Raw genomic sequence first — 53,782 nt, 5'->3', positions numbered from 1 at the left:
CTTTGCGATATCAAGTCCGATTGTCGTAATCTCTCCCATGGTGGGTGGCTCCTCTAAAAGGTTCTGCAACAACCTATTCTGGCACACTCGATGCCGTCGGAGGGCGCCATCCACCACATCAGGTTAATTCGGTCAGATACTCTTCTTTGGATGCCGGCTGGATCAGGCCGCTGTCCCGGTGACGGCCTTCCAATGTGCCATCGCTGCAAGGCGATGCAGATGAATGGCGATGGCTGAGCGTTTGGAGGGTGCGGGGACGAAGAGATTTCGGATCGCGGAGAAGACGCTGACGAAGCGTTGCGGCGCGCCCGGCGAGCGAAATCGCTGCATAACCCGCTCGCGCTTCCGCAGAGGAAGATGCGAGTTTTCGGTGCGGTTGTTCAACCCCTTGTGTGATCGATGCTCGACGGTTGGCATCAACTGCCGCCGTGCTGCGCCATAAGAGCCAAGCTTGGCCCCTGAACATTAAAAGGGCATAGATATACGGTAGGAAACAGAGGATGAGCGGACTAGTCGACCAGCGCGGATGGTTGTGGTCGCATCGGGTCGTCGAAGCTCGGTAAACATCCCCAGGTGGCTGCGAGGCGCCAAATGCTGCCAAATCAATGGGTTTTACATACGCTGTGTCGTCGCCATTCCAAGAAGCTCAAGACACTTTCCGATGATCCTGGCAACCAGTCTGCAGGTGGCAAGCCGTGCTGAGGGATCGGCCCCCTTGAGAACTGGGCAATCCGCGTAGAAACGACTGAAGGCGTCCGCCACCCGATAGGCCTGATCGGCGATCTCGAATGATTCGAGCTGTCGCGCCGCCTCCGAAAGGGCATGCGGATGCCAGAGGCATTCCATCAGCACGGCGCGTTCCGATGGATGACTGACCGAGACTGCCTCGCCTGGAACGATGCCGGCCTCAGCAGCTTTGTCCAGTATCGAGCAGATTCGGGCGTAGGCGTATTGAAGGTAGGGTCCAGTCCTTCCCTCAAAGGAGGTCATCCTATCGATATCGAAGACATAACCTGTTTTCCTCGGCGTAGAGAGGTCGGCGAACTTCAACGCGCCGAGGCCCACAACCATGGCGGCCTGACGGTCGGCGACCTTTTCAGACGACTTGGCGAGTGCGAGATCGATCATGTCTGCGAGCGAGGCTGCGGATCCGTCACGGGTTTTAAAGGGCCTGCCGTCATTGCCGCGGACGGTACCGAAGGTCACGTGCCACAGTTCGACGTTATCAGCATAACCCGCCGTCCGCGCCGCCGAAAACACGCTGGCGATATGCAGTGCTTGGCGGTCGTCAGTGCAGTAAACAATCTGCTGCGCACCGATGTCACGCACCCGTTGCCGGAGCGTTGCAAGATCAGTAGTCCCATAAAGGGACGCTCCGTCTTTCTTCTGAAGAAGCAGTGGTGGCACGTTGTCCGGAAGTCCGTCACCGGAGACGTCGATGACAAGAGCGCCGTCGCTCTCCCGCGCCAGCCCGCGCGTAATGAGATCGTTGAGCATAGGAGCGACTTCCGCATGCGCATCGCTCTCACCTTTGAATAGATCAAAATGGGCGCCGAGCATCTCCGCCGTGACGGAGATCGATTCAAGGGAAATAGCCCGCATGCGTGACCAGGCTTCTGCCAGCAACGGATCTCCATCCTGCAGTTTCGTGGTCAGCTTACGTGCGAGCGCGAGCGAAGCCTCGTCCTCGCACGCAGCGTTGCCCGACTTGTAGAGAGCGCCAAGCTCCTCGACGGTCATGGCATCGAATACCTGTGGATTGATAAAGGAGGTGGGGTCGCCGTTCTTCCATCCGGAGGCCAGAGCTGCGCCCAGAAGAAGCTTGCCCATTTGCAGGCCCCAGTCGCCGAGATGGATGTCGGATAGGACATCGTGGCCGATCTCCAAGAGAATGCGCCGCACGCTCTCCCCGATCACGAAGGATCGCAGATGGCCGACATGTAGCGCCTTGGCGACGTTGGGCCCGCCAAAATCAATGACAGTCCGCATCGGCTCAACCTTCTCGGCGGCGAGGGACGGATCGGCAAGCATGGCGCTTGCCTCCATGGCAATGGCGGCATCGGTCAGCCGGAAATTGACGAAACCAGGGCCGGCGACGGACACATCCTCGAAAAAAGTATTCGGGATTGCCTCTGCGACTGCAGCAGCAAGCACGCGCGGGTTCCTGCCGGTGGATTTCGCCAGCCGCATCATGTCGTTGCATTGGAGATCGCCGAACTCGGGCCGGGTCGAGCGGACAATGGAGGGAGCGCCTTCGAGGCCGTTCATTTTATATGCGAAAGCAAGTGCGGCGAGCGGGGCCGATTTTACGGACATGGTTCATTTCCTGGAATTGCGTGAATGAGGGAGCGCGGAAGCGTTAAGAGCTTCAGCGTCGTCGTTCTGCAATCGTCGGTACCATGTTATATCGTGCCTCTAAGTTTGATCTCTCAATAGACCGTCCGATGACCACTGGCAATGGCATCGTCAACTTAACGGAACGTGGAAGTTGAACGAACGAAACGGTATATATTCCTAGTGCTCCGAACTGCTTGAACGCCTAGATATTCCGCGCCAAAATTCCGTCGTGGTTGTGTCCCACGGCGTGGTTGTATAATCGCATTGCGTTCGTCAAGCTGGTTTGGCCATTCCGCATCCTTACCGGGTTGCGAAACAGGCAAACGCGGCTAATTCATCGGTTGAAGCGGCCTCAGCGGGCATGCCCGTCGGGGCTATCCCCGGTCGACAAATGCGGCCGCACGATAGGTCTTCGCAGATAGGAGTTCCTATACACGCATATTTAGACGTTGTCGGGATATCCGGCACGTGCGCCACCAGAGCCGCTATGCGCCGTAGGTGTTACCATTGACGCGTGTCTGTAGCCTGCAGGTTTCCAAACGACAGCATCTAGGTTGTCGGGGTGAGTTCCGCGCCGAGCACTTCGAGACGGGATCGACTGCGGATCAGCCGTCTGCCCTATCCGAAATTTCACGCCACTCCTCCCAAGTCGCGATTCGCGAAGCGTAGGCTTCCCTTGCCGCTGGCAAGCAGGTGGATCCGAGGAATAGTCGAAGTTGTGAATCAGCAGCGAACACTGACCCCTCGCTAGAGAAGCGCAAAGCGCTGATTTTTCGCAACAATTCGGAAAGTCAGTGGGGGCGCAACCGGCGCCGATGATGACCCCACCGGCACTACCAATCGATCAGTATTATCAGGCGCTTAACGCCAAATCCGCCCGGGGGTCAGTGTCCGCTGCGGATTCACAATGATCTCGACCGTCACCAATTAGGGTAAGACGCGCTGGATGATTATTGAAGAGAACTTCGGCGCAGATCGGCTGATCGAGTTCCTCGAAGCGCTTATTAAAGATGCGGATCGCAAAATCTTCCTCATCCTCGACAATCTCCGGGCGCATCAGTCGAAATTGGTCAAGGCATGGCTGGAGACACGCAAAGATCAGATCGAGATCTTCTATCTTCCCAGCTATCGCGGCACGCTTAGCGGTAACGTTCCGGCCTGAGAAATGAATTCGTTGATCGCTTCGGCTCCTAGGGGCCTGCTTATCAGGTAGCCTTGGAGGCGATCGCATCCCGCATTCTGCAGCCATTCCGCCTGCGGCGATGTTTCAACGCCTTCGGCTATCACCCGCATCTCCAGATCGTGAGCGAGGTTGATGATACAACGGACAATTGCCTGGCTTTTCAAATTGTCCGCCAGATCGGTGATGAAATACCTGTCGATTTTGATCGTGTCGAAAGGGAATGTCTTGACGTAGCTCAGCGAAGAGTACTGTGTACCGAAGTCGTCCAGCGAGATCCGAATGCCCAGCACGTTGAGAGTGTTCAGAGTGTCGAGATTATTGACGGTCCGTTCCAGCAGCACGCTTTCTGTGATCTCAAGTTCCAGCCGATCGGGCGGTAACCCTACTAGGTCGAGGGTGTGAGAAACACGGTCCGTTAGGCCGCTTGTCAAGAATTCAGCGGCCGATACATTTACCGCAACAATATAGTCCTTCGGCCAATTCATCGCCTCGCGACATGCGCGCTCCAAGACCCATCCACCTATTTCCAGCATTATGCCGTCGGCCTCGGCCATTGGAATAAACGCGATGGGAGGAATTCTTCCCAGCAGAGGATGCTGCCATCTCAGCAGGGCCTCGAACCCGACAATTCGACCGCTTTCAGCAATGGGTTGGTATTCGATGAAAAACTGCTGCTGCTCCAACGCCATTCGAAGGCTGCGGCGCAATAGTTCGCGTTGTTCGAGGATCTCAAGCATGGCAGGGTCGACCGCGCTTGTGCGACCGCGCTCTTCTTTCTTTGCAGCATAAAGCGCGACATCGCAGGCCTTCATGAGCTGTTCAGGACTGGCACCATCGTGGGGAGCTACGGATATCCCTATGCTGGTACCCACGAAAACCGCGATGCCATCAATCGTGAAAGGCCTTTTGAAAGCCTTGACCAAGGCTTCCGCAAGCCGGTGCCCTTTGGCGGGGTGTCCGTATCCCATCAAAATGATCGTGCATTCGTCGCCCGCTAGGCGATAGGCCCTGTCGTCGTTGTCGAGGCACCCTTTGATGCGAATTGCAGCGAACTGCAGCAGCTTGTCGCCAGCGAGGTGGCCGAGGGTATCGTTCACGGGTTTGAAATCATCAAGGTCGAGCTGCATCAAGGACAGAATGTCTTCAGTGCCCTCAATTTCCTGCAACGAGGCCGTTAGATCATCGCCGAACTGGCGGCGGTTAGGCAGCCCAGTGAGCGCATCGTGGGTGGCTTGATGCAAAAGTATTGCGCGCTCATCATCAGGACCATTTTGCACGGACTCGATGACGGCGATAAGATCTGCAATCCGATAGATCGTTAGGTTGGAAAATTCTCTTCCGTCCACATTGTGCGTCACCCGAAGAGGCGGCGCATTCTCACTAATGGAGCGAATAGCGAGCTTGATCTTCGGTCTATCCAGCTCGGGAAAATGGTCCCAAAAAGATTTATCAGTTTTGACCGAGACTGGTAGCTTTATGTTCAACAGATTTTCAACTGGTTTGAAGTCGCGATCAAAAAGGAAAAGCTTTTCTGCAGAGACCGAAGCCGCCTTTATTTTATCAAAGGTCGGCAAACCCGCACGACTTTTCCTCATATTTAGCGCCTTCCGTAGTCAAACGATTGCCCCGTCTACTGCGGGTGCTTCCTCTGGCACGACCTAAGCGATTTAGGCTCTTCATTAGCAACTTCTGAATAGAACTCCGAAAACAGTTCGAATTGCGTCATGACACGCCATGCGACTATCGAGTGTAACGAGGTCGAGCGTCTTAAGTTCCGAACGGTTCGGGGGCTTTGCTGCACGGCTCGGCAAGTGGCCGCAATTTAGTCTTTGATTGGGTTGGTCACTTCGATGTCACCGTCATTGCCTTGCAACGAACGGATCTCGGGCGTGCGCAGGCGAGCATTCGGTTGAGAGCGGCAACCAGACCAATGTCTGCTCCAGAAATAATTTGGCTATTGTCAACGGCGGTGGCAAGACAGGACGCTGCGCTGCCAAACCAACGGGATTGTCATGTCGCATCAATCCAGGCCGGTGGTGGGCTGAAATGTCAGGCGACCACCGGTTACGGCAAGCGGGCTTTGGTAGAAACGGCGATGGGTCGCTACAAGGGGATCATCGGCCGGCGTTTTCGTGCCCGTTCATTCCGCGCTCAGCAGACAGAGGCTGCTCTGGGTAGACTGAGGGATGCGGATAGTTACTGACCTTACCCCGAAGTTTTATCCAGTTTTGAGTTCGCTCCAGCGGTTTTGGATTTCTGTATTCGGGGCGGTAGCGGCGGGTTGCGGTGCGGAGCCATTCCGGCTGCGCAGCACCGCATCACGTCGCGGGTTGATGGTCTGAGCGAACTCGGCAGGTGTCATCCAGCCGAGTCCGGAGTGTGGTCGATGATCGTTGTAATCGCTGCGCCAGTTTGAAAGCGCTGATCGAGCATGGGTCAGTGACGAGAAGAGAGTTTCATTCAGGAGCTCGTCTCGCAGCCGCCCATTGAAGCTTTCGATGAAGGCGTTCTGGATCGGTTTGCCAGGCGCGATGTAGTGCCATTCCACCTTGGTCCGATCCGTCCATTGCAGGATCGCATTGCTGGTGAACTCGCTGCCATTGTCGCTGACGATCATCTTCGGCTTGCCTCGTCCCTCGATGATCCGGTCCATCTCACGGGCAACCCGCAGGCCGGAAAGGGACGTATCGGCGACGAGTGCCAGGCACTCCCTGGTGCAATCGTCGACGACCGTAAGCACCCGGAACCTGCGACCATCGGTGAGTTGATCCGACACGAAGGCCAGCGACCAACGATCATTGGCGGCAAGCGGGATCAGCATCGGTGCGCGTGTGCCGATCGCTCGCTTGCGGCCACCGCGCTTGCGCAATGTCAGCTTCTCTTCCCGATAGAGCCGGAAGAGCCGCTTGTGGTTCACAAGGTGCACGCCTGAGCAGCACATGAAGGCGTCGATATCCAAAGCGGCGGCGTTCATGCGCCAGCGCCTTCATCCGCTCGCGAAGGTCATGGTCATCGCTGCGCCGGGCTTCGTAACGGATCGTCATCCGGCAAAAGCCGATGGCTTTACACGCCCGCCGTTCACTCATCTGGTGGTAATCCATCAGATGAGCGACAGCTTTCCGCCTTGCTGCGGGCGTCACCACTTCTTTCCCAAAAGGTCTTTCAAAGCCGCATTGTCGAGCATCGCATCTGCCAGGAGCCGTTTCAGCTTCGTGTTCTCGTCTTCCAGCGTCTTCAGCCGCTTGGCTTCGGATACGTCCATGCCGCCGAATTTGGCCTTCCATTTATAGATGCTGGCATCGCTGACGCCGTGCTTGCGGCAAAGCTCCGAGACCGGCGCGCCAGCCTCGTGCTCCTTCAGAATGCCGATGATCTGTTCGTCTGTGAAACGATTGCGCTTCATTCCCTGGTCCTCTCAATGGGCCAGAGCTTACTTCAAAATGGATTATTTCAACGGGGCAAGGTCACATCGCCTACGTGTTGGCTCTGCCGATGCCTGGGATCGCGAGCGCAACGAGCGAAGCGCCGGCCTTCGAACTTTTCCGCTCGTAGCGATCGCGGCGTGCGGATTCATCCAGGCGGCCGAGACCGTGACCAAAGAGAATGCGGAGGCGACGGCAAGGATTGTAGAGGGCATCATCAACGGCGTCGGTTTCATCGGTGGAGGTGCGATCCTCGTCGGTAAGGCGGGCATTCGAGGGACTGCGACGGCTGCCAGCCTTTGGGCCACGGGTGCGATCGGCGCAGCGGTTGGTCTTGGAGCCTACGAGACCGCGATCGTGCTTTCCATTGCCACGTTCGTCACGCTGTGGGTGATGACGAACTTCAAGGTCGAGAAAAAGGAACCAGGGCCGGACGAGACCCCGGTTATCGAGGACGACGCTGAGAGAAGGCCTTGATCGACCACGGTTGAGGCTATCGCGTGCACCGCAGGCGTGATTGCGGTTTGACGTGGCCGATGGCCGCTGAAGCGAGGGGATAGACTTTGACGCCGAATGTCGGCGCTGCAATCCCGAAGCTTCCACTCTTAAGGTTTTAAAGGTCGCAAGGCCGAATAGGTGCAGGAAAAACTCCTAGATCAGATCTGAGGGTTATCTATGAAGGAAAGCGCGGCCACCGTCTGCCCGGCCCATCATTAGCGCTATGCATCAGCCCGAGCGGCAAAACTCTTTATGCCCAGCACCCATGAAGCCGATCTCCGAGAGTACGATCGGTTGCAGGGGTTCCTGCGATCGATTTAAATAAATCATTGGAACTTCTAGTTTTTGTGCGTGTTTTCCATTCCACACACAACAGGAGGAAACACCAATGAACAAAATCGCTATCCTCTCCGCCGGCCTGCTCCTTACTGCATCTGTCGCGTTCGCGCAGAGCCAGACCCCGAGCACCTCGCAGACCACGCCGGCGATCAAAACTGGACAAAATCCCGGCGCACCTGTCGCGGGCAAGAACAGCTTCACGGAAGCTCAGGCGAAATCCCGCATTGAAGATGCCGGCTACAAGGATGTGGCCGGGCTGAAGCTCGACGACCAGGGCGTTTGGCGCGCAACCGCGACCAAGGACGGCAAACAGGCTGGCGTCTCCCTGGACTTCCAGGGCAACGTGACGATAGCCAAGTAATCCAAAAAAACACGGAGGATATTGCAATGAGAACGATCACAGGACTCTATGATAGCTACGACGACGCCAAGGCAGCCGTCACCGCACTTGAAGATGCCGGCATACCTTCGGACGACATCAGCATTGTCACCAACAAGGCAAACGGCGTCGACGTTGAAGGACAGGGAAGCCGCGCTTCGGAAGGCGCCGGCACAGGTGCTGGTATCGGCGCTTTGGCAGGCGGCGCAGGCGGCCTTCTGACGGGTCTCGGCATGCTTGCGATCCCCGGCGTCGGCCCCGTCGTCGCAGCCGGCTGGCTTGCTGCGACGGCTGCAGGTGCTGTCGCCGGTGCGGTTGCCGGCGGCGCCGTCGGCGGCATTGTCGGCGCTATGGTCGAGTCTGGCGTTCCGGAAGAGGATGCCAATTTCTACGCGGAAGGCCTCCGTCGCGGCGGGTCGGTGGTGACCGCACGCGTCGATGAAAGCCGCGCCGCCTCGGCCGAAACGATCCTCAACGGTTCGCGGCGCGTCGACGTAGCGGCCCGCCGGGCCAGCTACGTCGAGCAGGGTTGGACCCGTTTCGACGAAACGGCCGATCCGTACACGCCTGAGCAGATTGCCGCCGAGCGCTACCGGACCAATCGTCTGTAGGCTACCGCAGAATTGAACAGGAAGCCCCGCTATCAAATGCGGGGCTTCTTGCGACCTCGCGCCGGCAAGAGCCACCCCGCATGTCAGGATATTGTCTAGATCTCGAACGGCTCACGACGGCGGCCTCCTCTCCAGTAGCTGCATAGGCCAAGGCCACCAAACCGGCGCGGTTGTGGTCTCCTGTGACGGCTTCCGTGAACGTTGATGGAATCGGACGAGCTTTGCTCTTCAGCGTTCACATCATCTCTGTCCAACGTCTTAAGCGCTTCAATGATCTCATCGTATGAAACCGCCTTGTCCGTCCCCGGATAAAGGCGAAGCGCGGGTGCCGATTCGTTTGCGGATATGTCCGATGCCCACGACGCGAGAATCGCACGCTTCTCGTCATTGCCGATATGGTCGGCCGCCAGGACGTCCTTTGGATGATCGAAGTGCATAGCCGGATGAAGCAGATGTGCAGCACTGATTGCTGCCGTGGCTTGCTCTGGTATGGAATTGGGAGTGCTTTCCTTTCTCATTGCTTGGCTCCAAAGATAGATCGATGGCCCCAGGTTTTTTTGTGAGACTTAAAATCCTCGTGTTTCTAGGCTCGCTCCGAGGCGAAGTCGGGCGGCGCATTGGAAGATTCCATGACGGCCGTCAGAAGCTGGTCGCGATCGCGCATACCTCTGTTGTATAGTGTGGCGACAGCTGTCGTCAGTCTTCCGATAGCCGCTGGGTCTCGGACGATGCCCCTGGCACGGGCAACTTCCTTTACGACATCAGCGCATAAACGCGCATCCTCTTTCGACGGCAGGTTTAACGTCATCTATCCCTCCAAATGTGGCCCGCCCCGGCGGATGGGACGGGCCACCTTTATCGCTTAGAAGTCCATTCCAGTGCCGGCAGGTAAGGCTGGGGCAGCTTCTTTTTTGGGTTTCTCGGCGATCATGGCTTCCGTCGTCACGAGAAGGCCGGCAACGGAGGCGGCATCCTGAAGCGCGGCACGCACGACCTTGGCCGGGTCAATGACGCCCTGGGCATAGAGGTCACCGTATTCACCCGTCTGGGCGTTCCAGCCATAAGAGAATTCGCTCTTCTCCCGCAGCTTGCCAACGATAACAGAACCTTCGGCGCCGGCGTTCTCGGCAATCTGGCGCACCGGTGCCTCGATGGCCCGGCGAACGATCTCGACTCCGACCTTCTGGTCCTGGTTGACGGTTGAGAGATTGTCGAGAGCCTTGACGGCTCGGAGCAGGGCAACCCCACCGCCGGGCAGAATACCTTCCTCGACCGCTGCACGGGTAGCATGCAGTGCATCGTCGATGCGGTCCTTCTTTTCCTTGACTTCAACTTCCGTCGAGCCGCCAACGCGGATCACGGCAACGCCGCCAGCGAGCTTGGCAAGACGTTCCTGCAGCTTTTCGCGGTCGTAATCGGAAGAGGTTTCTTCGATCTGGGCCTTGATCTGGGCAACACGGCCGTCAATCTCGGCCTTGGAGCCGACACCGTCGATGATCGTCGTGTTTTCCTTCTCGATCGAGACCTTCTTGGCACGGCCGAGCATGTTGAGTGTGACATTCTCTAGCTTGATGCCGAGATCTTCGGAGATGACGGTGCCGCCCGTCAGGATAGCGATGTCTTCGAGCATAGCCTTGCGGCGATCGCCGAAGCCCGGAGCCTTGACGGCAGCGATCTTCAGGCCACCGCGCAACTTGTTGACGACGAGCGTTGCAAGAGCTTCACCTTCGACGTCTTCAGCAATGACCAGCAGCGGCTTGCCGGACTGGACGACGGCTTCAAGAACCGGCAATATGGACTGCAGGTTGGAGAGCTTCTTCTCGTGGATGAGGATATAAGGATCCTCGAACTCGACTCGCATTTTGTCGGCATTGGTCACAAAGTATGGGCTTAGGTAGCCGCGATCGAACTGCATGCCTTCAACGACTTCGAGTTCGGTTTCGGCCATCTTGGCTTCCTCGACGGTGATGACGCCCTCGTTGCCAACCTTCTCCATCGCTTCGGCGAGATAGCGGCCGATTTCCTCGTCGCCATTGGCCGAAATGGTGCCGACCTGGGCGATCTCCGAATTGTTGGAGATTTTGCGGGCGTTGGTCTTCAGTTCCTTGACCACGGCGTCGACGGCAAGGTCAATGCCGCGCTTCAGGTCCATCGGGTTCATGCCCGACGCCACCGCCTTGGCGCCCTCCTTAACGATTGCCTGTGCGAGGACCGTCGCCGTCGTCGTGCCATCGCCGGCAAGATCATTGGTCTTCGAAGCGACTTCGCGCAGCATCTGCGCGCCCATGTTCTCGAATTTGTCTTCGAGTTCGATTTCCTTGGCAACCGATACGCCGTCCTTGGTGATGCGCGGTGCGCCGAAGGACTTGTCGATGACGACATTGCGACCCTTGGGGCCGAGCGTCACCTTGACGGCATTTGCCAGAACATCGACCCCACGCAGCATGCGGTCACGGGCATCGGTGTTGAACTTTACGTCTTTCGCAGCCATTTTTTCACTCCTTCAATAGGCAGCAAGTTCGACTGGTGATTGGCAGCGCTTTACGCGGCCTGCTTCTGCGTTGCCTGGGCCTCGATAACGCCCATCACATCGCTTTCCTTCATAATCAGAAGGTCTTCGCCATTGATCTTGATCTCGGTGCCGGACCATTTGCCGAACAGGATGCGATCGCCAGCCTTGACGTCGAGCGCCTGGAGCTGGCCGGCCTCGTTGCGTGCGCCAGGACCGACGCCGATGACTTCGCCTTCCTGCGGCTTTTCCTTGGCAGTATCCGGAATGATGATGCCGCCTTTGGTTTTCTCTTCGGACTCAACCCGGCGGACAAGAATACGATCATGTAACGGTCGGAACGACATGTCTTCCTTCAATGGGACAAACAATATTGACGTTGTTCCCCAGCCGGACCGGACGACCAATCCGGGCGGGTGCAAAACCTCGCTCGAGCATCTTGCGCAAAATGATCTGGTTTGGCGATTTTTCGATTTCAAGAGGACGAAAAAATTAGCACTCGTATGAAGTGGCTGCTAACGTGCTGGAAAGGAACAACAAACAGAGTTCTTGCGTTCAGAAATCCGTAGATGGCCGTAGAATTTTGCGGCCTTTTCGACTGTCATGAAACGGAGATGAAGCATGCAATTTTCATCGGATCTGGAGCGTCAGCTCAAAGGCTATGGACTCACCACCGCGCATATCCTTTACCGCATCCCCGATTTTGAGAGCATCCTGCAGACCTATCTCTGGCAAGGCTACGATTTGGCGCCCGATTTTCCCGAAATGCACAAGTTCCTCGATTTTTGGCAAGCCTCGCTCGATGGGCCGCTGCATTCGGTCCGTTATAGCCACCAGCGCCTGGTCGGACCGAATGAATGGCGCCGCCTCGAAGGCGAGTTCGAGCTGCACTGAGGCTCGGATGACGGTCTTCATCCGGACGCGGATGTTGCGAAGGCCAAAGAGTCCGATCGCCAGCGATTGTGTGAGCAAAAATTTCAGTCGCCGCTCTTGAATCCGAAACTTTGAAAAACCAATTCGATTGCTGCCAGCCGCTGAAGAAAGGGCTGGCCTTGCTGGAAGCGCGTCTTTCGGCGCTTCCGTACCCATGTTGCTTCAAGGAGGATATGGCTATGGCAACATCGTACGACTATGCACCGCTATACCGCTCGAGCGTCGGCTTCGACCGGGTCTTCAATCTTCTCGAAAATGCCCAGCGCGCCCGATCGATCAGCGATTGGCCACCCTATGACATCGTCAAAACCGGAGACGACAGCTACCGGATCTCGATCGCGGTAGCGGGCTTCGCGCAGGACGACCTCGACATCACCTTCCAGTCCAATCTCCTGACCGTCACCGGAAAGAAGCAGGAAGCCTCCGCTGACGGCTATCTGCATCGCGGCATCGCCGGCCGGCCGTTCGAACACCGGTTCGAGCTTGCCGACCATGTCAGGGTGAGCGGGGCAGACCTCAACAATGGTCTCCTGTCGATCGATCTGGTTCGTGAGATCCCGGAAGAGCTGAAGCCGCGGAAAATCTCGATTCAGAGCACTTCCGCTTTGACGTCTGCTGCTACCGCGCAGATCGAAGCGCACAAGGCGGCTTGACCCGCATTGTGCGCAGAACGTGGGCGCCGTGGCTACGGCGCCCAAACATTCCGGGTTGGGAAGGAGAGAGCGATGAAACCCGATATGTTCAGGCAGCCTGTTTCCATTCTTGTCGGCCTTGGTTTTCCGGCGGAGGTTCGCGGCGTGATGGACGCGTACCGGCATCTCGTCGAATGGCCGGCCTCGCTGAGGGACACAGCACCTTCGATTGCTCTGAAGGCCTGTGGTGCCGCGCTTCGTGGAGAAATCGAACCCGAGACCGCGCGGCCTGTTTGCCGCCTTTGCCGAAAAACATGATCTTCTCGCACCGGATGCCAATGCCATCGCCGCCTCGCGCCTGCAGCGCGACCGGGATCTGCACGTGCGATGAGGTCGACCGATGATGCAAAACATGTTGCAGCAGGCAGCCAACAATGCGATGGCGATGGGGCCAGCGGTTCTGGCTTAGGGCATGCAGCTTCGGCGGCCAGTCGACGTGGTGACTCGATCGGCGCGTTGGTAGATGACGAACCATACTCTCGACCCAGCGAACTGTTTCGTCGACTTGGCAACTGCCATAGCATCCCGGCCGATGCACAAAATTTCCAAGGCGTGAGAGCTCACCGAGAATTTAGATAGCCGCGAAGTCGGGGCAAACCTTCAACTCCGATCAATCTCGCGCTGGTTGCTGCCGCCCGCGTGAGATCGATTGCAGCGAGCCTCCCATAATGCCGCTGGGGTCGGCAATCGGAAAGCGTTGAGAAGGTCGATCGACCGACGTAACGGACCGGGCCGGTGGATGGCGGTTTACTCCATTGACGCGACAAGCTCTATCGGCGGGGCGATCCCACGCGTTACATGATCGGTGCCTGTTTCGGCAGGGTCGCTGCGGCTAGTGATGTTCGAGCGCGAATTGCCGACAATGTTCGAGATAGGATTTGTCATGGATCGACGGGAGCTCGGTTACACACGTCCAGAGCCACGACGGTGCATCCGGCTTTCTCTTGCGCACGCCGCTAAGTTCGCCGGTCCACGAACGCCACTCGTGCTCGCCCATCTGCCGACCGTGAGCAAGCCCCACGACCCCGCCGAGATAGCGGGCGATCTCGCAGAGTTCCTCTGCGCCAAGACGTCCGAGGTCGATTTTCATATCCTGGCGCGCGATCTCGCGAACGAACACAGCCTTGTCCATTACCCTTGCCGCAACCATGCGGTTGCCGAGATTGGGCGACAGGGCCTTTGCTCCCGCAACGACCCTTTCGGCATCATCGCGCGGCATTCCGGATCCGGCCGCCGAAGGGGCGGCGGCACCCTTTGCCTCCTTGATATCAAGCAACGAAACCGGCCGGTGCTTGCCATGAGCAACCAAAACCGCGCATCGCAGATGGCCGAGCGAACTGCAGCCCTTGACCCAGTAAGCTGCGTCAAGCACGGTCTGATCGCCAGACTTTTGCAGCTTTTCCGACCCAAGGATGATTTCCCCCAGTTTCCTCTGCCGGCAAAGCGCAAGAACCGCGGCGCGTTCGGACCTGCGGGGAAGCAAGGGGTGTTTCGTTTGAAAATTCTCCATTGCGAGATCTCGCCAGCGCCTACGCAATGAATGGCTAACAAGCTTTCTGATGTCCTTCGGTTGGCGCAGGTGCGGTGTGTGCGCCTGACTCCCCCGGATGCGGATTCATAACCACCAATCAGGGCGTCCAGCATTCTCGCAGTGGTCACACTAGGAAGGTCAGAATCCCGCGCGGCGGAGGCGAGAGAAAGCCCCAGCCTTATGAGATCGTGAGCAGGATTGCCAATGACAGCTTGATCAAAATCCCTGACCTGAACGCCAACGTCGCCGTTGCGATCCGCCAATGCCCCCGAGATTGCCCAGATGACAATCACCACAGATCCAGACGGCCGGTCCCTCAGGAACCGAGAGCGAGTGTCGGGCGAGCCATTCATAAAATAGTCTGGTCGTCCCCCTGATGTAGGCTTCCGGGGACCGTGCCATCTTGAGGTTGCGCCGGGCGATCAGAAGAGAATCGCGGTCCTTGGCGCTCATCGGTTAGCACTCGCATCGCAGCAAGCCGTAAGGCGCGGCGTGCATGCTAATAGGCGGTAATTCAGAATGGGTGTCCACTGCATGTACCATCCCCGCGAACGCTTGGAACGAATACCATAACGCCGGATCGTCGGAACAGTTCCTCAGGCGGACCGGCTTTGCCGCGATAGTGGGCCGGCGACCGGCGGACGGACCCGGCGATCCGGAAACACGGCCCTGCAGCCCGAAACGGATCGTCTGCGCCGCCAGGGTTTCGATATGGCGCGACATCGGATCGTCGGTCTCGTCGCAATGCATGTCGACCGGCAGGCCGCGATCGGCAGCGATGCGGCAGAGCGCTTCGACCGAGGCCGTTCCGTAACCAAAGCTCGCCGGCGCGATGAAAGCGTTACTGCACGAGTTCCCTGATCTTGTAGGCAACTTCCGTGCGGTTCGTCGCATTGAGCTTCCTCATAATGTTGCTGATATGAACCTTCACGGTGCTCTCGCAAAGGTCCATTTCATAGGCAATGATCTTGTTTGCCTTGCCGCGCCTCAGCGCCTCAGCAACGATGACCTCTCGCGGAGTAAACAGAGTGTCGAGGCTGCAGCTCCTGCTTGCGACGGGGGCGAGTGCCTCCTTGGCAGCCAGGATGCTGCTGGCAGGCACGAATACACCTCCAGCACGGGCGAGGGCCACGGCTTCCGCTGCGACCTTGACGTCGACACTGGTCGGAATATAGCCGCGAGCACCGCATTCCAGTGCTTGCAAAAGCTGTGCGAGCTCGTCGCTGTCGGCGCCGACGATCACGGGACTCGCCTTGAATCTCTCCACCAAGGCGCAAATCTTCGTGCTGATTTCGGAGTCGGAAACCTTGCGTCCGCCAATCATGAAGAGAATGGCTGACGGTGCGACCTGCATGTCCCGTATCTGCCATTCCTCGAACGACGCTACGGTGACGATATTCATGCTGTCGTCATAGTCTGTGAGACTTCTTGAAAAATACTCGCGACCCAGCGCCCTGGGATCGATCAGAAGGACATAGTCCTCTGATTCCGCCGCGCCGGCGATGCCTGAGGCAACAAGCGGCCTCAATGAATCCGGTGTTCGAACTGAAATGATGCGCGCCGCTGTTTCTGAAGCGAATTTCTCATTCGTTAATGGCTGTCCGTTCATGGCCTATACCCCCAACTTTTAGTGTGGCCTTTGTTCTTCTTGTAACCGCCCGAATAGTTCTGTTTTTTCGATAGCAAAGCACTCGCCCAAATCGAAACATTGCTTCCTATCGCCTGTCGCTCCCCTTATTCTCGTTTGTGTTATTGCAGATCGTTACTTATGATTCAATATATTTATTGAGTACATTAAGATATATAAATAATATTCTGGAGGCGTTGTCACGCAATTCTACAGCTGGGGAGTGTAATCCATAGGGATTAGTGGATATAGAATTGGGCCATCAACCATATCGGCCAGCCGCGTCACCGTTTTCCGCCGCAGCTTTGCCCGTGGCGGCGATCTGCCCCGGGAAATGTCGGCAAGGACAAATTTATAGTCGGTGTCCCAGCCGAAAGGGCCTGCGTTGCCGACAGGATCGACAGCATCCGGGTGACAAAAATAGGGTGATCGCAAGCGTCATTGGACGCCCCCGTGGAGAAGACTGATGCGAAGAATGCGAGGGCGGCCGTTCTTGTGGCGCTCAACCGACTCGACATATTCGTTTTCGAGTCTTGCGATAATCTGGCGACTGATTGTGCAGGGGGCGTCCGACGACACCGCTTGGGGGCATAGTCTCGTCGGACGCTGCAATAGCCGGATCGGGGGTGGCATCCAAACCGGTAGCAATTATTCTACCAGCTACCGACGGTTTACTTAACCTACCCGAACGGGCGGTCAACGGACTCCACACCCGTCGAAAATAGGATGAATCAGACCATGAAGCTTGAAATTTGCGACGAGCCCGGGAGGCGTGATCAATTGAACTATTCGAATTAGATGTCATCCAATGTTCGCAGCAGCGCGTGTGCTGCCTTTGAGTGACAGGAATAATAGACCACCTGGCGCTCCTTGCGGGCCGTCACCAGGCGTTGCGTTCGCAACTTTGCCAAGTGCTGAGAGGTTGATGAACCGCTTATCCCCATATGCGACGCAATGGCATTGACGGAGAACTCTTCGTCGGCGAGAAAAATAAGAATTGAAAGCCTTATTGGATTGGCCATCGCCGATAACATCGCCGCGGCAAGCTCGGCTTTCTCCGTGTCCAATTGCGTTGCCTCCCGGCTCCCCTGCAAATCTCATCGCAATGGATCACGTATCATTGTCTCTTAACAACCTCTACCGCGATCGCCCTATGCGCGCCATGTCGCAGTGGCGTTGAGATCGACCTGTAGGCTGTTACGCCCGCTAAAATGTGGAGGGCGGCGCAATTACTTCATTCGAACACACCAAAGCGGGTTCTGGCTCCAGCCGTCGGGGCCGCCCAACACTGGCGTGGTCTCGATACACTTTGGACATTGATCAAAATACCCGATCGGTCCGAATGTCATTCTCTAATTGCGCTGATACGGTATGACTTTGGTACTCCACCTCGAACGGGGATCGGATCTGGTCGCGCTTGACCAATGCCAGAGACCGTTGAAACGAGGACGCTGCTCCAGGAAAATTCTTCTGGTCATCCTGTCAGCCGAAAATCCCACGAACTCATTTTCCGGCGCAAACTTGAGCGGAGCACCACCGATAGGCAGGTTGAGCCTCACTCGCGATTGTCATGGATTGATCTTTGAAGGATGACCGCATCTGGTACATGTTAGTCTGCCGACCGTCAGATTTCTGTTTGTACGATTGGATGATAGATCTTGGTCACATATGGACGATAGACACCTTCGTTCCCGGCGTGGCGGCGGTGGTCGTAAACACAGCATCGAGCTGCTTTGCCATCGCCTCGACGATTCCTGTTCCCAGACCGGGTTTGGAGCTTACCGGGTCCGCGGGAACGCCAACACCATCGTCGCTCACCGACATCGACCATTGCGTCTTGTTCGAGTGATAGTCGACGACGATCTTGCCGTTGCGGTGGCCAGGGAAGGCGTGCTTGAGAGCATTGATCACCAATTCCGTGACGATCAGGCCGAGGCTCACAGAGACGTTGGCCTTGGTCTTGCTGTCATCGACGTTGACCTCGATGGAAAGTTCCTTCGGATCCCGGATCATTGATGCGCCAAGGCTTTTGCAGAGCTGCTGAAAGTACGGCCGCAACTGAACGTCGCCAAGCCTGGAGGCAGCCAACTGCTGCTGGACGGCAGCGATCGACATCACCCGGCTATGCGCTGACTGCAGATGCGTGCGCGTCTCCTCCGATTGCACATTTCGCGCGCTTTGCATCAGGATGCTGGCAATGATCTGCAGGCTGTTTGCCACCCGATGTTGGACCTCCTGCAGAAGGATCGCCTTCTCCCGCAAGAGATCATCCTTGAGTTTTTCGGCGAGGCGGGCGTCGGTGACATCGGAGACGGAAAGAAGAAGCCGGATATGGTCGGGGCCTCCGTAATCGAGTTTCTGCGCGTTCAATACCAGGCGCCGTGATGCTTGACCGTCGCGATTGAGGTCCATCTCATAGGCATGGATATTGGCGGCTCCGGTAGCGGTGGCGTGCAGCAAAGAAGACAATTGCCGCACATTCCATTCTCCGCTGCCCAGGGCCGACAGCGTTCGGTTCGGTATCTCGACCGGCTCGATCTGGAATTCGCGATAGAACGATGCGCTCGCAGCAATTACCGTCAGGTCGCCGTCGAGAAGCAACAGCGGCGCGCTCGATGAGGCAACCACAGCTAAGGCAAGATTAAGCCCGCCTTCTGGCTGCAGAGGTGGAAGCGTGGTCATGGTTTGATGTCCTGAGGGGCCGGAGGCTCGCGGCGCGAAAGCCTTCCCCGGTATGGACGTCGTCGTTCAAGACAGCGCCTGCTGCTATGCACGTTTCCGGACGATAACACGGATCGATAAGGCGGTGAGAAGAATCCGTTACACGTGCACCCGACGGCCCAGACCTTTCATGCGAAGTCATTGCTCTACGGATTACCACGCTCTAACAGCGTTTCCTCGGCTTGCCGGAGCCGAAAAAAATAGCCGGCCTGCGCGGGCGATGATCTGCGGCGCAATGCAATGATATGCATCTGGGTACGTCGGATGCTGATTCAGCGATTGCCTATGCACAGGAGCTGCTTGATGCGACTTTGGACAATACCGAGTTTCTGCCACCAAAATCGATCGCCGACGACCTTTTTGATCGCCTGATACCTACCCGTTCATCCGATACAGCAATGTGGGTGGGTTGGCCTCTTAGTTGGCGCTAGAGCTAGTGAACACACGGTTGGTAGATAATGGGGCTGAGAACCCCGAGATCGGCTACAAGAATCATGACCTCCGTGTACGGGCGATCAACCCCGTCGGCATGCTTTGTCTGCCAGCGACCGTCCGCGAGTTGATAGGAGATCTCGGCATCGCGGCCTTCGACATGCTACCGTTGCGCAGCGGACCTGGCAGCGCCAACAGCGGTGTCGTGGTTGAGGAACGTCTGCGACCAGACATCGAGCAGGCGATACCCCTGCGATGCTCGTGTTTGTTCCATCAGGTCGCGCTCGGCGACAGCCTGAAGCCAATGCTCCTGGTCCTTGCCATGCGGAGCCCAGTGCTGCCATAGGTCATAGGCACGTGCGTTTATCCAATTCATTCTTTCGTCTGTCATCTCATTCCTCCGCGGTCGTTCTAACGCTAACCGACCAGCGCAGTTCCCTGAGAAAACGGAAGTCCTGAAAAATATGTTGGTGCTGTCGCGACCGTGACAAAAAGCGACTGCAGCGCATCGAAAAATCTATCCCGTCGGAGAAAAAAAGGGGCCCTAAATTTCAATTCAGGAGGAGAATGGATATGAAAGGGTGTTGTCATCGGCAACCCGTTCGGCGTCGTGCGAAAACAGAGATGCTGATCTAAGCCTCCCAGACGAGGTAGCGATCAAGCCATTCCGGTCGCTTCAACCGCGACCGATCTCAGCTCGTGGCGCTCACTGTCACGGGCCCATTGCTCAGGCTCGACTAAGCATAGCTGTTTCAATTGCCTCGATCAGATCTGTGGGTGGCGAAGGCTTTGACAGCCACACGCCGGACGCGAAGGCTGGCTCCTGGTCGGCGACAGTGATGACGTCGCTGGAGTAGACTATAAATGGGACGTTTCTCTTTACTAATATCTGAGCAAGTCCGTCCATTCCGTCTCGCAGACGCGGATCGACGATGGCGAATACAGGGCTGCTTTGCTCGAGCCAGACTTCCTCGTCAGCGCAGGATGCGATGGTTCGAATTTCTTAAAAGCCCACATTGCCGAGGACGTCCTCAACGTCGAGCGCTATTAATGGCTCGTCTTCTAGCAGTAAGACACCCCCGACCGCCATCTCTCCCAAATACCGCACAAAAGTACTAACTGGCACGTGGTGCCGAAATGAGGAGCGCGCTTGGAAAAAGATCAACGTCGCCGAAAACCAGCTCTGGCCAACCCTTTGGAGGTCCCGGCACTTGCGTCATTTGCGTTGGCATTGCCGCTGGAATGAATAGTACCGGACGAAGCCTCTTCTGTCCAAGATAATCTAGATCGATCAGCATTCTCAACGCATTGCGCCGAAGACCCAGGCGAGGGCGGCGACGACCGCCACTGCTGTTAATGGTTGCTTGCGGATCCGATCTTCGATTTCACGAACCGCGCTCCGACCGCCAGCCTTGGCAATATGTGGTGTCTTCGAAACAAGCGGTGAGCCTAACGCCGGCTGCTGCCGCATCGCGCTGTTCGCCGCCTCGGCATCGACCCGCACGACCGAAACCGCACTACGCGTGGCCGAAATCGGGTCGGACGCGGGAAAAGTGCCCTCGAGACCGGTATCGAGCTCGCTCATTCGGGCACGAGTCCGCTGCTCCTTTTGTTCCTTACGCATGGACTGGACAGCGGGCGATTGCTTGGACGTCGGCATAAATATTTCCTCCAGAGCGTTTCGATGGTCAGGGTAGCGATTGCGAAAGACGGCCCCTGCGGATGGGGCGCAGATTTGCCGGTTTCGGAAACCCGCTTTCTTGGTTGTGTTGGCTATGGGACGGCCAGGCAATCGAGGAAGATCGCAGATACCCCAAACTTCGCACATTCCGCCCTCATGATCAGAGCCGTCCTTTCTTATCAGTGCCAGGCTGGTGCGCGGTCCGCTCATCTACTCATTCTGCACGCCTTGCGCGAAACTGGCTCACTTGTTCGTGCGGTCGAGCAGGATGCGCATTTCGTCGAAGCGCCGCTTCCGGTCGGCGTCGGCATCGCTTGCGGAATAGCAGACCTGGGACACGCAGAACCGCGTGAGATGGTAAGGTGCGTCGGACTTGTCGAACTCGCATTCGAAGCTGTCGATCATATCAGACTTGCTGGTTCCCGGTCGGGTGGAGTAAGTCAAACGGGCTCCGGGCGGCTTCAATTCGGGAAAGGATTGGACGATGCCGACGTTGAGATGATCCGTCAAAAGGAAATTCTTGGCGACGATCTGGCAGATATTTTCGAGCTGAGTTGATTGGGCCTCTGCCACGGCTGGCGGCAACAGGAGGGCGCCCGCCACGATCAACGTCTTGAATGCTGTTTCTCCGATGTTCGGGCGCGCGGTCATTCTCTGGCGGCGCCAAAAACCGATGCTAGTGCCTTGAATAGTACCCATGGAGGATGGCCTTTTCCGCAGATTCAATATGACTGCATATCGACGTAGAGCGCGGGCATTCTATAGTCTTTTCAAATGCTTGCTGTTGAAGCAGCTGTGCCGGTGATTGCCTTCAATGGCAATTGATGAGCGTCACCGCTCCAGGAGAGTCGCTAATGAACCGGTGAAAGAACGATTCAACGTTCTTATGGTTCCGGAGAAGCGGCGAAGACCGGGTCTTTTCACCCTCGCGCTGCATCAGATTGGCCGGCGATCTCGTCACGGGCGTCACGACCGCGGCTACGCTGTGGATTATGACGGCGATCGGCCTTTGCATCGGGGCGACAATTGGTGGTCGGAACAACTGGCGCCATCGCGGCCTTTATCGTGCTTTCGCCGTTCAAATGGTTCGATGAATTGATACCACATCAGCAGAAGGCGCACATGGAGATCGAACTCGTAGGCTCAGTCGAGATAGCAAAGATCCAGGCAATATTCGAGCCGCTCGACTACACTTTCCTCGTCATCGAAAAAAGGGAAGGTGAGGCCGATGCCGCCGTCCACGTGACCTATCAGGTGCGCTGGAAGCACTCAGGCGTCGGCGGCGCGGCGCTGGAACTGCTTACCGCCGTTGAGGAGCGCTACAAGGTCCTCTCCTTCGAGAGGGTGACGACGGCGGCGTGACTGGCCGATGTCCGTTGCGGAACATTCCTGACCGGCCGTGACTGGAGGCGAGCCGTTCCTATAGGCTTGGACCGGCGTGACGGGTGACGCCCACGGTATGATATCAACCTGGGCTTAATAAAATGCATGACAGCCTAGCTTTGCATCTAACAAGGCCCGGCGCTCCCAAGCCACTCCATCACTCTCGATGAGGACATTTAAATGGTCGCGTGAACCTCCTGGTCTTCTTCCAGGACATCCCTCCAGTTACAGTATGTCTGCGCCAATCGTCTGCGGTGTGATCGAAAGTTTTTGGGGTCGGCGAGCACGATCGGAACAATGCTCCACAAATTGAGTTAGTCATGGGCAACGGCACAAGCAAGAAAAGTTGCGAAACACATAAAATCCTTGCGTTACTCGAATTGCTCAATTGGGTCAGGGAGGAATTATGGCTACTGACAAACATGAACAAATCCGGCGCCGCGCTCACGAAATCTGGGAGGACGAGGGTCGCCCCGATGGCGCTGCGTTGCGCCATTGGTTGCAAGCCTGCGATGAACTGGAGGAGGACAATGAGCACGAGACATTGCAGGACCTGCTGGATGCGGACGATCATGACGCTGAAGCCCTTCTTCCTGCCTCCGGCGAAGCATCGCCAAACCGGACGCGTAAAAAGACCGTAGGGCATTGATTGTCATGCAACATCTTGACCACGCGATCCAAATCGCACTCGAGGCACATGAGGGACAGGTCGACAAGACAGGCCGGCCGTTCTTCGAGCATTGTCAGCGGATCGCGCTTGTCGTTTCCGGCAGTGAAGCTCGTACGGTTGCGTATCTTCATGACGTCGTCGAGAAGGGAAGAGGTTGGACGCTCGACCGCCTGAGGGAAGAAGGCTTTCCGCCAACGATTGTATCGGCTGTGGATGCAATGACGCAACGGACGGGCGAAACAGATGATGAGTTCGTGAGACGGGCAGCATCAAATCCGCTTGCGCTGCCCGTCAAGCGAGCGGATCTCGAAGATAATCTGTGGCAGGCAGAGCAGACTGGCATGAACCCTGAGAAATATCAACGCGGGCTGGATATCCTGTTCGGCGTGATGAACGGCTAAAACGGCGCCTTCGCCCACCTAACGCTCCCGGCAGCCGATATCTCGACGAAGGCGGGTTCCGTTGGAAAACATCACCGGACTTCATATTCGCGGACGTAGTTGGGGAGCTTCGTCGCGCGAGTACAAAAGGATGAGCGGTTGGTGACTGCCGAGGATCGAAGAACTTCGCGATGCGCTGTCGTCGGCTCGGTCACGAAAGCGAAAGCAGCCTGACAACCCGTGCCCCTCTATTGGCCATCATCGATTTTCGTCTTCAGACCGGTTCGTCCATCTCGATCATGACGGGGGCGTGGTCGCTGGTGTGGTCCCAGCTTCTCGGATCTCGACGGACGTTGGCTGACCGTAAGAACGGCGCAATGGCGGGACTTAGGAGAAGATGGTCGATACGCAGTCCAGCATCCCGCTCAAAGGAATTCCGCCAGTATTTCCAAAAGGTATATATCCGCTCGTCCGGATGAAGATGCCGGATCGCATCCGTCCAACCCTGTGCGATGAGGCCCGCATAGGCCTGACGCACTTCCGGGCGGAACAGTGCATCGGCCCGCCACCGCTCCGGGGCATAGACATCCATATCCGTCGGCATGACATTGAAGTCACCCACGAGTAGGGCGGGGACGTCAAGCCCGAGCAGGTCCGCGGCGTAGTCATGCAGGCGTCGGAACCAGGCGAGCTTATAGTCGAATTTCGGGCCGGGCGCGGGGTTGCCATTCGGCAGGTAAAGGCAACCCACGAGTAAACCATTGACGGCAGCCTCGATATACCGGCTATGGGTGTCGTCCGGATCGCCTGGAAGCCCACGCCGCGTGAAAACAGGCGCCATGCCCTTGGCGAGGATTGCCACACCGTTCCAGCTCTTTTGGCCGTGCCAGACTGCGCCGTAGCCGGCGCGCTCGAGCTCGCGATGAGGAAACCTGTTATCGGGCGCCTTGAGTTCCTGAAGGCATACAACGTCCGGGATATCCTCTTCCAACCACCGAAGCAGAACCGCTAGACGCCCATTGATGCCGTTGACGTTATAGGTGGCTATCTTCAAGCATGTTTTCCTCGTGCGTGACGCAGGGCTGCTGCATCCCCAGGTCCGTGTGGCGCGGCCCGCAATCGACAAGAAAAAGCGAGCGGGCGGCAATTTGTTCCGAGCGAAGACACGTCGCGCCGGTGGAGGTGAACGTCGGCCTATAAGCCCCCTAACGTTGCTATAGGGAATTGCCTGTGCCCACAGCAGATTGGACGGCCGCAACCAAGGAAGCCATCGTGTAGGGTTTGATTAACCATGCGATCGGCAGTGCCGGAGCGGCACGTGCGCGGATCTCCGGATCCGAATGGGCCGTTGAGAAGATCGAACGCAGGCCGTATGTCTTAAACATTTCGAGCGCGGTATCGACTCCGTCCAACGTTCCGGGGAGACGAACGTCCATCACCGCCAGCGCGGGAGTTTGCCCGCCAGCAATTTGCAAGGCCTCTTCGGAGGAGCTTGCCAGCGTTACCTCGAAGCCCGCTGTTCTCAGAGCTTCCTCCATTTGGATTGAGATCAGGAAATCGTCTTCGACGATCATGATCTGGGTCGGAACGGCGGGGCTGCGATCGAGGGCCGGCTTGTCGACCCACTGTTTTGCCGGCAGTTCTTTGCGCCCGGGCATCAGGATGAGATCCAACGAGCCACGATGATGGCGTGAAAAGCCGGCGAATAAGTTTTCAGGAGAAATGGATGCTGCATCGTGTCCTCGGTTCAGTTGTAACAGAAAACTGACCACGCAGCTGGCGTGCGAGGCCTTGAACCAGCTTCAGTCCGGACGAGCGGTGTCGAACAGATTCCCAATCAAAGCCTGGACCATCGTCTTCCACAAAAAGGCAAATCTCTCCATCGGCCCTTAGGAGGCCCGCCTCAAGTGTTCTTTCGCGCGCGTTGCCTCCGTATTTCAGGGCATTCGTCAGAAGTTCGTTCAATATGAGGGCGAGCGGCATTGCCGTATCGTTCGCCAGCACCGTATCATCGATCGAATATCGAATGGTAACCTGTCCTGGGAAGGTCTGACGTGCGGTTTCGCAGACTGACTCTAGAAGTTCTCTGGCGGAAAAATGCGTGGCGTCCGTCGTGCTGTAAAGAACCTGCTGCGCCGCAGCCATTGCAGCAATTCGCTTGCTGGCATCGCGAAGAATTTCGCGCGCTTCGGTATTGTCCGTCTTTCGACTTGCCAAGCTCACCAACGACTGGAGCATCTGCATATTATTTTTGACACGATGGTTCAGCTCGTTGAACAGCAAGCGTATCTGTGTCTCCGCATCTTTTCGTTCGCTGATGTCGACCAGCATATTGATCCCACCGATGACGGCGCCCGTTTCGTCGCGCAATGGCGTGGGGTGAGGGATGAAAGGTATACGCGTCCCATCCGGCCTTTCCGCGACGGCCTCCACCCCCCGCACGATACGACCCTCTTTTAACGCAATGGCCATTGGGCATTGGTCATGGGGCAGCGGCGTGCCGTCAGGCCAATAGAGTTTCGAACTCACGCACCATTCGTCAGAGCCGATTATGGGGATGCGGCCTGCAAGTTCAACGGCTGCTTCGTTGTAGTAGGTGATCTTGCCGTTGGCGTCGGTGGTATAGATTGCTGCCGGTATCGCTGCGAGTAGATCTTTCATTTGCTGTTCGTTGCGTCGGAGCTTAGCCTCCGCAGCCTTGCGATCCGTGATGTCGCGCGCGATTTTCGAAGCGCCGACAACCCGGCCGTGATCGTCCCGGATGGGCGAAATGGTCAACGAGATTTCCACCAGTGTGCCGTCCTTGCGTTGGCGCACCGTCTCAAAATGATCAACGCGCTCGCCACGGCGAATACGCCCAAGGATGAGGGGTTCTTCATCTAAACGATCCGGCGGAATAATCATGGTAATCGGCTTGCCGATGGCTTCTTCCGGCGGATAGCCGAATAGACGCTCGGCACTGTCGTTCCACGACGTAATGATGCCGCTAAGATCTTTGCTGACGATCGCGTCATGGGACGATTCTACGATTGCGACAAGCTGATTGGCGGCGCGTTCGGCCAGCTTACGCGCAGTTTCGTTGCGAACCCGCTCCACAGCGAATCCGAGTTGCCGGGCGACGGTCTGGGCCAGCCGAATCTGCGATTGGCTGAAGGCATGCGGAAGATCATAATAAGTCATGAACTTCCCCAAAAGGCGGTCTTGTGAGATGATCGGAATGAAGGCCAGTGCGCCAATGCCCTCACTGCGCATCGCATCCTTTAGCGGTTTAGGCAGATCCGCTCCCTCTATATCTTCAATTGCAATAGGCTCCGGATTGGTACTCTGCAAAGGCCAGGGAGAATGACCCGCGACCGCTGATTGATAGGCCGGCGAAAGGCGGCGTGAGGCGACAAAGTTCAACTCTCCTGTCTCGTTGAACAGTAAAACCGCAGAGCGGTCGCAACGGAGTGCTCGCCCGATCACACTCAGAGCGAGCTGGTAAACGTCATCAAGGGTTGCCGCGCGCTGAAGGCCATCGGTAAATTCATAAAGCGCAGACTGTTCTTCCACATGGCGCAGGAGGGCGATTTCAGCTTCTTTGCGAGCAGTCACGTCATGCTGAACACGCACGGCATATAGAAATCGACCATCTACGTCCTTGACGCTCTCCGAGGTCACCGCAATCCACAGTTTGGTACCATCTCGCCGAACGATGCGCTTCTCAACGGTATAATGATCTATCTCTCCGCGCACCTGACGTCGGAATTCCTGTTCGTCGATATTAGCGCTCTCCGCCAAGAACGGATCGAAGATCGAGCGATCCAGCAATTCGCTCGCAGGATAGCCGAGCAAATCTGCAAGACATCCGTTAACGCGCCGAAGTTTGCCATCTGCGTTGACTTCGGCGAGCCCGATGCCTGCGTGATCGAAGGTGGCGACGAGGCGCTGCTCCTGGCGCTTAACGGCGTCCTCTGCCTGAATGCGCCGAGTAATATCGTGGAAACAGCTGATGGCCCCGCCGATTACTCCATTTTCGCCCTCTACAGGCTCGATGTGGACCATCACCGAGATCATAGACCCATCAGGCCGTTCAAGTTTTCCCTCTAGTCCGTGAATTGCGTCTCCCGTCCGCAGCACCCTCGCCATGGGCGCTATTGCGGGCGAGATCTGCCGGCCGTTCAAGTAGAACTTGTGAGAGCCGCAAAACCGGTCGTCGTCAGAACCGATCGTCGGCACCCGACCCCAGAGTGCTGCTGCCTGCTTGTTGAACCAAAGAATGCGGCCCTGAACATCGCAAGCATAAATCGCCAAAGGCAGGTTTTCGATCAGATCCGGCTTGGCATGTAATGGGAATTCCGACCGGAAGACATCAGGTAAAACGGACTCCGCTATATAGTCGTTACGCATGTCTGGAACCTTCGCTTGAACCCCGTTTTTTTCTGAAACGACGCGCTATGTGGAAAGTTCCATCGAGGACGCGCCGCTTGCTGACGTGTTCATCTCAATTCCGGATCTCGTCAGGATCGTGGGGGTAATAGCTCTGCAGGGAGGAAAACGCGTTGGCACATGCGAACCAGAGCCACCGAACGTCAATCTCCCGACGCCGAAAATGCATTCATGGCTCAGAGATCAACCTTGGCATTTTCTCCCATATCCGGCTTTGCATTCGATATCGCGGCAGCAACCATTTTGATGGAGTTGACGATCGTGCCCGAGCAATCCCAATATTCCGCAAAGGACGGGGTTACTTTCAAAACCCTGATCGCAGGGCCATCCGGGCTATCCCACCATATCTTCGCGGGTGCCCCCCGATAACTCGTCGATCCACTGCCGATCCCTGAGAATCTCGGCTCGCCCCGAAACCGAGACATATTTCTGTCTTTTCGTATCTGCAAAGGCCAGGCACACGTCAGGTCGCAACGCAATTTCCTGGTCCTCGTGAGCCTTAACATCGGTCAGGAAATAGATCGCGTTTTCTATGCGCTCTGCGTGAGCCGTCATCGGCCGCGCACGCAGCTCAGACCCATCGTGTGTGGTCAACATGCAAAAGCCAATCGTTTCGACGAGTTCCCCAACTCGCGTCGCATTGTCTTGTTCGGTCATGTCGTTCTCCCGCTATTAGAGATACCAAAATCCCAATACGGTCCGGTTGTTCCCTTCCTAGGAGCTCCTGTCTTGAAGTCTCACAATCTCGCTATCCGGTGTTGTCACGTCGTTTGCGGAAGAGGAGTGAAGGGCTGTGGGTCGGATCATCTGAGCCAAAGCTGGAAGCCTATAAGGAAGGTGCCCGGAGCGATGGGCGATGCAAGGAGATTTCGCATTTAGTAGATCGCGCTTGGGAAGCTCTGAACCGTCCCGAGGACGTCAGGCTTGGAAATCAGCAGAAAACCGATCCGCACAAATCCCAAAAGTCATCAATCCGTCCGACAGCAGACAGGAACCTGATGACGTCTTCGCGAGTTCTGCTTGGTGATGTGATAGGAGAGGTGAGATGCAGCTTATAGAGACACGCGTTGCGTTGAACGGTGGGTCGACGACGGTGGAATTCGTTAGCGAGGGACCCGAATTCATCTCGGTCACCTTCAGCACGCCGAACGACACCCTCGACGACTTAGAGGCGATCACCCACGCCAAGGCCCTTATGGTTCAGCTTGCCACTTTTGGTGGCGAGCAAGAAAAAGAGGGTAGCGTCAACCGCTACGATGCCGTGAGCAACGGCAATTTCGATGAAGGAAGTAGGGGCCTCGAGCCTGTTCCGGTGCTCGGTCCAGCAAGGACGCGGATGTTCTCGAAGATGAACTCGAACTGGGACTGGAGAATAGCTTTCCCGCCAGTGATCCTGTCTCCGTAACCGTGACAAGTATTCCCTCCACACGATCGCGCAACTGATGGCGAACCGTGTCGTAATGGTGACTTGCGCGGGTTCCGGGATGGGACGAGCCTCGGCCATACTCCTGGCCTCCAGGGGATATTCGGTTGGTGTTCTCGGTCACAGCCAAGAAGAGATAGTAGCCACGGCTGCCGCGATTGCGGAAAGTGGCGGAGCAGCCATTGCTGTGGCTGCGGACATAACCCTTGAAGATCAGATGCGAAAAGCCGTTCGCGCCATTGTGAGACAGTTTGGTCCTCTTAACGCTGTTGTCGCCAATGCCGGGATTAACGGTGTGTGGGCTCCAATCGACGATCTGAAGCCGCACGAATGGGACCAAACCATCGGGGTTAATCTGACGGAAACCTATCTGACACTTCATACCACGGTCCCGGAGTTGAAGCGCAGTGGCGGCGGCTCGATTGTCGTCGTCTCGTCAATCAACGGAACGCGCACATTCACCACGCCTGGTGCGACGGCATATACCGCCACGAAGGCTGCGCAGGTTGCCATCGTTCAGCAACTGTCGCTGGAACTTGCCCGCGACCATATCCGTATCAACGCTGTCTGTCCTGGCGAAATCGAAACCAACATCAAAGCCAACACCGTGTTGCGAGAAGAGGCCGAAACTGCGATCCCCGTTATCTGGCCGGAGGGTCAGGTTCCCATTACGGGCGGCGCACCCGGCAAGAGCGAGGACGTTGCCGATGTAATCGCTTTCCTCGTCTCCGATGCGGCGCGGCACGTCACCGGAACGCCGATATGGGTCGACGGCGGCCAAGGGCTGCTGCGTTAATGGATGCTCACAACTTGAATAGCCAGTTTAACTGGGGTCTCATCGTTCACGACGATGGAAGCACAAGTTTTCGCTTGTGGGCGCCGGCACTTGGGGAATTGAGCCTCTGAATAGGCGACCAGGTTCTTGCGATGGAGCGGGATGTCGACGGCTGGTTCGAAACGCTTGTCGAAGCCAAGGTGGTTGGCGGGGCGCACGGATTTGTGCTTCCAGATGGCAGGATCGTGCCCGGCGTCGCGGCAGCAGGCAAGCGATGTTGGCAGCCAGTCGATCCTTGTCGATCCGCATTCATATCGCTGGCAACACCCGGATTGGAAAGGCCGTCCCTGGGGAAGAGGCCATAATTTATGAGATCCACATCGGGACGCTTACGTGCGAGGGCACGTTTCGGTCGGCAATGGCACAGCTGGAACACCTCGCGGGTATGGGCCGGGAATATTTGCAACAGAACCCTCATCCAGCCAAGGCGGGATGGGCATTGGTTTGGCGACGTGACCGCGCCTCTGAAATCTTGAAAAGCGTCTTTTGACGGACCTTTATCGATACGGCATCTCTTCCGTCAGCTCATCAAGGGACGGGGTCCGGCGTTTTGCCGCCATCAGCAAATCAAGCTCGATCGATGAGGGGCCGAAGCGAATGAAGAGGTCTTCGGCCATTCCGTTGTCCAGACCGTACTTCTGCTGAAAGTCCGCTAGCGTATAAGCTGGTCCCCTTATCGGCCGCCGCCGCTCGCACTGCCGTTGCGTTTCCATATTTGATAATTCTCCTCCATTCCACCAAGCAAATCGATACCCAGGCTGAAAGTTCCTTCGCAGGCGAAATATCGTGAAAATGCATGCAAAGATTGAGTCTAGTTCATAGATAAGCCTTTGTAGTTGCATTATTTTTGGCTTCCCTGTTTGTCCGGAACAATCAGCCGGCAAGCGCGATTCACTCGCACCCCGAGCGCTGGAAACGCGCCGTCTCGGGTTTCTGCTGGGAGGCCTTAATGAGTGACTATCAGATGGATGGCAGGAGCGCCGTTGTCGAACCTTCAAAACCACGAATATTGGAAATACTAGGGCCTGGTCTGGTCACCGGCGCCTCGGACAACGACCCGAGCGGGATCGCGACCTATTCTCAGGCCGGGGCGCAATTCGGATACATTGCGAGCTGGACGCTACTCCTGACCTATCCGCTGATGGTGGCCGTATAGATGATCAGTGCTCGAATCGGCAGGACCACGGGTCGGGGCTTGGCGGGCAGCATGGCCCAGTGTTATCCGAGATGGGTCGGTGTGACGGTCACCATTCCGCTTCTGCTTGCTAATGTCATCAATCTGGGGGCTGATCTTGGAGCGATGGGCGATGCGGCTCATTTGCTCGTCAACGGCTACTCGCTGATCTATGTCGCTGCATTTGGCGCGGTCTGCATCCTCTTGCAGGTGCTTCTGAAATACAAGCGTTACATCGCGGTCCTGAAATGGCTGAGCCTGGCATTGCTCTCCTACATCGCAACGCTGTTCGTCGTGCACGTCGATTGGTCGAGCTTCACGCGCGGGCTCGTGCTGCCGACATTCAAGATGGACCCGAGTTACTGGTCGATGATCGTCGCGATCTTCGGGACGACGATCAGCCCCTATCTTTTCTTCTGGCAGGCCTCGCAGGAAGCCGAAGACCTGAAGGAGAAACCGCGTAAGGAAGCTCTCGTCAAACATCCCCAAGAAGCGGAAAAGGCAAACACGCGCATCACGCTCGATACGCTGATCGGCATGGCGGCGTCCAATATTGTCGCGCTTGCGATCATCACGACGACCGCAGCCACGCTCAACAAGGCGGGAGCGACGAATATCGGCAGCTCCGTCGATGCGGCAAAAGCGATCGAGCCCCTTGCCGGACAATTTGCCAAAATCATCTTCGCGACAGGCATCATAGGAACAGGCCTGTTGGCTGTGCCCGTTTTGGCGGGTTCGGCAGCCTATGCGGTCGGCGAGGCGGCACGTTGGAAGGTAGGGCTATCGCGTGAGCCAAGCGAGGCCAAGGCCTTCTATACGACGGTGGGACTGGCAACGGTTGTGGGAATGCTGCTGAACTTCACGCCCATACCGCCGATGACGGCTTTGTTCTGGAGCGCGGTGATCAACGGCGTGGTCGCCGTTCCCGTCATGGCGATCTTGATGCTGATTGCTTCGAATAAGAAGGTCATGAAGCAGTTTGTCATCGGCCGTAGTTTGAAAACCTTTGGCTGGGCGTCGTGCATTGCCATGTTCGCCGCGGTCGTTGGCATGGCGGTGACCGCATTTTTTTAGGGACAGGGCGGGAACTAAACCTGTGTCCGACTGTTTGGAACGCGAGACCGAGTAGGTCTCGCAGTAACTAAGCCCGAGGAGAGAACATCATGACGAATCAAGGTGGATCCCAGGAATAGCACGTCAAGACTTGCCAGCAGCGCCACAAGAATTCGTAATCTCGCTCGCGGCGTTTCTTTTCCACAGGTGCGATAGGTCGCGTTTGCTGACCGTCTGAGCACCAGAATGCGGCATCCGAGAAGACTTTGAACGATCTCTTTCTGGAAACGCTGAAAGATATCTATTACGCCGAAAAGCAAATCCTGAGGGCGCTGCCAAAGATGGCGCGGGCAGCACAGGCGGAGGAAGGCAAGCAAGGCTTTCTTCACCACCGGGATGAAACCGAAGGTCATGTCGAGCGTCTGGAGCAGGTATTCGAACTCCTGGGAAAGCCAGCGCGCGGAAAGACATGTGAAGCGATCCAGGGCATCATTGCCGAGGCCGACGAGATCGTCGAGGAATTCAAAGGCACGCCGGCGCTCGATGCAGGTCTCATTTCTTCGGCTCAAGCGGTCGAGCATTATGAAATCGCCCGCTATGGGACGCTGATCGAATGGGCGAAGCAATTGGGGCTGAAGGACGCGGTAACTCTCCTACAGCAAACACTTGAGGAGGAGAAGGCCACCGACCAGAAGCTGACGAAACTGGCGGAAACCGTAGCAAATGCGAAGGCCAAGAACGCAGCATAAGGCGCGGTCGACTGCCATTCTTCGGTGCGTTGCGAAGCAGCGCACCGTTCGAGTTTGAACATGACAACATTCTACTTTGCGACGCAAGATAGTGAATGCGCGCGCGACGACGGCGAGGGCTGCGACTTGCCCGATCTCGTCTCTGCGATCGATGAAGCAAAGAATGTTCTATCGGAAATGGCCGCGGACGGGATTCCCCGGAAGGACGGGCAACAGCTTCTTGTCGAGATTTTGAACGGAGAGAAAGTTCCGGTCGTGCGCTTGACGCTGAGATTGGAAATTTCGTTCGTTGCTATAGAGGAAGGAGCAGGAAAGCACACTCATCGGTAGGAATGCCGAATCCTTTGGGTGCGCTTTGTATGATAAGATTGGCAGGAGGGTTTCGGTTCTGTCTCACGCCTATCTCAAGGCCAGCCAACCCATCCAATAAAGAGAACGGCGGCTGGCCTCAACGATTGGATCTTCATCGCCAAAATTGGGGGTCGCTGGTTCCGATAGCCTTTGCGAAACGTTGCTTCGGATCTCCTGGAGACAATGAGTCTACGAAAGACGGTGACTGGGGACCATTGCTCGAAGAAGGCGGCAGCGGACAGATTGGAAAAACCTCTAGGAGCCGAAACCAGCTCAGGCAGAACCTTGCGGTGCCAGTGGGCAGCGCAGGCTAATTCCTCACCAGCGGCGTATAACAGATTGACTCTCATGCGCAATTTGACGCAAAGGAGGGGTACGATAGGCGCCCTAGGGATGCCAACGGCTGCTCCGCCGCAGCGGAGCACTGTTGACCCCTGCCAACCTAAGGAAATATCATATGATGTCGAATGAGAGCCTGCTTGTTTTTCTCCTTGTTGGCGCCCTTGCCGGATGGCTTGCTGGCCAAGTGGTGCGTGGTGGCGGTTTTGGTCTGATCGGAGATGTCGTTGTTGGCATCATCGGTGCGTTTATCGCGGGATTGCTCTTCCCCCGCCTCGGCTTTAGCCTGGGTACAGGTATCGTCAGAGCGATTGTCAACGCCACGATCGGCTCGATCCTCCTTCTGCTGCTGCTCAGGCTTGTCCGTCGGGCATAATCGCCCCAGCACAAGAATTTGTCGAAAGATTTGGCGTTGTCGCGAGTGACAATAACCGGCGAGATAGCGCGCGCGGGGAGGCCGTGGTAGGCATCGCCGAGACCTGCCTTACGATCGTTGTTCGATGCGGCAAGCCTGGTCGGCGTACAGCAGCACCTTCCGGGAGACGAGGCCAAGGAGGCAGTTTTTCACGATTTCGCATTGTGCCTGAAAACGGGCGCAATGTCGGTCCTGGCGGGAAATCGCTACGCTCATCCATCTCAGCGCCTCATACCTGGCGGGCCGGGCCAGATCATACGGCACGATGATGACTGGCTTTCTCATCCCTATTTCCACCTATGTTGGCGGCTTCCGTGACAATCTCGATTTCGAACCGCATGAATTGCTGATTCAGGGTTTCCGCGAACTCTGTTGAGCGAGGGGTTCACGCAATGCACCGCCTAGCGCTGGCAGGAATCCAAAGAGTCCCCTTCAGGATGCGTTGAAGGCATTGCGCCCGGCGCAGGCATGACGTTGGTGCGGTGGGCCGGGGATGTTTAATGGGCCTGTCGCAAATTTTTTTGGTTAACGGCATGTTTGACGAACGCCGAAGAAATTCGCGCTCCCGATGTTGTGGAGCGTGCCGATGATTCTGAATGCCATTGCCGAAAAGCTGAAGCCCTGTCGAAGGATGATTTCAAGGGGCGGCATTTCGAGGCATGGCTGATCATGCAGGCAGTCGCCTGGTACTTGCGCTATCCGTTGAGTTACCGCGATCTGGAAGAGATGTTTAGCGAGCGCGGTTTCGAGGTCGACCACAGCACGATCAATCGCTGGGTGCTCGCCTATGCTCCGATGATCGAGAAACGCCTGCGCCAGTTCCGCCAACCCCATTGCGGTTCGGTCCGGATCGACGAGACCTACGTCAAGATCCGGGGCAAGTGGCGCTATCTGTACCGAGCCATCGATAAACACGGGAACCCGGTGGATTTCCTGCTGACCGCAAGGCGCGACCTCGATGCAGCCAAGCGCTTCTTCCGCAAAATGCTGCGGGACGAGCCCCTGCTCGCGCCGGAAAAGATCGGCACGGATGGCGCCAATACGTTCCCGTCAGCGATTAAAATGTCAGTCGATGATGGGCTCCTGCATCCAGATCCGGTACACTATGGCACCAAGCATCTACAACAAGGCATCGAGAGCGACCATTTCAGGGTGAAGAAGAACATGCCGAAAATCGGTAGCTTCCAGTCATTCAACACCGCGCGGCGGACGATCGCCGGCTTCGAAGCGATGCTGTGGCTGCGGAAGGGCTTTGGCTTTTCCGGTGGCTGGACGCCGTTGGCAGGCCGCTCCACCCCATCAAATTAGGTGCCGGGCTATCTTATTGAAACTATTGCAGAGAGAGTCTTACGATTAACTGCCAAACGACACTCTGCAACCGACATTACGCGCTAGTGGGCATCCCGCAAGTCGCGCCGTGTTTCCTCAGACGTGACCGCCCGCGCTTTTAACAGCAATATGCTGGCGATGATCTGGAGACTATTGGCAACGCGGTGCTGCATTTCCTGCAGCAAGAGGTGGCTCGGGAAATTCGAACAGCTAGGATAAGTGGAATTTCTGCCTGACTTCGGCTTAGATGCCGGGAACACGAGATAGCATGACAAGACGACCGCGCCGTACCCATACACCGGCTTTCAAGGCGAAGGTGGCGCTTGCCGCCGTCAGGGGCGAGCAGACGCTGGTGGAATTATCCCAGCAGTTCGATGTGCACGCCAATCAGATCAAACAGTGGAAAGACCAACTCCTTGAGGGAGCGACGGGCGTTTTCGGCGATGAAGCCAGGACCGAACCGGCGAGCCCAACCGTCGATGTCAAAACACTCCATGCCAAGATTGGAGAATTGACGCTGGAGAATGATTTTTTATCCGGTGCGCTCGGCAAAGCCGGGTTGCTGAGCGGAAAGAAATGATCAATCGCGGGCACAAACTGTCGGTCGTGCGCCAGGCAAAGCTTCTCGGCTTCAGTCGTGGCAGTGTCTATTATTTGCCGCGTCCCGTGTCAGATGACGATCTGGCCCTGATGCGGCGGCGGACGAATGCTGCGCATTCGCTCGGGGATCGACGAACTCCACCTCGATTACCCGTTTGCTGGAAGCCGCATGTTGCAATGGCTTTTGAAGGCAGAAGGGCTGCGGACAGGGCGACTTCACGTTGCCACGCTGATGAAGAGGATGGGTATTGAGGCGATCTACCGTCGCCCCAATACGTCAAAACCGGCACCTGGTCACAAGGTCTATCCGTATCTCCTGCGCAAACTGGCGGTTATCAGGCCCAATCAGGTCTGGGCCATGGATATCAGCTATATTCCAATGGCGCGGGGCTTCGTCTATCTCTGCGCTGTCGTCGATTGGTTTAGTCGTCGGGTTCTGTCGTGGCGGCTCTCGATCACAATGGAAGCGGCCTTTGTATTGAAGCAGTCGAAGAGGCGCTTGCCCGGTATGGCAAGCCTGACATCTTCAATACGGATCAGGGGTCGCAGTTCACTTCCACCGACTTCACGGCGGTGCTGAAGAAGGCCGAAATCGCCATCTCGATGGACGGCAAGGGTGCATGGCGAGACAATGTCTTCGTCGAGCGGCTCTGGCGGTCGATCAAATACGAAGAGGTCTATCTCCACGCCTACAAAAGCGTGTCCGAGGCCCGAACTGGCATCGGCCGCTATCTGATCTTTTACAACGCCCGACGTCCACATTCATCCCTTGACCGGCAGACGCCGGATCAGGCTTACTTCAACGCGCTGACACCGATGAAGGTCGCAGCATAATCGAGGCGGAAATCCACTTAGCGAAACGCTCGAAACTGTTCAGACAAACCGAGCCACCTCTGCAGGATTTCCTTCTGATGTAGCAGCTGTTCTGTCTGCTTAAGGAGCTCTTCCTTTTCCCGCTCGATCTTGCGCCGATCCGTGACATCGGTGAATGCCAGCAGGATCATCGAGCGGCGGCTATCCCCGTAAGTGACCTGTCGGGCGTTGAGCAGCATGGTCCGGCGCCCGAGATCGGGAAAATCATGCGCGACCTCAAAGCCCTCCATCGAGGCATGTTCGGGAATGATCGTCTCAAGAACAACGCGCAGGGCGGGAATATCCCATTGACCGTCACCGAGGGCGTAAAGCAGACGGTCTCTTGTATATTCGGGATCGAACTTGAAAGTCTCATGAAACGAACGGCTGGCAGCCAGCACACGAAACCGGTCGTCGAGGACAATAAAGGGCTCTGGAATGGTATTCACAATTGCTTGCGCCAAGGTCTGCGCGTCTTCGATATTTTGAAAATCGATCATCGGCCGCGGATCACTTGTTCGCAATGAAGGTTCAATTATCAACGTATAGTACACTCCTCCTCGGCAAATGTCGCCGCCTGGCTAAGCTAGGCGAGATGCCATATCGGGCCGGCGCTTCTGGGATTGTCGCCAGAATTGTGGCTGCGAGTTTGTCCTATCGAGTCGCAACACGCCGGCCTTTCCGCTGGCTGCACATCGCGTCGATCACTGATAATCTAGCCGGAGCAACAGGAAAAATTGGGCATGATACCTCTCGGCAAGCCAATCGAACAAATTCTGGGGCTCGGCGCCCTTCTTCTGCTTGCGCTCGGTTGCGCTCTCGTGCTTCAGCCATTCCTGTCAGCCATCCTGTGGGCGGCGGTGATCTGCTTCTCGACATGGCCGGTCTACAGGAGGTGCGAGCGGGCAGTCGGTGGCAATAAAAGTGTGGCCGCCACCATGATGACGTTGTTGGTCGCCCTCGTTCTGGTCGCACCGTTCGCCGTTATGGTGCCGACATTGACGGACAGCGTAGGCAACCTGCTCACGGCTGTGAACCAAGTTCTCGAGCAAGGCCCTCCGACGCCGCCGCACTGGGTCGCAGGACTCCCGTTAATCGGCGAGAACCTGGCTGCCTATTGGGAGAGCTTGGCCCACAATGCGCCCGCGTTCACCATTGAACTGAAGAAGCTGATCGGCCCCGCCACAAACTTAGCAGTTGCCAGCGGGGCGGTGCTCGGCGCTGGGCTCCTCGAACTCGGGCTGAGCGTATTCATCGCCTTCTTCTTCTTCCTTCACGCTCGGCGGATGGCGGCCCACGTGCGCGCAGTCGGCGAAAGATTCGCCGGGCTCCGGGCCCGAGAGCTGCTTGTGGTCGTGGGCGCGACCGTCAAGGGCGTCATTTACGGCTTGATCGGCACGGCACTCGCCCAGGCCCTCTTAGCCGGCATTGGTTTCTGGATCGCCGGTGTACCTCAGGCGCTGCTGCTTGGTTTCCTTACGTTCATCCTGTCGTTTGTGCCGGCAGGCCCCCCGCTTGTATGGGGCTCGGTGGCGCTATGGTTTCTTGCCCAGGGTGCCATTTGGCGGAGTATCTTCGTCGCGGCGTGGGGCTTGCTCCTTGTCAGCAGCATCGACAACGTCATCAGACCCTACGTCCTCGGCAAAACCAACAACCTGCCGGTGTTGCTCGGCCTCTTCGGGCTCCTTGGTGGCGTCATCGCCTTTGGCTTCATCGGCATCTTTCTCGGGCCAACGCTGCTGGCGGTCGCCTACAGCCTCTTCCGTGAGTGGACCATGGCCGAAGTCGAGGAACGCAGCCACCCCACGCCGCCTTCCAATTCCGACTGAGCGAATGTCAACGTGACTTTAACCGTGGCTCCGGAACAGGGTGGCCCGTTGCGGTTGTTTCGCACGAAGGCGCCGATGTGCCATTGGCCATGGCCGCCGGTTGCCGGTAACTTTATATCTCGCGGAGTTCCTGCGTGGACACGTCTCCAGGCGTCGCTGAATACCAGCGTCCTCGGCCGTAGCCGGCGCCTTCCGTTGGCAGCATCGCACAACAGCCGGTGAACAGCGTTTCGTGGCTACGCTTGCGTGGCTCATGCTTTCGCGAGCGGCACCACGCCTCTGACCTCGGCCTCCAGGGAAGCGACCGAATTAGGGCCCCGCCCCACATGCTTTGCGTCCCCAGATGTATCGCGACCGATACTTCGGAGTGATGTCTTGCGAGGTCCGTAGCGATTGACATGTAACGGCTGTAACATTATGCAATCAGCCATGACCGACCTGACCTGGCTGTTACTCATCTACAAAGTGCCAACCGAGCCGGCTGCCAAGCGCGTCGCGCTCTGGCGCAAGCTCAAGGGCCTCGGTGCAGTGTATTTGCAGAACGGTGTCTGTCTGCTGCCGAAAACGGACGAGAACGCCCGACGTATGAAGATGCTCGACAACGACGTCGCCGAAATGGGCGGGGAAGCCGTGCTGCTCGAAACCGCGGCGCTCGATCCAGCTCAACAAGAGCGTGTGGCCAGCCGGTTCAAGGCAGATCGCGACGAACATTACCGGGAGTTTCTGGAACGATGCGGTGATTTCGAAAAGGAAATCGCCAAGGAGCTTGCCGCGCAGAAATTCACCTATGCTGAACTGGAAGAAGAAGATGCCGATCTGAAGAAGCTACAGGACTGGCTTGAGAAAATCAGGAAGCTCGATTTCTACGGCGCCCCGCTGGCCGTCGATGCCTCCGAACGTCTTAAGGCTTGCGAGAAACTGCTCGACGCCTTCGCCAGCCAGGTGTTCGAGGCGCATGAGGAAACCCGAAGTGCGTCGAACCCACTCGAACCGAAGGGCTGACAGCATGGCAATCATGGGCACAGGACTTCGGCGGGTTGTGACGCGTGTGGCGCTGTTGAATCTCGCTTATTTCGGATTGGAGTTCGCCGTCGCGATCGCAATTGGCTCCGTGTCTCTGTTGGCAGATAGCGTCGACTTCCTTGAAGACGCTTCCATCAATCTCCTGATCGCCCTGGCGTTGGGATGGAGCTTACGCAACCGTGCCCGCCTCGGTGTCTTGCTGGCGGGCATCCTGCTCGTGCCGGGCCTGGCGACCCTTTGGACGGCGTATCAGAAATTCCTAGTGCCGGTTGCGCCGGACCCGCTGCCGCTCGTCCTGACTGGGCTCGGCGCGGCGGCTATCAATTTCGCCTGTGCGTCCATGCTGGTGCGCTACCGCCAGCACGGCGGCAGCCTGACGCGAGCGGCCTTCCTGTCGGCCCGCAATGATGTGGTCGCCAACATTGCCATCATCGGAGCCGGTCTTGTCACCGCATTCGTCTGGAACTCGGCGTGGCCCGACCTGCTGGTGGGGCTGGGGATCGCCGCGATGAACGCGGATGCGGCAAAAGAAGTATGGGAAGCGGCCCGTGCGGAGCATCGCTCCGCGACGCCTTAACACTCCGGCTGACAAGAGGGCGTTCAGGCTGGATCGTGCGGGCGAAGAAGGCGCTGGCTGCAGCCTCGTCGCGGTGCTCGGACAGCATGAAATCAAGGGTTTTGCCGAATTTATCGACCGCGCGATAGAAATAGGTCCACTTGCCTTTGACCTGAATATAGGTTTCGTCCATTCGCCAGGAACGGCTGGTCGCGGATTTGCGGCGCCGGCATGGCAGGCAATAAGCGGCGAATATTTCACGACCCATCTGTTCAGCGTCGTGTGGTGGGAGGCAATTCTAGCGCTCGGCGGCATCCTGATTCGACGAGAGTGCCGTGGCCCCATAGCTCGCCCGCAAGGAAGGTCATTCGAGATTTGTATGGTTCTTGCGCATATCTGCGTCGGACACGCCCAACCTATCCTTTAGCTTCAGGGTCATTACTTCGAACAGCACGAACAGTGCTCCTTCGAAAACAGATCCCATCGCCATTGCCGACTTGGCTTCTCCCTGATCATTTGCCATCGTCTGCGCTGGCAAAACCAACACCTCGTCCGATCCTTGCGGCACAGGGCCTTGCGGCTGCGCTGTTATGGTTAGGACTAGCGCCCCCGAAGCGCGGGCGACCCCGACAAGGGCTGATGCTGTCGAGAGCGTTCCTGGTCCGGCCACGACCAGGAAAAGATCTCCATGGCCTATGGCAGGAGTGACCATTTCCCCGACGACGGAGACCGCCCGCCCCATATGGAAAAGCCTCATGGCAAACCCACGAATTTGTAATCCTTCACGACCGCAGCCGAATACGCTGACGTGACGGGCCATGGCGATGAGCTCGACCGTGCGATCTATCGCGTCGGCGTCGATGCTATCCACGGACGCAGCAATCTCCTCGATCACCCGCCAGTGCAATCCGTTCTTCGCTTCAAGACTATTCACGCTGATTCCCTTTACCAAAACGTCGTTTGACTTTCAGAATTCCCAACACCCTATGAATTCAGGTAATTGAACGTATCTGTTGAGCTATTTCAGCTTCGCTTGCAGGATGACGACACCGAGCAGGAACAAGCCACGAATCACCGATTGCCAGTAAGCCGAGAGCGAAATCCAGCCGAGACCATTTTCGAAGTTGAGGATGTTGAAGACCATTGCAAGCAACAGCACGCCGGCCAGGGTCGCGCCGATAGAGCCGACGCCGCCGGTGAGCAGTGTCCCGCCGACGACGACCGATGCGATGGCGAACAATTCCCAGCCAACCCCTTCGGTGGGCTGACCGGCGCCGAACTGCGAAGCAAGGATGACGCCCGCAAGACCGGCGAGAATGCCGGACGTTATGTACACGCCCATCAATGCGCGTTCAACTTTGAGGCCCATCAGCTTGGCGGTCACCTCGCCATCGCCAATGGCGAGAATGCGCCTGCCGATAGGGTGTCGCTCCAGCGTGATCCAGCCGCAAATATAGATGAACAGTGCGATCCATGCGGGGGTCGGAAAGCCGAGGAAGTCACCTTGGCCGATATCGGTAAATCCTGAATCGTAGGATACCGATACGGATTGATTGTTGGCCAGAAGCAACCCCGTTCCGTAGGCGGCCAGCATGGCTGCAAGCGTGGCGATAAATGGCTGAATTCTTAAGCGTGTAATGAGGAGGCCATTGATGGTGCCTACCGCGAGACCCGCCGCCAGGCCGCCGGCGAGACCCAGAGCCCAATGATAGGGAGAGAGGAGAGCGGCTACCACGCTGGACATAGCCGCTGTACCACCGACCGATAAGTCAATGCCGCCGGTCATAATGACCAACGCCATGCCCAGCGCAATCAGGGCGAACATTGAATTATAACGCAGAAAAGAAAGCGCGTTGTAGGAGGATAGAAAGTGATCGTAGCGGAGAGTGCCGAACAGGATCAGCCCCAGAAGGGCAGCGACAACGCCGAGACGGGCGAGGTCACCGCTGGATCGTGGAGCGAATGGCCCGAGATAGGAAAACTTGGAAGCGGTTGATCTCATGATTTACCCTCTCTCCGTGTGCTGCTGAATGAAGACGGCAACAATGATCAACCCCGCTTTTACGACGAGTGCGGCGGCATCCGGAACGCCGTTGGCCAGCAAGGTATAGCGCACAAGTTGGATGACGCAGGCGCCAAGCAGAGTGCCGATGATATTGGCTCTCCCGCCACTCAGCAGCGTACCGCCGACGGCCACTGCGGCGATGGCGTCGAGCTCCATGCCCAACCCAACCAGATTGGCGTCACTGGCCGAATTACGGGCAACCACGACCAGACCCGCGATGCCGGCAAGCGCACCGCTGACAATATAGACTATCCGCTTGACCCGCTGAGCTGGAATACCCGCGAGGCGCGCCGCCATCTCGTTGCCGCCCACCGCGATAATCCGCCGCCCAAAACCGGTACGGCGGACAACGAAGGCGGTAATGGCGACCATCACGGCCATGATGATGACTTGCACTGGAATACCGAGGATCCGTCCGAGTGCGATGAACTGGAAGGCGTCATTCTTGAAAGACTGGAGATTGCCGTTGGTCAGCACTTGGGCGATGCCGCGACCAGCAATGAAGAGGACTAGTGTCGCTATGATCGGCTGGATCTTGTAATGTGTAACAAGGAAGCCATTGAACCACCCAAACAAGGCCGCGACAGCCACGGGGACTGTGAGAGCCAGTCCCACAGCGACAACCGGATTGGGGATAGGCACGATCTCGCCGAGCAAGATCATTGGCGCCAGCGCGCCGGAAATCGCCATCAGAGATCCGACGGAAAGGTCGATGCCCCCGGTCGCGATGACCAGTGTCATGCCGGTCGCAACGATGACGATCGTGGCGACTTGGGTGAGATTGACGTTGAGCGTTTGCAATGACAGGAAATTCGGCGTCACCGCCATATTGAAAGCGATCAGGACGAGAAGCGCGGCAAGCGTACCATAGCGGCCAATCCAGACAAACCAGTTCACATGCGGGCGAGTAGCGGTTGGCGGAAGTGAGTGAGGCGCGGTCATGCTACCGCCTTGCTCTGGTGAGCCATGGCGGTCATTAGTCGATCCTCTGATAGTTCATCTGCTGACAAATGAGCGACCGAGCGACCGTCCGACAGGACCGTCACATGATCCGCGACGGCGATCAATTCTTCGAGTTCGGAGGAAATCATCAATACGCTCAGACCGTCATCGGCGAGTGACCGAAGCAGGTTCAAGATTTCTGCCTTTGCACCGACATCAATACCTCGTGTTGGCTCGTCGATGATCAGCAGGCGGGGATTCATGCATAGCCAGCGGGCAAGCAGGACTTTCTGCTGATTGCCGCCGGAAAGCTCTCGGATCGGCTGTTCTGGCGATGCGCACTTGATGCCGAGAGCTTTTATATATTTGTCTACGATCGCCTTCTGCGCGGCGCGATCGACGATCCCGGACTTCTGCAGCCGGGGCAGAATGGCGAGCGTCATATTCTCGCGTACGCTCATGTCAGGCACGATGCCTTCCACTTTGCGATCTTCCGATACGAAGCCACATCCAGCGGCGATCGCGTCGACAGGTTCGTTATAAGCAGTCGCCTTGCCCGCAACGAGGACTGTCCCGCCATCGCGGCGATCAATTCCGTAGATCAGACGTGCGGTCTCAGTTCTTCCTGAGCCAAGCAGACCTGCCAGACCGGCGATTTCGCCTTTGCCGATGGATAGCGAGACGTCGCGAACCCGTAAGCCAGCGCTCAGGTTCTTTGCCTCGACAAGCGTCTCCCTTGGATTCCCACTCCGGTTACCCGCACCCGCCGTGAAAGCGGTCAGTTCCTTGCCAAGCATTGTGCGGACCAGTTCGACCTTGGAAATATCCTTCATGGCAGTGGCAGCGACCGTACGGCCATCGCGCATCACGGTTATGCGGTCGCAGATCGCATAGAGCTCGTCCAGACGATGACTGATGAAAACAGTAGCAACACCGTCAGCTTTCAATGCGTGGATTGTCTCGAAGAGAACAGCAACCTCGCGTTCGTCGAGCGAGGAGGTCGGCTCGTCCATGATGACGAGGCGGGCGTTCTGCGTGACGCCTCTGGCGATCGCTACCATCTGCCGGGTGGCCGCTCCGAAATCCTCAAGGGGTCGTTCGACATCAATATCTAGCTTGAATCGCGTCAGCACCGCTCTTGCGTCGGCGCACATTTTATTGCGATCGACAAGGCAGAATTTCTTGGGCTCACGGCCCAAGAAGATGTTCTCTGCAACGGAGCGGTGCTGCGCCAAGTTGATCTCTTGGTAGATAGTAGCGATGCCAGCCGTCTGGCTTTCGGCGGTAGATTGGAAGTTCGCCTGTTTCCCTTCAAAAGTGATGTCACCGTTGTCGCGAAAATAGGCTCCGGTGAGGATCTTAATGAGTGTCGACTTGCCGGCGCCGTTCTGTCCTATCAGCGCCATCACTTCCGCGGGCTCGATTTCGAGTGAGGCTTCTGTCAACACTCGAACACCGCCAAAGCTTTTGTCGATGGCCGTCATCGAAAGCAGCATATTCATTATCCTATGGGACGCTCCCCGTGGCGGAACGTAAGTTTGAAACGCCAAACAGGGTCCAGTCGAAGGCCCCGCGCTAGACGCAACGCAGCTGCCGACCAGACCCCGCCCGGAAGGGATCAGTATGCCTTTGGCAACGCATCCTTGGCATTGGAAGAATCATAGAAGTTGTCGACGTTCTTCACCCAAGGTTCAATTTTCTCACCCTTGGCGAGCCGCGCCATGGTTTCGAAGGCCTTAGGGCCAAAGCGCGGATTGCATTCGACGCTTGATCCGAGCTTGCCATCGACGATCGCCTGAACACCGTCCTTTTCGCCATCAATGGAAACCACCAGCACATCTTTGCCCGGTGTTTTGCCTGCAGCCTCTAGAGCTGCGATGGCGCCCATCGCCATCTCGTCGGCGTGGGTATAAATAATATCGGCTTCAGGATGTGCCTGGATAAGTGTTTCGGCGACTTGCCGACCCTTGTCGCGTGAGAAATCACCCGACTGAGAAGCGACGATCGTGAAGCCACCAGCTTTGGCGATCGCCTCATCAAAGCCTTTCTTACGGTCGTTCGCTGGGGACGAGCCGGTAGTACCTTCGATTTCGATGATCTTCGATTTGCCGTTAGCATTCTTCGCCAGCCATTCGGCCGCCTGCCGACCTTCCTGAACGAAGTCCGAGCCAATGAAAGTCACATAATCCTGACCAGCCTTGGCCAACGACTGATCGACGTTGCGGTCGAGCAGAATAACCGGGATTCCTGCCTTCTTGGCGGCCATCACGGCTGGAATAAGTGGCTTTTCTTCACGCGGCGTCAAAAAGATCAAGTCGACACCCTGCGCGATCATCGAGTTGACGTCGGCAACTTGCTTTGCGGCTGAGCTCGCAGCGTCGGTGTAGACGAGCTGATAACCGAGCTCTTTGGCCTTGTCCTGCATGCTCTTTGTTTGCGCGATACGCCACGGATTGTTGCTTTCGCTTTGGGCGAAGCCGACCTTGTAGCTAGCCTTTTTGGTCAGGACTGGCAGGCCATCTGCAAAGACCTGACCTGATAGTAAGGCTGCGCTCGCCCCGACTGCCGAGGCAATTATCAAATTTCGACGCGTAAGTGACATGAAAGGGTTCCTCCCGGTTTTCATTCCTCAGTGGCATCACCACGGATGCATATTCATTCAGTTATAATTATGAGTCAATATCAATAATAATTATAAATTGCGCAGCCTGTTGCGCGTTATGCGCCAAGACGCTAGAACTATATGAATAGGAATAGATTTTTTGACTATCTGTCGTGACGCCACGCAAGACGGTCCGCGGGGAATCGGAACCGACATGGAAGCGGCGATTGGAAGGCGCGCACTGACAATCAGGATCTACGTCGAGTTTAATAATAATTATAAATTTGCAGCGAGGAACGACAGGGAATTTCTGATCTCAGAGACGAGCATCCAAAAGAAGCGTTTAGATAACTGAAAGCGACATGAGAACAACAACGCATAAGATGCGCAGAGGTGTCCAAGTACGGACGGCGCGTGTAACAATGACTGATATTGCAAAGGAAGCAGGCTGCTCTCAGGCGACTGTTTCCTTGGTGCTGAACCGGACCGAGGGCGTGAAGATATCGCCCGATACAAGAGCACGTGTAATTAGCGTTGCGCGCGACCTTGGTTACAGTGCGGCAAACTTTCCCGATCTTTTTGAACCAGACATGCCGGTCGGAAGCGAGTCCACGATTGCATTCGTTGTAGACCAGCTGGCGACAAGCCCTGAGGCCGCCATTGCAATCGACGGGGCTCGACAAGCAGCGTGGGGCGCCGGGAATGTAATTATTTCAGCGCAGACGATGTCTGATCCGATCATGGAGCCCCACACGATCGAGGCCCTGCTGTCACGGCGCGTTTCCGCAATGATTTACATGACGATAATCACTAGGGAGTTGAAGGCACCCGAGCTTCTCTACAGGCTGGGAATCCCACTGGTTTTACTGAATTGCTACACCACAGATCATGCCTTTCCGGCAGTCGTACCCAGTGAAATTGCCGGCGGTGAAGGCGCTACAAAGCATCTCATCGACCATGGCCATCGGCGGATCGCCACGATCCTCGGCGAATCCTGGATGGATGCATCGAAAAGTCGTTTGGAAGGATATCGTCGCGCATTGGCGACCGCTGACATCCGGTTCGATCCAGAATTGGTGGTAGAAGGGGATTGGTCAACAACAGGTGGCTTTGCAGCAACTCAAAAGCTTTTGAAGCTCAACAGCCCACCCACGGCGATATTCTGTCAGAACGACAGGATGGCTTTGGGTTGTTATGACGCGCTGAAGGAAGCGGGACTTCGCATCCCGGAGGACGTGTCGGTCGTGGGCTATGACGACGAGGACGTTTCACGCCATATGCGCCCCCGGCTGACGTCTTGCGTATTACCCCATCGCGCAATGGGGCGTTGGGCGATCGATCGATTGGCGGAGCCTTTTACTCCCGACCGTAAGCGCTTCCCGATTACAAAAATCGAGTGCACCTTGGTGCCCCGTGACTCCGTTAGTGGGCCGCGAAGCCTGTGAAATCTATCTTGGGGTCGCGTTGGTGCAGGGATCCGATTTCAACATTTTACATCTATGCGGCTGCGATCGAAAATGGCTAGATTGATCCAGCATGCCGCACAAGCATAACGCCTCCCGTCGACACCTCATCAGCAAGATGAAATTCACAGTGACGAACTGGCAGGAGTACGAGGCGGGCCTTCGTCGCCGTGGCAGTTTGACCCTTTGGGTGACGCCGGAAGCGTTCGCAGGTTGGGCTGCACCGCTGCGCAAGACAAGAGGTGGCAAGCCACGTTACTCCGATCTGGCGATCGAGACGACCTTGATGCTGGGTATGGTATTCGGACTGCGGTTGCGCCAAAGCGAAGGCCTTTTGCGTTCGGTTCTTGCGCTGATGGGATTAGATCTGCCTGTGCCCGATCACACGGCACTCAGCCGCAGGGCAAGAACCTGGGTGGCATCTGTCGAACGACGAGCTACGCCAGATCTACCTCTTCACGTTCTGGTCGACAGCACAGGGCTGAAGATCTATGGCACCGGCCAATGGCTGGAAGAAAAGCATGGCGCAAAGTCCCGCCGTGGCTGGCGAAAACTGCATCTGGCGCTTGATGCCGACAGTGGCGAGATCATTGCACATAGCCTGACAGATCAGGAAACCGGCGATGCCTCGCAGCTTGAGCCGTTGCTGGACCAGATCGACGATGAGATCGGCCAGTTCACTGCCGATGGAGCTTATGATGGCGAGCCAAGCTATGACGCCGTGCTGCGTCACAGTGCAGGCGCAGAGGTCATCATTCCACCGCGCTCGAACGCGGTTGGACGGCTCAACGCCCAAGCATCCTGCCAGCGAGACGACCACATTGCATCTATGCAGACAGATGGGCGGCTGAAATGGCAGGCATCAACCGGCTATGGCAAGCGGCGCTGATCGAAACCGCGATGGGGAGATACAAGGGCATCATCGGGCCGTGTTTAGGCGCTCGTTCGTTCGCCGCTCAGCAGACAGAGGCTGCTATCGGCGTCGCCATTCTAACCGATTGCTCGCCTGCGGACGCCCGAAATCCGTTCGCTGTAATGCACCGATCGCGGCAACGAAATAAACGATATATCAAAGACCGAATTCCGCACAAACGCTGATCCACGCACCAATGCCATCCAAGGGTGCCCCCTTAAAAACGGAAACACGATGCCGGATGATCGCCGGGGAGACATTCAGGTTTTGCGCTAATTCGAGATCATAAATCCTTACCTCAGGTGCATTGACGGGATCTATGGCCTCGAGGAAACATTTCAAAGATGGTGCAAAAACTATCCAAATCTGTCACCATCTCCGCCTGTCTAAGGGAGAGTATCCATGAGATTCGGTCTTTTTCTTGCCATAACGACGTTGGGAATCGTCGCCGGTACCGAGGCACACGCAGCCGCTGGCCGCGACTATGAAGTCGCATATTACAAGGAATACGGGCTCAAGACGCAAGTCGGAACCTTCTACAAGCCGTGCGGCACCGGCGCAGCGAGACTGACTGGGCGCCGGACGCCCTATTTTACGAAATCTCAGTCGACATGCCGGGGCGGTGGCGGGCACTCGCCACCGTCGTCGGTCAGTTGCCACTTCACCCAGCCGGGCTGTACGGACGCTCTCGCCCGGGTGATCCCGAAGAAACCGCGCAAGAACGTGACGACCGCCAAAACGGTGAAACATCCCAGTTAATCAGCGCCCTGCTGACGGCACCGCAAGTCATTGCCAGATCGGGCTCTAAGGGTGTTATGTCTCGATCATTGTCGGTGAAGCCGTCGTGGTCCTGAAACTGATTGAGTAGCAGCATGCGCGCCCTGCGGAGCACATTCACCTAACCCTGTGAGCAAAAGGCGTAACGGCCTCTGACAAATGGTCCCGAGAACTTCTTGCACTGGCAAGCTTGCGAGGAAGAACCTCAGCGGCTCAATCGAAGCCCTAGCCTTGCCGCTACTCCTCGGAAGGGCAGATCCTGTAGATGCCAGTTGCGCCAGCCGGGACGGTGACCGAGCGTGCGCCGCCGTTCGGACAAACATCGCAACCCGCAATCGCAGTGGACATCGATCGCCGCGCCGTTCACATGGCATATATCCAATTTTCACTTCTGCATATTCCCGCGACCGTTCTGGTCGGCGATAGCCTGGCGATGAGATTTCATGAGGAGTGGCACACGCCGGCCCATGTCATGGGCGGCTGGAATGCGAAGCTCCGGAGAGCCGAGCAAAAAGGGGAAGGGGGCTGCACCGAGGCCTACGCCCGCGGCATCCGGACATGATCGTGTGCAACCCGCAGAACCAAAGCTACCGTCCTTTGATGTCGAAAGGACTGGTCAGCTCAGGCTTTTCCAAGTTCCTCAAATGGAACGACTTGATTGCGCGTAGCGGTGCTTTCCGGGCTTGCGAAATAGTCAAATAATTTGTATATTTCGTATTAATTGAAGGGAGCGTGATGATGGAAAAATTCTCGACCGTCGAATTGCTGCGAGACATCAAGACTGTGACCATGGCGGCAGACCGCCAGCCCGTCGCGATCACGCAGCATCGTAAGCCAAGATATGTCCTCATGACCTACGACGAATTTGAAGCTCTGAAAAGCCGAGGTGATCCGCGCCGGGTCTATGGTCCGAACGAAGCTCCCGCAGATCTCGCGGCAATGATCCTTCCCGAGCTTGACCGGCTGATAGAGGAAGGGCGAGACGCCAATGGCTGACGTCCCGGCCAACGGTTCCGTAATCCGATACCCCTATCTCTGGGCGTGGCAACGCGACAAGGGAGAAACGGAAGGGCGGAAAAGCCGACCCGTTTGCATGGTTCTTGCGATTCCCAAGGGGAATCAGACGAACCTCATTCTGCTGGCCATTTCGGGAACGCCGCCCCGCTCCGATCAAACAGGCCTTGGAGATTCCACAACTCGAATGCCGACGCGCCGGCATTCGAGAATGGAAAGATGCGTGGATCACTGTGTCGGAATTCAATCACGACCTGGCGGAAGCCTCATTCTACTACGATCCGAATGCGGAAGTGCTGGGATCGTTCAGCAAGGGCTTTCTTGCGAAGATCGCCGCAGCCTTCAAGCCGTTTCTGGCAAGCGCTAATGCCAGAATAAGCCGTACCGAATGAAGCGCGGTGCCCGCGCATCCGAGGCGGCGGTATGTCGTCTCCAGCCTTTGAACGCATCGAGCGGTGCGCTGGCTGGGACAAGGGGTGCTCATGGCACCCCATCCCTCGGAACTCCCTGCCCGCCCATGAAAAGCGGAGCGCAAGGAGCGGGGGCAGTCGGTCCCGCTTCCCCTTGGGGGCACCATGTTGAAGCTCCTGCGGCTGCCCTTGTTCCGCTCCTTGCGCGTCGAGAACTCCCGAAATCCCGGCCCTCGGCCGGCGCTCGCGCTGATTTCTCCGATACTCTCCATCATTTCCGGATCGCGCCTTGCTCGTTTCACGTCGCGTCGGCACGATCGGCGGCCGTGCCTGCCTCTTGCAATTCCAGCCTCCGTGAATTAAATGTGGTTACGTAACCACAAATGTCGGGGCCACGAACGTTGGAGTTTGCCATGACCGTCACCACGCTTTCAGGCCGTGAACTCAATCAGGATCTTGGCCGCGCAAAGCGCGCCGCCAAGGACGGCCCTGTCATCATCACTGACAGGGGACGGCCCGCGCACGTCCTCCTGTCGTTCGACGAGTACAAGCGGCTTACCGGAAAAATGCGGACGCTCGGTGATATGCTGGCTGCGCCGGGAGCGGAAGACGTTGACTTGCCTCTCCCGCAGCGCACTGAACATGCCAAGCCGGTTGACCTGTCCTGATGCTATTACTCGATACCAATGTCGTGTCTGAACTCCGCAAAGTCGCGAGCGGCAGGGCTGATCCCAATGTCGCGGCCTGGAACGAGACCATCGATCCGGCCGAGACCTTCATTTCGTCCGTGGTTCTGCACGAACTGGAGATTGGCGTTCGGCTGGTGGAGCACAATGACCCCGTTGCCGGGAAGGTACTGCGCAACTGGCTGGAAAACACGGTCCTCGGGACATTTTCCGGCCGTATCCTGCCGCTGGACGAAGCGGCAGCCGTTCAGGCGGCGAAATGGCATGTACCCAATCCCAGGCCGATCAATGACGCCCATATCGCGGCCGTAGCCTTCACCCGGCGTATGACACTGGTCACGCGAAACGTCAAAGATTTCGAGGGCATGGGAGTGAATCTCGTGAATCCGTGGGATATGCCGGCGTAACAGTTTTAGATTCCAACTGAATCTTCGCTCTTAATTCCCACCTGGACCCGACGGAGTCACCCTGACTTTCCGGCGTGATCGTTTGTGCGATGCGGCTATGACTGAACCCGTTTTCCAGCCGCAGCGCCGTGGGACGGCGCGGTCACGGCCGGAGCAAGCCGCAGGCGAGCGGTGGCCAAGCGAAGGAAACCCGCGCTCCCATCTAGCGCCGTAGGGTTTTCCGGAGCTTCGCGGGAAACGCCCCTTGAACCGTAACCGGTGTTCTGGCCCCACGTTGCCCGCCGTCGCCTGATCTGTGATCGAGTTTCCATGGACGAGCGACAAGGAGTTTCTCCATGGACACTACATTGGAGGTTCTCACGACGCGGCGGGGCCGACGTGAGGCTCATCGTCAATGGCCGGATGAGGTCAAGGCGCGGATCGTTTCGGAGAGCTTGCGTCCGGGCGTAACGGTAAACGAGGTCGCAGAACGCCATGGGCTAAAAGCCAATCATCTGTCGTCCTGGCGGACACTTGCGCGGCAGGGCAAGCTGGTTTTGCCCGAGCCGGAAGACGCAGTCGAATTCGCGGCCATGGTTGTCGAGATGCCCGCACCGGAACCACCAGCCACCAAGCAGACCTCCCGCGCCGAGATTGTCGTCGGTCCTGTCACCATCCGTCTTGAGGAAGGGGCGTCTGCTGCCCGGATCGCCGCCATCGCGCGTGCCCTGGCGGCGGCGACATGATCTTTCCATCAAACCGCGTGCGGATCATGGTCGCAACCAAACCAGTCGACTTCCGCAAGGGGCATGACGGATTGGCGGCGCTGGTGAAGAACGAGCTGCACAAGGACCCGTTCACCGGAACGGTCTTCGTGTTCAGGTCTCGTAAGGCAGACCGGCTGAAGCTGATCTACTGGGATGGAAGCGGCATCGTGCTGGCCTACAAGCGGCTGGAAGAGCACACCTTCACCTGGCCCGGCATCAAGGATGGCCTGATGACGCTGACCCACGCCCAGTTCGAAGCCCTGTTTGCAGGCCTTGATTGGCGGCGGGTTCATGCCGTCCAGCCGAGAACGCCAGAGACCATCGAATAGCTGCGGCACGATGACTCAGCACGACAGATTCCAAGGGCAAATCGGCGCGGGATTTGGTAGGTTCTGGCCATGCTTGATGTCGCCGATCTTCCCGATGATGTTGCCACCCGAAGAGTATCTCGATCCGGCAAAATGGGGATTTCCTATCAGCACGAAATGACTTCATGAATCGGGGGTCAGTGGCCGGAAATCAGGTCTTATCATTTACCACGGCTGAGTGAGTTGGCCGCCTCGGGCCGATATGCGCCAATGGCTTCCGTGCTTCTGCGTCGACCAGACGCCAGAGTTCGTATCGATGGGCGGAGGCTTTGTCGACGAGCCGGGATGGACGGCGGAGGACTTTCTGCGGAGAATACCAGGCCCACGCGCGGTTGAACGCGCAAGCGCGGCGAAAGATCGAGATTCAGCGGTAGCTTGACCCAACTTGGCAAGCTCGCGATCTTCCGTTTCGCGCCAATTGCCGTCATTGACCAGATTCTGGAAGGGCTAAATGCAAGGCAACGAAGCCACACCAACAGTAACTCAAGGCCTTCTAAGGCTGGGCACGCTATTCGTAATTGTCGCGGCTTGCGGCTTCTTCTTCTGGGACATGTTCAGTGAGACCGCAGCTCTAAATCGGCTCGCTACGACTGCCCGAAGCTATCACTATACGGAAAGCTGTGATGCCGAAGGTAACCTCGTTTCTGCAAAACCGGCTAACTGCATCGATCTTAACCATTATGTCTTTGTCTACGGTCCTGTGATGAAGGCGATGCGCAGGGACTGCACTGGAAAGCCAGCAGCGATGCTATCTTTCGAGAAGGGTAAAGTAGCTACGACAGAAATCAATCTCGTTGAGAAGATGCTACAGTTCCGGGCTCAAAATGGGGCGAGTTCCCCGTGTGGATCACATCGTTAGGGGATAGAAGAGACCGACAGCCGTGTCGGCCGAATCGCGCCCGCATCTCGGCCGTAGGGGTAAGCGTTGCCCTTGCCCGAAAGGAGACATCCCGGCGAGAATGCGAAGTCGTGGCTGCGCCTCAAGCACGAACCCGCTACGCGGGAGGGCGCGCGCGGTGAGTTTGGTATGATTATCTGAGGTTCTAGGCAGGCTGTTGGTGTTGCCTGACCATGACGTTCCCTTCAACGAGAGGAACGTTCAATG

Annotated in this window: 49 protein-coding genes and 16 pseudogenes; 34 read left to right on the top strand and 31 right to left on the bottom strand. The window is 57.1% G+C overall.

The genetic code is table 11. From position 1 onward, the window contains the following. Positions 1 to 162: 162 nt before the first annotated feature. Together JTP94_RS10140 and argS are read right to left on the bottom strand one after the other, a co-directional pair. Positions 163 to 453, bottom strand: a pseudogene (locus JTP94_RS10140) (DDE-type integrase/transposase/recombinase); the annotation flags it as partial. 159 nt (positions 454 to 612) lie between these two features. Beyond that, the gene (argS, locus tag JTP94_RS10135; RefSeq protein ID WP_204850370.1) at positions 613 to 2,316 is read right to left on the bottom strand and encodes an arginine--tRNA ligase; all 1,704 of its coding nucleotides are present in this window, start codon (positions 2,314 to 2,316) and stop codon (positions 613 to 615) included. Between the two features lie 925 nt (positions 2,317 to 3,241). Between argS and JTP94_RS10130 the strand changes: the two are divergent. Then, positions 3,242 to 3,481: pseudogene (locus tag JTP94_RS10130) on the top strand (transposase); the annotation flags it as partial. On the opposite strand, the gene JTP94_RS10125 reads toward JTP94_RS10130, so the two are convergent. Next, positions 3,463 to 5,115, bottom strand: a complete 1,653-nt coding sequence (locus JTP94_RS10125; protein ID WP_204850369.1) for a bifunctional diguanylate cyclase/phosphodiesterase — start codon at positions 5,113 to 5,115, stop codon at positions 3,463 to 3,465. The pseudogene JTP94_RS10130 and the gene JTP94_RS10125 sit on opposite strands and share 19 nt — an antisense overlap. A gap of 398 nt (positions 5,116 to 5,513) precedes the next feature. On the opposite strand from JTP94_RS10125, the pseudogene JTP94_RS10120 reads away from it, so the two are divergent. Then, positions 5,514 to 5,693, top strand: a pseudogene (locus tag JTP94_RS10120) (IS5/IS1182 family transposase); the annotation flags it as partial. Between the two features lie 45 nt (positions 5,694 to 5,738). On the opposite strand, the pseudogene JTP94_RS10115 reads toward JTP94_RS10120, so the two are convergent. Continuing rightward, positions 5,739 to 6,923, bottom strand: a pseudogene (locus tag JTP94_RS10115) (IS3 family transposase). Positions 6,924 to 6,964: 41 nt separating this feature from the next. On the opposite strand from JTP94_RS10115, the pseudogene JTP94_RS10110 reads away from it, so the two are divergent. The 3 genes and pseudogenes from JTP94_RS10110 (at position 6,965) to JTP94_RS10100 (ending at position 8,769) form a co-directional block, all read left to right on the top strand. Further along, positions 6,965 to 7,419: pseudogene (locus JTP94_RS10110) on the top strand (MgtC/SapB family protein). Between the two features lie 409 nt (positions 7,420 to 7,828). Next, positions 7,829 to 8,140: a PepSY domain-containing protein gene (locus JTP94_RS10105; RefSeq protein ID WP_204850368.1), complete on the top strand. Its 312-nt coding sequence runs from the start codon at positions 7,829 to 7,831 to the stop codon at positions 8,138 to 8,140. 26 nt (positions 8,141 to 8,166) lie between these two features. After that, positions 8,167 to 8,769 carry a general stress protein gene (locus JTP94_RS10100; RefSeq protein WP_204850367.1) on the top strand — a complete coding sequence of 201 codons (603 nt, stop codon included), beginning with the start codon at positions 8,167 to 8,169 and terminating at the stop codon, positions 8,767 to 8,769. A gap of 95 nt (positions 8,770 to 8,864) precedes the next feature. Here JTP94_RS10100 and JTP94_RS10095 read toward each other — a convergent pair whose 3' ends face one another. The 3 genes from JTP94_RS10095 to JTP94_RS10085 form a co-directional block, all read right to left on the bottom strand. Continuing rightward, positions 8,865 to 9,287 (bottom strand): hypothetical protein, encoded by a 423-nt coding sequence (locus JTP94_RS10095; protein ID WP_204850366.1) that lies wholly within the window; start codon positions 9,285 to 9,287, stop codon positions 8,865 to 8,867. A 344-nt stretch (positions 9,288 to 9,631) separates the two neighbouring features. Continuing rightward, entirely contained in the window at positions 9,632 to 11,260 is a 1,629-nt protein-coding gene (groL, locus tag JTP94_RS10090) for a chaperonin GroEL (protein ID WP_204850365.1), read from the bottom strand. 50 nt (positions 11,261 to 11,310) lie between these two features. Further along, positions 11,311 to 11,625: a co-chaperone GroES gene (locus tag JTP94_RS10085; protein WP_204850364.1), complete on the bottom strand. Its 315-nt coding sequence runs from the start codon at positions 11,623 to 11,625 to the stop codon at positions 11,311 to 11,313. A 274-nt stretch (positions 11,626 to 11,899) separates the two neighbouring features. On the opposite strand from JTP94_RS10085, the gene JTP94_RS10080 reads away from it, so the two are divergent. The 3 genes and pseudogenes from JTP94_RS10080 to JTP94_RS10070 all read left to right on the top strand — a co-directional run bounded on the left by JTP94_RS10080 (position 11,900) and on the right by JTP94_RS10070 (position 13,234). Next, positions 11,900 to 12,172, top strand: a complete 273-nt coding sequence (locus JTP94_RS10080) for an usg protein (RefSeq protein WP_204850363.1) — start codon at positions 11,900 to 11,902, stop codon at positions 12,170 to 12,172. A 218-nt stretch (positions 12,173 to 12,390) separates the two neighbouring features. After that, entirely contained in the window at positions 12,391 to 12,864 is a 474-nt protein-coding gene (locus JTP94_RS10075; RefSeq protein ID WP_204850362.1) for an Hsp20 family protein, read from the top strand. Positions 12,865 to 12,936: 72 nt separating this feature from the next. After that, a pseudogene (locus JTP94_RS10070) lies at positions 12,937 to 13,234 on the top strand (DUF982 domain-containing protein). Between the two features lie 501 nt (positions 13,235 to 13,735). Here the strand turns inward: JTP94_RS10070 and JTP94_RS35415 are convergent. The 10 genes and pseudogenes from JTP94_RS35415 to JTP94_RS10030 form a co-directional block, all read right to left on the bottom strand. Next, positions 13,736 to 14,413: a DUF2252 family protein gene (locus JTP94_RS35415; protein ID WP_246754777.1), complete on the bottom strand. Its 678-nt coding sequence runs from the start codon at positions 14,411 to 14,413 to the stop codon at positions 13,736 to 13,738. A 152-nt stretch (positions 14,414 to 14,565) separates the two neighbouring features. Next, a pseudogene (locus JTP94_RS35765) lies at positions 14,566 to 14,727 on the bottom strand (DUF2252 family protein); the annotation flags it as partial. After that, positions 14,651 to 14,887, bottom strand: coding sequence for a DUF2252 family protein (locus tag JTP94_RS35760; protein WP_281434789.1), 237 nt, complete (start codon positions 14,885 to 14,887; stop codon positions 14,651 to 14,653). The pseudogene JTP94_RS35765 and the gene JTP94_RS35760, both read right to left, overlap by 77 nt. 198 nt (positions 14,888 to 15,085) lie before the next feature. Beyond that, positions 15,086 to 15,256, bottom strand: a pseudogene (locus JTP94_RS10060) (cytosine deaminase); the annotation flags it as partial. 19 nt (positions 15,257 to 15,275) lie between these two features. Beyond that, a complete protein-coding gene (locus JTP94_RS10055) occupies positions 15,276 to 15,962 on the bottom strand; it encodes a response regulator transcription factor (RefSeq protein WP_246754775.1) in 687 nt (228 codons plus the stop codon). Positions 15,963 to 16,855: 893 nt separating this feature from the next. Continuing rightward, positions 16,856 to 17,128 (bottom strand): ArsR/SmtB family transcription factor, encoded by a 273-nt coding sequence (locus JTP94_RS10050; protein WP_246754773.1) that lies wholly within the window; start codon positions 17,126 to 17,128, stop codon positions 16,856 to 16,858. 595 nt (positions 17,129 to 17,723) lie between these two features. Next, on the bottom strand, positions 17,724 to 18,743 hold the full coding sequence (locus tag JTP94_RS10045) for a sensor histidine kinase (protein WP_204850360.1): 1,020 nt from the start codon (positions 18,741 to 18,743) through the stop codon (positions 17,724 to 17,726). A gap of 634 nt (positions 18,744 to 19,377) precedes the next feature. After that, positions 19,378 to 19,605, bottom strand: coding sequence for a DUF2934 domain-containing protein (locus tag JTP94_RS36025; protein ID WP_409456600.1), 228 nt, complete (start codon positions 19,603 to 19,605; stop codon positions 19,378 to 19,380). Between the two features lie 909 nt (positions 19,606 to 20,514). Next, positions 20,515 to 20,874 carry a hypothetical protein gene (locus JTP94_RS10035; RefSeq protein WP_204850359.1) on the bottom strand — a complete coding sequence of 120 codons (360 nt, stop codon included), beginning with the start codon at positions 20,872 to 20,874 and terminating at the stop codon, positions 20,515 to 20,517. 264 nt (positions 20,875 to 21,138) lie between these two features. Beyond that, entirely contained in the window at positions 21,139 to 21,546 is a 408-nt protein-coding gene (locus tag JTP94_RS10030; RefSeq protein ID WP_204850358.1) for a hypothetical protein, read from the bottom strand. Between the two features lie 378 nt (positions 21,547 to 21,924). Here JTP94_RS10030 and JTP94_RS10020 point away from each other — a divergent pair, with 378 nt between their 5' ends. From JTP94_RS10020 to JTP94_RS10010, 3 genes and pseudogenes are all read left to right on the top strand, one after another. Further along, the gene (locus JTP94_RS10020; RefSeq protein WP_204850375.1) at positions 21,925 to 22,257 is read left to right on the top strand and encodes a hypothetical protein; all 333 of its coding nucleotides are present in this window, start codon (positions 21,925 to 21,927) and stop codon (positions 22,255 to 22,257) included. 427 nt (positions 22,258 to 22,684) lie between these two features. Continuing rightward, a pseudogene (locus JTP94_RS10015) lies at positions 22,685 to 22,918 on the top strand (DUF2934 domain-containing protein); the annotation flags it as partial. Between the two features lie 14 nt (positions 22,919 to 22,932). Further along, a complete protein-coding gene (locus JTP94_RS10010) occupies positions 22,933 to 23,349 on the top strand; it encodes an HD domain-containing protein (RefSeq protein WP_204850356.1) in 417 nt (138 codons plus the stop codon). Between the two features lie 253 nt (positions 23,350 to 23,602). On the opposite strand, the gene xth is transcribed toward JTP94_RS10010, so the two are convergent. The 4 genes and pseudogenes from xth to JTP94_RS09990 all read right to left on the bottom strand — a co-directional run bounded on the left by xth (position 23,603) and on the right by JTP94_RS09990 (position 28,413). Then, positions 23,603 to 24,382: an exodeoxyribonuclease III gene (gene xth, locus JTP94_RS10005; protein WP_204850355.1), complete on the bottom strand. Its 780-nt coding sequence runs from the start codon at positions 24,380 to 24,382 to the stop codon at positions 23,603 to 23,605. Positions 24,383 to 24,542: 160 nt separating this feature from the next. After that, on the bottom strand, positions 24,543 to 25,100 hold the full coding sequence (locus JTP94_RS35885; RefSeq protein WP_271022960.1) for a response regulator: 558 nt from the start codon (positions 25,098 to 25,100) through the stop codon (positions 24,543 to 24,545). Beyond that, positions 25,042 to 27,717 (bottom strand): PAS domain S-box protein, encoded by a 2,676-nt coding sequence (locus tag JTP94_RS09995; RefSeq protein WP_204850354.1) that lies wholly within the window; start codon positions 27,715 to 27,717, stop codon positions 25,042 to 25,044. Before JTP94_RS09995 ends, JTP94_RS35885 begins: the two co-directional genes overlap by 59 nt. Positions 27,718 to 27,932: 215 nt before the next feature. Further along, positions 27,933 to 28,413 (bottom strand): annotated as a pseudogene (locus JTP94_RS09990) (pyridoxamine 5'-phosphate oxidase family protein). A 388-nt stretch (positions 28,414 to 28,801) separates the two neighbouring features. Here JTP94_RS09990 and JTP94_RS09985 point away from each other — a divergent pair. Both JTP94_RS09985 and JTP94_RS09980 read left to right on the top strand, forming a co-directional pair. Continuing rightward, positions 28,802 to 29,161 carry a hypothetical protein gene (locus JTP94_RS09985; RefSeq protein WP_246754771.1) on the top strand — a complete coding sequence of 120 codons (360 nt, stop codon included), beginning with the start codon at positions 28,802 to 28,804 and terminating at the stop codon, positions 29,159 to 29,161. Positions 29,162 to 29,198: 37 nt separating this feature from the next. After that, positions 29,199 to 29,975: an SDR family NAD(P)-dependent oxidoreductase gene (locus JTP94_RS09980; protein WP_204850353.1), complete on the top strand. Its 777-nt coding sequence runs from the start codon at positions 29,199 to 29,201 to the stop codon at positions 29,973 to 29,975. Positions 29,976 to 30,511: 536 nt separating this feature from the next. Here the strand turns inward: JTP94_RS09980 and JTP94_RS09975 are convergent. Continuing rightward, entirely contained in the window at positions 30,512 to 30,727 is a 216-nt protein-coding gene (locus JTP94_RS09975; protein ID WP_204850352.1) for a hypothetical protein, read from the bottom strand. A gap of 236 nt (positions 30,728 to 30,963) precedes the next feature. On the opposite strand from JTP94_RS09975, the gene JTP94_RS35880 reads away from it, so the two are divergent. From JTP94_RS35880 to JTP94_RS09955, 5 genes are all read left to right on the top strand, one after another. Continuing rightward, positions 30,964 to 31,170, top strand: a complete 207-nt coding sequence (locus JTP94_RS35880) for a hypothetical protein (protein WP_312038145.1) — start codon at positions 30,964 to 30,966, stop codon at positions 31,168 to 31,170. Beyond that, positions 31,171 to 32,262: a divalent metal cation transporter gene (locus JTP94_RS09970; RefSeq protein ID WP_312038144.1), complete on the top strand. Its 1,092-nt coding sequence runs from the start codon at positions 31,171 to 31,173 to the stop codon at positions 32,260 to 32,262. Positions 32,263 to 32,507: 245 nt separating this feature from the next. Beyond that, positions 32,508 to 32,990, top strand: coding sequence for a ferritin-like domain-containing protein (locus JTP94_RS09965; protein WP_204850351.1), 483 nt, complete (start codon positions 32,508 to 32,510; stop codon positions 32,988 to 32,990). Between the two features lie 60 nt (positions 32,991 to 33,050). Continuing rightward, positions 33,051 to 33,320 carry a DUF6894 family protein gene (locus tag JTP94_RS09960; RefSeq protein WP_204850350.1) on the top strand — a complete coding sequence of 90 codons (270 nt, stop codon included), beginning with the start codon at positions 33,051 to 33,053 and terminating at the stop codon, positions 33,318 to 33,320. A gap of 481 nt (positions 33,321 to 33,801) precedes the next feature. Beyond that, entirely contained in the window at positions 33,802 to 34,056 is a 255-nt protein-coding gene (locus tag JTP94_RS09955) for a GlsB/YeaQ/YmgE family stress response membrane protein (protein ID WP_204850372.1), read from the top strand. 108 nt (positions 34,057 to 34,164) lie between these two features. Here JTP94_RS09955 and JTP94_RS09950 read toward each other — a convergent pair whose 3' ends face one another. Beyond that, entirely contained in the window at positions 34,165 to 34,380 is a 216-nt protein-coding gene (locus JTP94_RS09950; protein ID WP_204850349.1) for a hypothetical protein, read from the bottom strand. Between the two features lie 301 nt (positions 34,381 to 34,681). On the opposite strand from JTP94_RS09950, the pseudogene JTP94_RS09945 reads away from it, so the two are divergent. Continuing rightward, positions 34,682 to 35,403, top strand: a pseudogene (locus JTP94_RS09945) (IS6 family transposase). A gap of 86 nt (positions 35,404 to 35,489) precedes the next feature. Here JTP94_RS09945 and JTP94_RS09940 read toward each other — a convergent pair. Further along, positions 35,490 to 35,612 (bottom strand): annotated as a pseudogene (locus tag JTP94_RS09940) (histidine kinase dimerization/phosphoacceptor domain -containing protein); the annotation flags it as partial. A gap of 80 nt (positions 35,613 to 35,692) precedes the next feature. On the opposite strand from JTP94_RS09940, the pseudogene JTP94_RS09935 reads away from it, so the two are divergent. Continuing rightward, a pseudogene (locus tag JTP94_RS09935) lies at positions 35,693 to 36,858 on the top strand (IS3 family transposase). 56 nt (positions 36,859 to 36,914) lie between these two features. Here the strand turns inward: JTP94_RS09935 and JTP94_RS09930 are convergent. Continuing rightward, a pseudogene (locus JTP94_RS09930) lies at positions 36,915 to 37,376 on the bottom strand (PAS domain-containing protein); the annotation flags it as partial. Between the two features lie 243 nt (positions 37,377 to 37,619). Here JTP94_RS09930 and JTP94_RS09925 point away from each other — a divergent pair. From JTP94_RS09925 to JTP94_RS09915, 3 genes are all read left to right on the top strand, one after another. After that, positions 37,620 to 38,705: an AI-2E family transporter gene (locus tag JTP94_RS09925; protein WP_204850348.1), complete on the top strand. Its 1,086-nt coding sequence runs from the start codon at positions 37,620 to 37,622 to the stop codon at positions 38,703 to 38,705. A 429-nt stretch (positions 38,706 to 39,134) separates the two neighbouring features. Next, positions 39,135 to 39,707, top strand: a complete 573-nt coding sequence (locus JTP94_RS09920) for a Chromate resistance protein ChrB (protein WP_204850347.1) — start codon at positions 39,135 to 39,137, stop codon at positions 39,705 to 39,707. A 13-nt stretch (positions 39,708 to 39,720) separates the two neighbouring features. Next, positions 39,721 to 40,305 (top strand): cation transporter, encoded by a 585-nt coding sequence (locus JTP94_RS09915; protein ID WP_204850346.1) that lies wholly within the window; start codon positions 39,721 to 39,723, stop codon positions 40,303 to 40,305. A gap of 1 nt (position 40,306) precedes the next feature. Here the strand turns inward: JTP94_RS09915 and JTP94_RS09910 are convergent. From JTP94_RS09910 to JTP94_RS09885, 6 genes and pseudogenes are all read right to left on the bottom strand, one after another. Next, positions 40,307 to 40,569 (bottom strand): annotated as a pseudogene (locus tag JTP94_RS09910) (DDE-type integrase/transposase/recombinase); the annotation flags it as partial. A gap of 79 nt (positions 40,570 to 40,648) precedes the next feature. Beyond that, entirely contained in the window at positions 40,649 to 41,236 is a 588-nt protein-coding gene (locus JTP94_RS09905; protein WP_246754769.1) for an SIS domain-containing protein, read from the bottom strand. Between the two features lie 66 nt (positions 41,237 to 41,302). Then, positions 41,303 to 42,286, bottom strand: coding sequence for an ABC transporter permease (locus tag JTP94_RS09900; protein WP_204850345.1), 984 nt, complete (start codon positions 42,284 to 42,286; stop codon positions 41,303 to 41,305). 3 nt (positions 42,287 to 42,289) lie between these two features. Beyond that, positions 42,290 to 43,291: an ABC transporter permease gene (locus tag JTP94_RS09895; RefSeq protein ID WP_204850344.1), complete on the bottom strand. Its 1,002-nt coding sequence runs from the start codon at positions 43,289 to 43,291 to the stop codon at positions 42,290 to 42,292. After that, a complete protein-coding gene (locus JTP94_RS09890; protein WP_204850343.1) occupies positions 43,288 to 44,787 on the bottom strand; it encodes a sugar ABC transporter ATP-binding protein in 1,500 nt (499 codons plus the stop codon). The genes JTP94_RS09895 and JTP94_RS09890 overlap by 4 nt, the downstream gene beginning before the upstream one ends. A 122-nt stretch (positions 44,788 to 44,909) precedes the next feature. Beyond that, entirely contained in the window at positions 44,910 to 45,893 is a 984-nt protein-coding gene (locus JTP94_RS09885) for an ABC transporter substrate-binding protein (RefSeq protein ID WP_204850342.1), read from the bottom strand. Positions 45,894 to 46,315: 422 nt separating this feature from the next. Here JTP94_RS09885 and JTP94_RS09880 point away from each other — a divergent pair, with 422 nt between their 5' ends. From JTP94_RS09880 to JTP94_RS09830, 11 genes and pseudogenes are all read left to right on the top strand, one after another. Further along, positions 46,316 to 47,338: a LacI family DNA-binding transcriptional regulator gene (locus JTP94_RS09880; RefSeq protein WP_204850341.1), complete on the top strand. Its 1,023-nt coding sequence runs from the start codon at positions 46,316 to 46,318 to the stop codon at positions 47,336 to 47,338. Between the two features lie 91 nt (positions 47,339 to 47,429). Beyond that, positions 47,430 to 48,417 (top strand): annotated as a pseudogene (locus JTP94_RS09875) (IS5 family transposase). 254 nt (positions 48,418 to 48,671) lie between these two features. After that, a complete protein-coding gene (locus JTP94_RS09870; protein WP_204850340.1) occupies positions 48,672 to 49,028 on the top strand; it encodes a hypothetical protein in 357 nt (118 codons plus the stop codon). A 283-nt stretch (positions 49,029 to 49,311) separates the two neighbouring features. After that, entirely contained in the window at positions 49,312 to 49,608 is a 297-nt protein-coding gene (locus JTP94_RS09865) for a hypothetical protein (RefSeq protein WP_204850339.1), read from the top strand. A gap of 176 nt (positions 49,609 to 49,784) precedes the next feature. Further along, a complete protein-coding gene (locus JTP94_RS09860) occupies positions 49,785 to 50,042 on the top strand; it encodes a type II toxin-antitoxin system Phd/YefM family antitoxin (RefSeq protein WP_204850338.1) in 258 nt (85 codons plus the stop codon). A 251-nt stretch (positions 50,043 to 50,293) separates the two neighbouring features. Then, positions 50,294 to 50,452, top strand: a complete 159-nt coding sequence (locus tag JTP94_RS36020; protein WP_409456599.1) for a hypothetical protein — start codon at positions 50,294 to 50,296, stop codon at positions 50,450 to 50,452. A gap of 431 nt (positions 50,453 to 50,883) precedes the next feature. Beyond that, positions 50,884 to 51,138 (top strand): type II toxin-antitoxin system Phd/YefM family antitoxin, encoded by a 255-nt coding sequence (locus tag JTP94_RS09850; RefSeq protein WP_034510174.1) that lies wholly within the window; start codon positions 50,884 to 50,886, stop codon positions 51,136 to 51,138. Next, on the top strand, positions 51,138 to 51,563 hold the full coding sequence (locus JTP94_RS09845; protein WP_204850337.1) for a type II toxin-antitoxin system VapC family toxin: 426 nt from the start codon (positions 51,138 to 51,140) through the stop codon (positions 51,561 to 51,563). Before JTP94_RS09850 ends, JTP94_RS09845 begins: the two co-directional genes overlap by 1 nt. 335 nt (positions 51,564 to 51,898) lie before the next feature. Continuing rightward, positions 51,899 to 52,288, top strand: a complete 390-nt coding sequence (tnpA, locus tag JTP94_RS09840; RefSeq protein WP_204850336.1) for an IS66-like element accessory protein TnpA — start codon at positions 51,899 to 51,901, stop codon at positions 52,286 to 52,288. Next, entirely contained in the window at positions 52,285 to 52,638 is a 354-nt protein-coding gene (gene tnpB, locus JTP94_RS09835; RefSeq protein WP_204850335.1) for an IS66 family insertion sequence element accessory protein TnpB, read from the top strand. Before tnpA ends, tnpB begins: the two co-directional genes overlap by 4 nt. 490 nt (positions 52,639 to 53,128) lie before the next feature. Next, entirely contained in the window at positions 53,129 to 53,536 is a 408-nt protein-coding gene (locus JTP94_RS09830; protein ID WP_204850334.1) for a hypothetical protein, read from the top strand. The last annotated feature ends 246 nt before the right edge of the window (positions 53,537 to 53,782 follow it).

It is taken from the genome of Martinezella lusitana (assembly GCF_016901135.1).
Classification (GTDB): Bacteria; Pseudomonadota; Alphaproteobacteria; order Rhizobiales; family Rhizobiaceae; genus Rhizobium; species Rhizobium lusitanum_D.
Note: the sequence above shows the minus strand (reverse complement) of the source record. Positions and strands in the feature narration are given on the sequence as shown.

Bases quoted from the DNA above. Each gene is read 5' to 3' on its own strand.
- JTP94_RS09950 (WP_204850349.1), bottom strand. From the start codon at position 34,380: ATGAGAAAGCCAGTCATCATCGTGCCGTATGATCTGGCCCGGCCCGCC.
- JTP94_RS09920 (WP_204850347.1), top strand. From the start codon at position 39,135: ATGACCGACCTGACCTGGCTGTTACTCATCTACAAAGTGCCAACCGAG.
- tnpB (WP_204850335.1), top strand. From the start codon at position 52,285: ATGATCTTTCCATCAAACCGCGTGCGGATCATGGTCGCAACCAAACCA.
- JTP94_RS35760 (WP_281434789.1), bottom strand. From the start codon at position 14,887: ATGAGCGCCAAGGACCGCGATTCTCTTCTGATCGCCCGGCGCAACCTC.
- JTP94_RS09995 (WP_204850354.1), bottom strand. From the start codon at position 27,717: ATGCGTAACGACTATATAGCGGAGTCCGTTTTACCTGATGTCTTCCGG.
- JTP94_RS09850 (WP_034510174.1), top strand. From the start codon at position 50,884: ATGACCGTCACCACGCTTTCAGGCCGTGAACTCAATCAGGATCTTGGC.
- JTP94_RS09830 (WP_204850334.1), top strand. From the start codon at position 53,129: ATGCAAGGCAACGAAGCCACACCAACAGTAACTCAAGGCCTTCTAAGG.
- tnpA (WP_204850336.1), top strand. From the start codon at position 51,899: ATGGACACTACATTGGAGGTTCTCACGACGCGGCGGGGCCGACGTGAG.
- argS (WP_204850370.1), bottom strand. From the start codon at position 2,316: ATGTCCGTAAAATCGGCCCCGCTCGCCGCACTTGCTTTCGCATATAAA.
- JTP94_RS36025 (WP_409456600.1), bottom strand. From the start codon at position 19,605: ATGACAGACGAAAGAATGAATTGGATAAACGCACGTGCCTATGACCTA.
- JTP94_RS09925 (WP_204850348.1), top strand. From the start codon at position 37,620: ATGATACCTCTCGGCAAGCCAATCGAACAAATTCTGGGGCTCGGCGCC.
- JTP94_RS09880 (WP_204850341.1), top strand. From the start codon at position 46,316: ATGACTGATATTGCAAAGGAAGCAGGCTGCTCTCAGGCGACTGTTTCC.
- JTP94_RS10095 (WP_204850366.1), bottom strand. From the start codon at position 9,287: ATGAGAAAGGAAAGCACTCCCAATTCCATACCAGAGCAAGCCACGGCA.
- JTP94_RS09845 (WP_204850337.1), top strand. From the start codon at position 51,138: ATGCTATTACTCGATACCAATGTCGTGTCTGAACTCCGCAAAGTCGCG.
- JTP94_RS35415 (WP_246754777.1), bottom strand. From the start codon at position 14,413: ATGGAGAATTTTCAAACGAAACACCCCTTGCTTCCCCGCAGGTCCGAA.
- JTP94_RS10085 (WP_204850364.1), bottom strand. From the start codon at position 11,625: ATGTCGTTCCGACCGTTACATGATCGTATTCTTGTCCGCCGGGTTGAG.
- JTP94_RS09980 (WP_204850353.1), top strand. From the start codon at position 29,199: ATGGCGAACCGTGTCGTAATGGTGACTTGCGCGGGTTCCGGGATGGGA.
- JTP94_RS09955 (WP_204850372.1), top strand. From the start codon at position 33,802: ATGTCGAATGAGAGCCTGCTTGTTTTTCTCCTTGTTGGCGCCCTTGCC.
- JTP94_RS10075 (WP_204850362.1), top strand. From the start codon at position 12,391: ATGGCAACATCGTACGACTATGCACCGCTATACCGCTCGAGCGTCGGC.
- JTP94_RS10035 (WP_204850359.1), bottom strand. From the start codon at position 20,874: ATGCCGACGTCCAAGCAATCGCCCGCTGTCCAGTCCATGCGTAAGGAA.
- JTP94_RS09915 (WP_204850346.1), top strand. From the start codon at position 39,721: ATGGGCACAGGACTTCGGCGGGTTGTGACGCGTGTGGCGCTGTTGAAT.
- JTP94_RS35880 (WP_312038145.1), top strand. From the start codon at position 30,964: ATGAGTGACTATCAGATGGATGGCAGGAGCGCCGTTGTCGAACCTTCA.
- JTP94_RS09860 (WP_204850338.1), top strand. From the start codon at position 49,785: ATGGAAAAATTCTCGACCGTCGAATTGCTGCGAGACATCAAGACTGTG.
- JTP94_RS09865 (WP_204850339.1), top strand. From the start codon at position 49,312: ATGCCAGTTGCGCCAGCCGGGACGGTGACCGAGCGTGCGCCGCCGTTC.
- JTP94_RS09975 (WP_204850352.1), bottom strand. From the start codon at position 30,727: ATGGAAACGCAACGGCAGTGCGAGCGGCGGCGGCCGATAAGGGGACCA.
- JTP94_RS09970 (WP_312038144.1), top strand. From the start codon at position 31,171: ATGATCAGTGCTCGAATCGGCAGGACCACGGGTCGGGGCTTGGCGGGC.
- JTP94_RS10105 (WP_204850368.1), top strand. From the start codon at position 7,829: ATGAACAAAATCGCTATCCTCTCCGCCGGCCTGCTCCTTACTGCATCT.
- JTP94_RS10045 (WP_204850360.1), bottom strand. From the start codon at position 18,743: ATGACCACGCTTCCACCTCTGCAGCCAGAAGGCGGGCTTAATCTTGCC.
- JTP94_RS09870 (WP_204850340.1), top strand. From the start codon at position 48,672: ATGAGATTCGGTCTTTTTCTTGCCATAACGACGTTGGGAATCGTCGCC.
- JTP94_RS09900 (WP_204850345.1), bottom strand. From the start codon at position 42,286: ATGAGATCAACCGCTTCCAAGTTTTCCTATCTCGGGCCATTCGCTCCA.
- JTP94_RS09985 (WP_246754771.1), top strand. From the start codon at position 28,802: ATGCAGCTTATAGAGACACGCGTTGCGTTGAACGGTGGGTCGACGACG.
- JTP94_RS09895 (WP_204850344.1), bottom strand. From the start codon at position 43,291: ATGACCGCGCCTCACTCACTTCCGCCAACCGCTACTCGCCCGCATGTG.
- JTP94_RS10030 (WP_204850358.1), bottom strand. From the start codon at position 21,546: ATGACCGCGCGCCCGAACATCGGAGAAACAGCATTCAAGACGTTGATC.
- JTP94_RS09885 (WP_204850342.1), bottom strand. From the start codon at position 45,893: ATGTCACTTACGCGTCGAAATTTGATAATTGCCTCGGCAGTCGGGGCG.
- JTP94_RS09960 (WP_204850350.1), top strand. From the start codon at position 33,051: ATGACAACATTCTACTTTGCGACGCAAGATAGTGAATGCGCGCGCGAC.
- JTP94_RS09890 (WP_204850343.1), bottom strand. From the start codon at position 44,787: ATGCTGCTTTCGATGACGGCCATCGACAAAAGCTTTGGCGGTGTTCGA.
- JTP94_RS10125 (WP_204850369.1), bottom strand. From the start codon at position 5,115: ATGAGGAAAAGTCGTGCGGGTTTGCCGACCTTTGATAAAATAAAGGCG.
- JTP94_RS10010 (WP_204850356.1), top strand. From the start codon at position 22,933: ATGCAACATCTTGACCACGCGATCCAAATCGCACTCGAGGCACATGAG.
- groL (WP_204850365.1), bottom strand. From the start codon at position 11,260: ATGGCTGCGAAAGACGTAAAGTTCAACACCGATGCCCGTGACCGCATG.
- JTP94_RS10100 (WP_204850367.1), top strand. From the start codon at position 8,167: ATGAGAACGATCACAGGACTCTATGATAGCTACGACGACGCCAAGGCA.
- JTP94_RS10080 (WP_204850363.1), top strand. From the start codon at position 11,900: ATGCAATTTTCATCGGATCTGGAGCGTCAGCTCAAAGGCTATGGACTC.